The 54,637-nt window shown below is 62.0% G+C and carries 53 protein-coding genes, 3 tRNA genes and 1 pseudogene (2 of these 57 cut by a window edge); 22 read left to right on the forward strand and 35 right to left on the reverse strand.

The window, feature by feature from the left end; genetic code table 11:
* Both BLS51_RS15205 and BLS51_RS15210 read left to right on the forward strand, forming a co-directional pair.
* Positions 1–1,120, forward strand: the final stretch of a protein-coding gene (locus BLS51_RS15205) for a TonB-dependent receptor domain-containing protein (RefSeq protein WP_090184254.1). The gene continues 1,670 nt to the left of window position 1, outside the view; only the last 1,120 of its 2,790 coding nucleotides appear in the window; its start codon lies beyond the left edge, outside the window; it ends in the stop codon at positions 1,118–1,120.
* A 74-nt stretch (positions 1,121–1,194) separates the two neighbouring features.
* Positions 1,195–1,830 carry an alternative oxidase gene (locus BLS51_RS15210; RefSeq protein ID WP_090184251.1) on the forward strand — a complete coding sequence of 212 codons (636 nt, stop codon included), beginning with the start codon at positions 1,195–1,197 and terminating at the stop codon, positions 1,828–1,830.
* A gap of 16 nt (positions 1,831–1,846) precedes the next feature.
* Here BLS51_RS15210 and BLS51_RS15215 read toward each other — a convergent pair whose 3' ends face one another.
* From BLS51_RS15215 to metE, 9 genes are all read right to left on the reverse strand, one after another.
* Positions 1,847–2,794: an AEC family transporter gene (locus tag BLS51_RS15215; RefSeq protein ID WP_090184247.1), complete on the reverse strand. Its 948-nt coding sequence runs from the start codon at positions 2,792–2,794 to the stop codon at positions 1,847–1,849.
* A 134-nt stretch (positions 2,795–2,928) separates the two neighbouring features.
* Complete coding sequence (locus BLS51_RS15220) at positions 2,929–3,147, reverse strand: hypothetical protein (protein WP_217636444.1); 219 nt, start codon at positions 3,145–3,147, stop codon at positions 2,929–2,931.
* A 194-nt stretch (positions 3,148–3,341) separates the two neighbouring features.
* Positions 3,342–3,704 carry a cupin domain-containing protein gene (locus tag BLS51_RS15225; RefSeq protein WP_090184244.1) on the reverse strand — a complete coding sequence of 121 codons (363 nt, stop codon included), beginning with the start codon at positions 3,702–3,704 and terminating at the stop codon, positions 3,342–3,344.
* A complete protein-coding gene (locus BLS51_RS15230; RefSeq protein ID WP_090184242.1) occupies positions 3,701–5,887 on the reverse strand; it encodes an ATP-binding protein in 2,187 nt (728 codons plus the stop codon). Before BLS51_RS15230 ends, BLS51_RS15225 begins: the two co-directional genes overlap by 4 nt.
* A gap of 81 nt (positions 5,888–5,968) precedes the next feature.
* On the reverse strand, positions 5,969–7,354 hold the full coding sequence (locus BLS51_RS15235; protein ID WP_090184239.1) for a branched-chain amino acid transporter BcaP: 1,386 nt from the start codon (positions 7,352–7,354) through the stop codon (positions 5,969–5,971).
* A 52-nt stretch (positions 7,355–7,406) separates the two neighbouring features.
* Entirely contained in the window at positions 7,407–8,354 is a 948-nt protein-coding gene (locus BLS51_RS15240; RefSeq protein ID WP_175472588.1) for a sensor domain-containing diguanylate cyclase, read from the reverse strand.
* Positions 8,355–8,392: 38 nt separating this feature from the next.
* Positions 8,393–9,442, reverse strand: coding sequence for a mechanosensitive ion channel family protein (locus tag BLS51_RS15245; protein ID WP_090184237.1), 1,050 nt, complete (start codon positions 9,440–9,442; stop codon positions 8,393–8,395).
* 51 nt (positions 9,443–9,493) lie between these two features.
* Positions 9,494–11,686 carry an OsmC domain/YcaO domain-containing protein gene (locus tag BLS51_RS15250; protein WP_090184234.1) on the reverse strand — a complete coding sequence of 731 codons (2,193 nt, stop codon included), beginning with the start codon at positions 11,684–11,686 and terminating at the stop codon, positions 9,494–9,496.
* Between the two features lie 94 nt (positions 11,687–11,780).
* On the reverse strand, positions 11,781–14,072 hold the full coding sequence (metE, locus tag BLS51_RS15255) for a 5-methyltetrahydropteroyltriglutamate--homocysteine S-methyltransferase (protein ID WP_090184231.1): 2,292 nt from the start codon (positions 14,070–14,072) through the stop codon (positions 11,781–11,783).
* A 100-nt stretch (positions 14,073–14,172) separates the two neighbouring features.
* Here metE and BLS51_RS15260 point away from each other — a divergent pair, with 100 nt between their 5' ends.
* Positions 14,173–15,069 (forward strand): LysR family transcriptional regulator, encoded by an 897-nt coding sequence (locus BLS51_RS15260; RefSeq protein WP_090184227.1) that lies wholly within the window; start codon positions 14,173–14,175, stop codon positions 15,067–15,069.
* Between the two features lie 3 nt (positions 15,070–15,072).
* On the opposite strand, the gene mqo is transcribed toward BLS51_RS15260, so the two are convergent.
* Both mqo and BLS51_RS15270 read right to left on the reverse strand, forming a co-directional pair.
* Positions 15,073–16,788 carry a malate dehydrogenase (quinone) gene (gene mqo, locus BLS51_RS15265; protein ID WP_090184224.1) on the reverse strand — a complete coding sequence of 572 codons (1,716 nt, stop codon included), beginning with the start codon at positions 16,786–16,788 and terminating at the stop codon, positions 15,073–15,075.
* Between the two features lie 319 nt (positions 16,789–17,107).
* Complete coding sequence (locus BLS51_RS15270; RefSeq protein WP_175472589.1) at positions 17,108–18,508, reverse strand: aminotransferase-like domain-containing protein; 1,401 nt, start codon at positions 18,506–18,508, stop codon at positions 17,108–17,110.
* 87 nt (positions 18,509–18,595) lie between these two features.
* Here BLS51_RS15270 and BLS51_RS15275 point away from each other — a divergent pair, with 87 nt between their 5' ends.
* On the forward strand, positions 18,596–18,835 hold the full coding sequence (locus BLS51_RS15275) for a hypothetical protein (protein WP_090184221.1): 240 nt from the start codon (positions 18,596–18,598) through the stop codon (positions 18,833–18,835).
* Between the two features lie 187 nt (positions 18,836–19,022).
* Positions 19,023–19,217, forward strand: a pseudogene (locus BLS51_RS15280) (SDR family oxidoreductase); the annotation flags it as partial.
* Between the two features lie 318 nt (positions 19,218–19,535).
* Here the strand turns inward: BLS51_RS15280 and BLS51_RS15285 are convergent.
* Entirely contained in the window at positions 19,536–20,423 is an 888-nt protein-coding gene (locus BLS51_RS15285; RefSeq protein ID WP_090184216.1) for an AraC family transcriptional regulator, read from the reverse strand.
* A 139-nt stretch (positions 20,424–20,562) separates the two neighbouring features.
* Between BLS51_RS15285 and BLS51_RS15290 the strand changes: the two genes are divergently transcribed.
* The 6 genes from BLS51_RS15290 (at position 20,563) to BLS51_RS15315 (ending at position 24,534) form a co-directional block, all read left to right on the forward strand.
* A complete protein-coding gene (locus BLS51_RS15290) occupies positions 20,563–21,306 on the forward strand; it encodes an SDR family NAD(P)-dependent oxidoreductase (RefSeq protein ID WP_090184213.1) in 744 nt (247 codons plus the stop codon).
* 17 nt (positions 21,307–21,323) lie between these two features.
* On the forward strand, positions 21,324–21,719 hold the full coding sequence (locus BLS51_RS15295) for a VOC family protein (RefSeq protein WP_090184210.1): 396 nt from the start codon (positions 21,324–21,326) through the stop codon (positions 21,717–21,719).
* A 1-nt stretch (position 21,720) separates the two neighbouring features.
* The gene (locus BLS51_RS15300) at positions 21,721–22,704 is read left to right on the forward strand and encodes a saccharopine dehydrogenase NADP-binding domain-containing protein (RefSeq protein WP_090184208.1); all 984 of its coding nucleotides are present in this window, start codon (positions 21,721–21,723) and stop codon (positions 22,702–22,704) included.
* Positions 22,705–22,713: 9 nt separating this feature from the next.
* Positions 22,714–23,079, forward strand: coding sequence for a hypothetical protein (locus BLS51_RS15305; protein ID WP_090184205.1), 366 nt, complete (start codon positions 22,714–22,716; stop codon positions 23,077–23,079).
* A gap of 51 nt (positions 23,080–23,130) precedes the next feature.
* Entirely contained in the window at positions 23,131–23,601 is a 471-nt protein-coding gene (locus tag BLS51_RS15310) for a nuclear transport factor 2 family protein (RefSeq protein WP_090184202.1), read from the forward strand.
* A gap of 669 nt (positions 23,602–24,270) precedes the next feature.
* The gene (locus tag BLS51_RS15315) at positions 24,271–24,534 is read left to right on the forward strand and encodes a hypothetical protein (protein WP_090184198.1); all 264 of its coding nucleotides are present in this window, start codon (positions 24,271–24,273) and stop codon (positions 24,532–24,534) included.
* Between the two features lie 72 nt (positions 24,535–24,606).
* On the opposite strand, the gene BLS51_RS15320 is transcribed toward BLS51_RS15315, so the two are convergent.
* The 9 genes from BLS51_RS15320 to cysS all read right to left on the reverse strand — a co-directional run bounded on the left by BLS51_RS15320 (position 24,607) and on the right by cysS (position 32,230).
* Positions 24,607–24,810: a hypothetical protein gene (locus BLS51_RS15320; RefSeq protein WP_090184195.1), complete on the reverse strand. Its 204-nt coding sequence runs from the start codon at positions 24,808–24,810 to the stop codon at positions 24,607–24,609.
* A gap of 70 nt (positions 24,811–24,880) precedes the next feature.
* Complete coding sequence (locus BLS51_RS15325) at positions 24,881–25,465, reverse strand: TetR/AcrR family transcriptional regulator (protein ID WP_090184192.1); 585 nt, start codon at positions 25,463–25,465, stop codon at positions 24,881–24,883.
* Between the two features lie 102 nt (positions 25,466–25,567).
* Positions 25,568–25,660: transfer RNA gene (locus BLS51_RS15330), tRNA-Ser, on the reverse strand.
* A gap of 445 nt (positions 25,661–26,105) precedes the next feature.
* A tRNA-Ser gene (locus BLS51_RS15335) sits at positions 26,106–26,198 on the reverse strand.
* 101 nt (positions 26,199–26,299) lie between these two features.
* Entirely contained in the window at positions 26,300–27,547 is a 1,248-nt protein-coding gene (locus tag BLS51_RS15340) for an aspartate kinase (RefSeq protein ID WP_090184189.1), read from the reverse strand.
* A 144-nt stretch (positions 27,548–27,691) separates the two neighbouring features.
* The gene (gene tilS / locus BLS51_RS15345; protein WP_090184186.1) at positions 27,692–29,083 is read right to left on the reverse strand and encodes a tRNA lysidine(34) synthetase TilS; all 1,392 of its coding nucleotides are present in this window, start codon (positions 29,081–29,083) and stop codon (positions 27,692–27,694) included.
* Positions 29,084–29,145: 62 nt separating this feature from the next.
* Positions 29,146–30,120: an acetyl-CoA carboxylase carboxyltransferase subunit alpha gene (locus tag BLS51_RS15350; RefSeq protein WP_090184183.1), complete on the reverse strand. Its 975-nt coding sequence runs from the start codon at positions 30,118–30,120 to the stop codon at positions 29,146–29,148.
* A 75-nt stretch (positions 30,121–30,195) separates the two neighbouring features.
* The gene (locus tag BLS51_RS15355; protein WP_090184180.1) at positions 30,196–30,840 is read right to left on the reverse strand and encodes a DNA-3-methyladenine glycosylase family protein; all 645 of its coding nucleotides are present in this window, start codon (positions 30,838–30,840) and stop codon (positions 30,196–30,198) included.
* A gap of 1 nt (position 30,841) precedes the next feature.
* Positions 30,842–32,230: a cysteine--tRNA ligase gene (gene cysS, locus BLS51_RS15360; RefSeq protein WP_090184176.1), complete on the reverse strand. Its 1,389-nt coding sequence runs from the start codon at positions 32,228–32,230 to the stop codon at positions 30,842–30,844.
* Positions 32,231–32,447: 217 nt separating this feature from the next.
* On the opposite strand from cysS, the gene BLS51_RS15365 reads away from it, so the two are divergent.
* Genes BLS51_RS15365 through BLS51_RS15375 form a run of 3 tightly spaced genes read left to right on the forward strand, consistent with a single transcriptional unit; the run spans position 32,448 to position 34,330 of the window.
* Positions 32,448–33,032 carry a peptidylprolyl isomerase gene (locus tag BLS51_RS15365; RefSeq protein WP_090184171.1) on the forward strand — a complete coding sequence of 195 codons (585 nt, stop codon included), beginning with the start codon at positions 32,448–32,450 and terminating at the stop codon, positions 33,030–33,032.
* Between the two features lie 44 nt (positions 33,033–33,076).
* A complete protein-coding gene (locus BLS51_RS15370; protein WP_090184167.1) occupies positions 33,077–33,571 on the forward strand; it encodes a peptidylprolyl isomerase in 495 nt (164 codons plus the stop codon).
* Positions 33,572–33,574: 3 nt separating this feature from the next.
* Complete coding sequence (locus tag BLS51_RS15375) at positions 33,575–34,330, forward strand: UDP-2,3-diacylglucosamine diphosphatase (RefSeq protein ID WP_090184164.1); 756 nt, start codon at positions 33,575–33,577, stop codon at positions 34,328–34,330.
* On the opposite strand, the gene BLS51_RS15380 is transcribed toward BLS51_RS15375, so the two are convergent.
* Positions 34,320–35,072, reverse strand: coding sequence for a tetratricopeptide repeat protein (locus BLS51_RS15380; protein WP_229207589.1), 753 nt, complete (start codon positions 35,070–35,072; stop codon positions 34,320–34,322). The two genes, BLS51_RS15375 and BLS51_RS15380, sit on opposite strands and share 11 nt — an antisense overlap.
* 82 nt (positions 35,073–35,154) lie before the next feature.
* On the opposite strand from BLS51_RS15380, the gene BLS51_RS15385 reads away from it, so the two are divergent.
* The 3 genes from BLS51_RS15385 to BLS51_RS15395 all read left to right on the forward strand — a co-directional run bounded on the left by BLS51_RS15385 (position 35,155) and on the right by BLS51_RS15395 (position 37,639).
* Positions 35,155–35,820, forward strand: coding sequence for a response regulator transcription factor (locus BLS51_RS15385; protein WP_090184681.1), 666 nt, complete (start codon positions 35,155–35,157; stop codon positions 35,818–35,820).
* Positions 35,810–37,171: an ATP-binding protein gene (locus tag BLS51_RS15390; RefSeq protein ID WP_090184161.1), complete on the forward strand. Its 1,362-nt coding sequence runs from the start codon at positions 35,810–35,812 to the stop codon at positions 37,169–37,171. Before BLS51_RS15385 ends, BLS51_RS15390 begins: the two co-directional genes overlap by 11 nt.
* A 63-nt stretch (positions 37,172–37,234) precedes the next feature.
* Entirely contained in the window at positions 37,235–37,639 is a 405-nt protein-coding gene (locus BLS51_RS15395; protein WP_090184158.1) for a YgiW/YdeI family stress tolerance OB fold protein, read from the forward strand.
* A 2-nt stretch (positions 37,640–37,641) separates the two neighbouring features.
* On the opposite strand, the gene BLS51_RS15400 is transcribed toward BLS51_RS15395, so the two are convergent.
* The gene (locus tag BLS51_RS15400) at positions 37,642–38,148 is read right to left on the reverse strand and encodes a DUF6622 family protein (RefSeq protein WP_175472590.1); all 507 of its coding nucleotides are present in this window, start codon (positions 38,146–38,148) and stop codon (positions 37,642–37,644) included.
* Between the two features lie 125 nt (positions 38,149–38,273).
* On the reverse strand, positions 38,274–38,831 hold the full coding sequence (locus tag BLS51_RS15405) for a DUF1439 domain-containing protein (protein ID WP_090184155.1): 558 nt from the start codon (positions 38,829–38,831) through the stop codon (positions 38,274–38,276).
* 37 nt (positions 38,832–38,868) lie between these two features.
* Between BLS51_RS15405 and BLS51_RS15410 the strand changes: the two genes are divergently transcribed.
* A complete protein-coding gene (locus BLS51_RS15410) occupies positions 38,869–39,588 on the forward strand; it encodes a DUF72 domain-containing protein (RefSeq protein WP_090184152.1) in 720 nt (239 codons plus the stop codon).
* Here the strand turns inward: BLS51_RS15410 and BLS51_RS15415 are convergent.
* The 6 genes from BLS51_RS15415 to BLS51_RS15440 are packed head-to-tail and all read right to left on the reverse strand — an operon-like array spanning position 39,574 to position 45,479.
* Positions 39,574–41,478, reverse strand: a complete 1,905-nt coding sequence (locus tag BLS51_RS15415; RefSeq protein ID WP_090184149.1) for a hybrid sensor histidine kinase/response regulator — start codon at positions 41,476–41,478, stop codon at positions 39,574–39,576. The genes BLS51_RS15410 and BLS51_RS15415 overlap by 15 nt on opposite strands.
* Positions 41,479–41,488: 10 nt before the next feature.
* The gene (locus tag BLS51_RS15420; protein WP_090184146.1) at positions 41,489–42,796 is read right to left on the reverse strand and encodes a sensor histidine kinase; all 1,308 of its coding nucleotides are present in this window, start codon (positions 42,794–42,796) and stop codon (positions 41,489–41,491) included.
* Positions 42,793–43,815, reverse strand: a complete 1,023-nt coding sequence (locus BLS51_RS15425; protein WP_090184142.1) for an ATP-binding SpoIIE family protein phosphatase — start codon at positions 43,813–43,815, stop codon at positions 42,793–42,795. The genes BLS51_RS15420 and BLS51_RS15425 overlap by 4 nt, the downstream gene beginning before the upstream one ends.
* Entirely contained in the window at positions 43,803–44,273 is a 471-nt protein-coding gene (locus tag BLS51_RS15430; protein ID WP_090184139.1) for an anti-sigma regulatory factor, read from the reverse strand. Before BLS51_RS15430 ends, BLS51_RS15425 begins: the two co-directional genes overlap by 13 nt.
* Positions 44,273–44,629 (reverse strand): STAS domain-containing protein, encoded by a 357-nt coding sequence (locus tag BLS51_RS15435; RefSeq protein ID WP_090184136.1) that lies wholly within the window; start codon positions 44,627–44,629, stop codon positions 44,273–44,275. The genes BLS51_RS15430 and BLS51_RS15435 overlap by 1 nt, the downstream gene beginning before the upstream one ends.
* 7 nt (positions 44,630–44,636) lie before the next feature.
* Entirely contained in the window at positions 44,637–45,479 is an 843-nt protein-coding gene (locus tag BLS51_RS15440; protein WP_090184131.1) for an STAS domain-containing protein, read from the reverse strand.
* A 175-nt stretch (positions 45,480–45,654) separates the two neighbouring features.
* Here BLS51_RS15440 and BLS51_RS15445 point away from each other — a divergent pair, with 175 nt between their 5' ends.
* From BLS51_RS15445 to BLS51_RS15455, 3 genes are read left to right on the forward strand one after another with little or no spacing between them, the layout of a single operon-like run.
* The gene (locus BLS51_RS15445; RefSeq protein ID WP_090184128.1) at positions 45,655–46,011 is read left to right on the forward strand and encodes a GntR family transcriptional regulator; all 357 of its coding nucleotides are present in this window, start codon (positions 45,655–45,657) and stop codon (positions 46,009–46,011) included.
* The gene (locus BLS51_RS15450) at positions 46,008–46,865 is read left to right on the forward strand and encodes an ABC transporter ATP-binding protein (protein WP_090184125.1); all 858 of its coding nucleotides are present in this window, start codon (positions 46,008–46,010) and stop codon (positions 46,863–46,865) included. The genes BLS51_RS15445 and BLS51_RS15450 overlap by 4 nt, the downstream gene beginning before the upstream one ends.
* On the forward strand, positions 46,862–47,809 hold the full coding sequence (locus BLS51_RS15455) for a hypothetical protein (protein WP_090184122.1): 948 nt from the start codon (positions 46,862–46,864) through the stop codon (positions 47,807–47,809). The genes BLS51_RS15450 and BLS51_RS15455 overlap by 4 nt, the downstream gene beginning before the upstream one ends.
* Positions 47,810–47,895: 86 nt before the next feature.
* Here the strand turns inward: BLS51_RS15455 and BLS51_RS15460 are convergent, their stop codons facing one another.
* From BLS51_RS15460 to rnr, 4 genes are all read right to left on the reverse strand, one after another.
* A complete protein-coding gene (locus BLS51_RS15460; protein WP_090184118.1) occupies positions 47,896–48,573 on the reverse strand; it encodes a YceH family protein in 678 nt (225 codons plus the stop codon).
* A gap of 12 nt (positions 48,574–48,585) precedes the next feature.
* Complete coding sequence (cysE, locus tag BLS51_RS15465) at positions 48,586–49,323, reverse strand: serine O-acetyltransferase (protein WP_090184115.1); 738 nt, start codon at positions 49,321–49,323, stop codon at positions 48,586–48,588.
* 125 nt (positions 49,324–49,448) lie between these two features.
* Positions 49,449–50,195 carry a 23S rRNA (guanosine(2251)-2'-O)-methyltransferase RlmB gene (rlmB, locus tag BLS51_RS15470; protein WP_090184112.1) on the reverse strand — a complete coding sequence of 249 codons (747 nt, stop codon included), beginning with the start codon at positions 50,193–50,195 and terminating at the stop codon, positions 49,449–49,451.
* Positions 50,196–52,646, reverse strand: a complete 2,451-nt coding sequence (gene rnr, locus BLS51_RS15475) for a ribonuclease R (RefSeq protein ID WP_090184109.1) — start codon at positions 52,644–52,646, stop codon at positions 50,196–50,198.
* A 286-nt stretch (positions 52,647–52,932) separates the two neighbouring features.
* Here rnr and BLS51_RS15480 point away from each other — a divergent pair.
* Positions 52,933–53,017 (forward strand) — tRNA-Leu (locus BLS51_RS15480).
* A 61-nt stretch (positions 53,018–53,078) separates the two neighbouring features.
* Here the strand turns inward: BLS51_RS15480 and BLS51_RS15485 are convergent.
* Positions 53,079–54,637 carry the 3' portion of an ATP-binding protein gene (locus tag BLS51_RS15485; RefSeq protein ID WP_090184105.1) on the reverse strand. 1 nt of this gene lie beyond the right edge of the window, so only the last 1,559 of its 1,560 coding nucleotides appear in the window; only part of the start codon is in view: it crosses the right edge, with 2 bases visible at positions 54,636–54,637; the stop codon is at positions 53,079–53,081.

A 54,637-nucleotide genomic window follows, 5' to 3' on the forward strand; every position in this document is an offset into this window, starting at 1 on the left:
CTTCGGCGAAAGCCCGCAAGGCGTCAGCCAGCGCGTATGGGAAGTGGCTGGCGAAATGGATGTGCCGCTGTCGAAGAACCTCAGCGCCAACGGTGCGGCGCGTTATACCTCCTACAATACCAGCGGCAATTACGTGACGTGGAAAGTCGGCATGGACTGGAGCGTCACCGACACGCTGCGCATGCGCGCCACCCGCTCACGCGACATCCGTGCACCAACGCTGTACGACCTGTTCGCGCCTATCTCGCAAGTGCAGGTACGCCCGACCGATCTGCTGACCGGCACCAGCCCCACCGTGCCGCAGATCGACCAGGCCAATCCCAACCTGACGGCGGAAATCGGCAACACCATGACGCTGGGCTTAGTCTGGAAGCCGCTGCCGAAACTCAGCTTCGCGGCAGACGCCTACCGCATCAAGATCTCCGATGCGATTACCACCGTCTCCGGTTCCACCGCCGCCTTCCAGCAAGCCTGCTACCAGAGCGGCGGTAGCTCGCCATACTGCGCACTGCAGGTGCGGCCGAATGGCTATAGCGACAAATCGGCCGCCAACGCCGTCACCTCGTGGGTCAACCGCAGCGTCAACATCTCGGAAGTCGAAACCTTTGGCCTCGACCTGGAAGGCAACTACGCTGGCCGCCTGTTCGACCGGCCGATGTCGATCCGCGTGCTGACCGCATGGCAGCCACACGTCTACTACCGCCAGCCTGGCCTGGCGACGGTCGACCAGGGCGGCGTGGCCTTCGGCGCCGGCGGCATGGCGTCGACGCCGGCGGTGCGCGTGTCCGGCTATTTCCGCTTCCGCCCGATGAATGACTTTACGGTCGATATCTCGCAGCGCTGGCGCAGTGCCATGAAGCTGAGCGGCGACCCGGCGGAAGTATGGGCCAACAACCATATGCGTTCCTTCGCCACCACCGGCATCAATCTGGCGTACAAGGTCGACCTGGGCATGGGCGATGCGCAGCTTTACTTCAACGTCGAAAACCTGTTTGATGCGGAGCCGCCGGTCGGCGCTTTCTCCGGCAACGGCACCCGCGCCGGACTGCGTGATGGCTTCGCCCTGGCCGACGATCCGCGTGGGCGTTACTTCAGCCTGGGCATCCGCTCTCTATTCTGAAATGAATAGCCGCTTGACCACGGCAAATTAAAGATGTATTCTATTTGCATCTTAAATGGAAAAGGGAGCGCAACATGAAAACGACAGACCTGAACAAGCACCATGATGTCCGCAACTTTTCGGACCGTGTGGCCCTCGGCATCACTTTATCGCTGCGCTTCTTTGCCGACACCTTCTTCGCCAAGCGCTATGGCAACCGCGCCATCGTGCTGGAAACTGTCGCCGCCGTGCCGGGCATGGTGGGCGGCATGCTGGTCCACCTGCGCTGCCTGCGCTGGATGACGCCCGACCACGGCTGGATCCGCACCCTGCTGGAGGAAGCCGACAACGAACGCATGCACCTGATGACCTTTGTCGAAATCGCCAAGCCAAGCTGGTTCGAGCGCATGGTGATCCTGATGGTGCAGGCGCTGTTCTTCATCTTCTTCTTCCTGCTGTACCTGACCACGCCGCGCACCGCACACCGCCTGGTCGGCTACTTTGAAGAGCAAGCCGTGATCAGCTACACCTTGTATCTGGCCGAAATCGACGCCGGCCGCGTGGAGAACGTGCCAGCACCGCAGATCGCCATCGACTACTGGGCGCTGCCATCCAACGCCACGCTGCGCGATGTGGTAGTTGTCGTGCGCGCCGATGAAGTCGGCCACCGCGATGTCAACCACCAGTTTGCCAACGCGCTGAACATGGCCACGCTGGAGCAGGAAGCCTGAATCCGGCGACTTCACCTCAGTGCAGCAACCACATCCAGCCACTGAGGGTGAAGAAGGACGACACCATGCAGATCAGCAGCGCCGTGGCGCTGCGATCTGCTTCGCCATATGCCTGGCCCAGGATCGGATAAATGCTCAGCATCGGCATGGCGGCCATCAGCAAGGCGGCGGCGCGCAGTTGCGGCTCCATCGGCGTGACGCCGATCAGCGGCACCAGCGTGGCGATCAGCAGCACCGCCAGCGGATGGCCAATCAGCTTGCCCATCACCAGCGGCACCACGCGCTGCCAGCCGCTGCTCAGCGACAGGCCCACCAGCATGCCGCCGATGGCAAACAGCGACAGCCCGCCGCTGGCCTGTGCGAACAGGTTGACAGTGCGGATCACCGGCTGCGGCAGCGTCACCTCCAACAGGCTGACGACCAGCCCGGCCGTCACCGAAATCACCAGCGGGTTTTTCATCAGGCGCTGCGCCGACTGGCGTACCACCTGATGCCAGGCGCCGCCACCGCCATCGCGGCTATGCTCGGCCATGGCCAGCAGCAGCGGCAGCATCACCAGGTTTTCCACGATCACATTCAGGCCGAGCGCCACGCCGGCCACCGGCGCCACCATCAGCAACAGAATCGGAAAGCCGATAAAGCTGCTGTTGGAGCAGGAGACGCCCATGGCCATGAAGGTACTGCGCGTCATGCTCAGCTTGAGCACACGACGGCCGGTGAAATAGGCCAGCGTCAGCATCAGCAAGGAGCCAAACAAATAGGACAGCAGATACGCCGGATGCAGGATGTCGCTGACATGCCGCTGCGCCAGCGCATTGAAGATCAGCGCCGGCAGCGCCAGATTGAACACGAACTTGCCGAACACCTGCATGTCGGTGCGGGCAAACAGGCCGCTGCGCGTGGCCACATATCCGGCCAGTACAACTAGGTAGATCGGACAGGTGATGGCGAGGATTTCAAGCATGCCTACAGGGCGGGCCCGCAAAGGGCGGCGGTGAGAAAACGATTATCTTACCACGCGCTCGATGCAGGGAAACGCCCCCGGCCTCGGAGGCAGCGGCCTGACGGTGACTGTCATCTTCCGGGAACGTTGAGGTGTTACAGCTTTACCTGAACGACTGGCGTCACATCAGCAAGCGCTTCGCGAACGGCATTACGCCACTCGTCCCACATGGCGGAGTCCGCCGGTTTGCCGTCCTCCAGCAGTTGCAAGCTACCGAGAAGTGCGCCAACATCATCGGCGCCGGTCTGCTGATAGTACTTATCCAGGAACTTGAACATCGCCTTATAGGCTAATACATCGTTCATCATGTTCATAACTACTCCTTATCAGCTATACGCCCTTTGGCGCCCGCGCAGACAAACCTGTTTTGAAATCGGGCAAGCGCGGAGGATTATTGACGCCTCCATTAATAACACGATCGCCGCGAACTTGCACCCAAATCTGGTTGCCGTAGGCGTCCTCGCGGGCGAACCAGGAATTCCCGTACTGATCGAGATAAACGGCGGGATTAACCGGCGCGGTCGATGATGACGTAGTGCTTTCTGATGGGCTCGACGACTTCGAAGATGCCTTTGAAGTTGGCGGGAATGACGAGGGCGTCGCCGGGGCCGGCTTCGGCGGCGACGCCGTCTTCGTTGATGACGCGGCAGCGGCCTTCGAGGACGTAGAAGTATTCGTCCTTGTGCGGGCCGAAGGCGATGCGCCAGCTGCCTTGCTCGCAGGCCCAGACGCCGGCGCTGACTTCGCCGCTGGCATTGCTGAAGTGGTTCCAGGTGGTGCGGCGCGGATTGCCCGTCAGCCGGCGCTCTTCGCGCGGATGGTCGTATTCCGGCGTTGGCGATTGATGGCGGAATTCAGTGATGGTGCTCATGCTTTAATGTCCTGCAAATTCGGGGGAGCCATCTCCGCCAAAGCCACTGCCAGTTCCTGCCGCAGCGTCGCCAGGTGGGGATGGATGGCGGCCAGCTCGCCGGCGTCGGCCAGTTTTTCGATCTGGGCGCAGTACGCGTGCAATGCGTCGGCGCCGAGAAAGGCGGCGGCGCCCATCAGGCTGTGCGCGGCCAGCGCGACGGCGGTGGCGTCGCACTGGTCGACGCCGCGCTGCGCGACTTCCAGCAGGCGCGGGCCTTCGACCAGAAAGGCGGCGCGCATCGCGTGATACAGCTTGTCGCCAATTTCGGGCGCCGCACTGACCGGCGTGGCGCTGACGCCGAACATGGCGTCCAGCACTGCGGGCGCCGGCGCATGCTGCTCGCCGACCAGCGGCTGGCCCTGCTCCAGCAAAGCGTCCAGCTGGCGCGCGATTTCGTTGTGCAGTTCGTTTTCATCGATTGGCTTGGCAAGGAAGGCGCTGGCGCCGGCTTCAAGGAAGCGCTGCCGCTCCTCGGCGCTGACGTTGGCAGTCAGCGCGATGACCGGAATGGCTGGATTGCGCACGCCGTCCAGGCCAGCGCGCAGGCGCTGCACGGCGGCGATGCCATCCATGCGCGGCATGCGGCCGTCCATGACGACCAGGTCGTAATCCTGCGCCGCCAGGGCTTCCAGCGCCAGCAGGCCATCCTCGACGATGGTGACCGCGTGGCCCATATGCCCCAGCAGTTCACGCAGGATCAGTTGATTGGTGCTGCCGTCTTCGGCGCACAGCACGGCCAGGCGGCCGGAGTGCGGCCGCCGTATTTCTTCCTCTGGCACGAGCGCCGGTGCGCCGCTGCGCAGCGGCAGATAAACGCGGAACACACTGCCTACGCCGACCTGGCTGCTGGCCTCGATGCGTCCGCCCATGGCCACTGCGATATTCTTGCAGATCGCCAGGCCCAACCCGGCGCCGCCGTATTTGCGCGAGGTCGCGGCATCGGCCTGCTCGAATTTCTGGAACAGCCGGCCCAGGGCTTTCGCCTCGATGCCGATGCCGCTGTCGCGCACGGTCAGCACGATGCCCTGCCCCGGCTGTTCCGTCACGCTGACGCGCACTTCGCCACGCTCGGTGAACTTGATGCCGTTGCCAACCAGGTTGACGACGATCTGCCGCAGCCGCGTTGGATCGCCAAGCCACCAGGCCGGCATCGCCGGATCGACTTCGGCAATCAGCGACACGCCCTTGGCCTCGGCACGATTGGCCAGCAGGCCGACCACATCCTGCAGCAAGCCGGGCAGGTCGAAGTCCAGCGTCTCCAACGGCATCTTGCCGGCTTCCAGGCGGGTGAAATCGAGAATGTCGTTGATGATCTGTAGCAGCACCTCGGCGTTGCTCAGGCTCAGGCGCAGGCGGTCGCGTGTGTGCGGCGCCAGCGTCGGGTCTTTCAGCGACGAGCGCAGCATGCCGATCACGCCGCCCAAGGGCGTGCGTACCTCGTGACTGATCATCGCCAGAAAATCGCTCTTCAACTGATTGGACACTTCCGCCGCGCGGCGCGCCGCCAGCGACTCGGCATTGCTGGCATGGATGGCACGCTCGCGCACCAGCGCGCCGCCCAGCCCATGCAGCAGATAAGCGCAGGACACGCTCAGCACGGCCGCTACCAACAGGAAATTCACGCTCAGGATCAGCCAATGCACCAGCGGGCTGACGACGATCACGTTCATGCCCAGTTCGATGCCGCCGAAATAGCCGGCAGCGAACAGCGTAGCGCTGCACCACAGCAAGGCCAGCAGCGCGGCCCTGGTGCTCACCAGCACGGTGCACAGCACCGGCACCGCCAGCAGGTAGATCTGCGACAGCGGCCCCAGCGAAAACAGCAGCGCCACCGCCAGCAGGTAGCCTATGCCCAGCAAGGCAAAGGCGCGCTGCCGATAAGCAATATCACGACGGTAATTGAGCACCGCCATGCCCACCAGCGAAATGACGTCCACCGCCAGCAACGGCCAATGCCCCTGGCGGGCGGCGCCCCACATGCTTGGCAGCGCGGCGAGCAGCCCCATCCAGAAAGCCACGGCGCACAAGCCATTTAGCAGCCGGTTACGCCAGCCCTGTAAGTCCTGGTCACCCTGATCCAGCTGCTGCATGCGCTGGGACAAGGCGGCGCGCAGGGAGCGTACCGGTAGGCTGTCGATCAAAGGGCACTCGCTAGAAAAAATGTTAATTAGCGCGTGATTTTACTACCTTTGCAGCCTGATCGGGGCGGCTCGACAAGGTGTTTAGTTCAGTAATGAACGCTTGCGCGCGTAGGTGAAATACACCACCAGGCCGATTGCCAGCCAGATCAGGAAAGCGATCCAGGTCACCGCACTGAGGAAGGCCATCAGCGCGCCGCAGAACAGGATGGCCAGCGCCGGGATTACCGGTACGCCAGGGCAGCGGAAAGCGCGCGGCAGGTCCGGACGCTTCCTGCGCAGCACGATCACTGCCACCGACACCAGGCAGAACGCCGCCAGCGTGCCGATGTTCGCCAGTTCGCCCAGCACTTGCAGCGGCACCAGCGCGCCCAGCAGGCCGAAGACGATGCCGACCATCCAGGTCGAGACGATCGGCGTGCCGGCCTTGTTCAGCGACGACAGGCTCTTCGGCAGCAGGCCGTCACGCGACATGGCGTACAGCACACGGGTCTGGCCGAAGGCCATCACCAGGATCACGGTGCTCATGCCGAGGATCGCGCCGACGTCGACGAAGCCGGCGAACCAGTTTTCACCGGCAAACTGCAACGCCAGCGATACCGGATGGTCGATGCCCTTGAATTCGGTGTACGGCACGATGCCGGTCATGATGGCTGACACCACCACGTACAGGATGGTGCAGATGGCCAGCGAACCGATGATACCGATTGGCAGATCGCGCTTCGGATTCTTGACCTCTTCCGCCGCCGTCGTCACCGCGTCAAAACCGATGAAGGCAAAGAACACCAGCGCCGCCGCACTCATCACACCGGTCATACCATACGGCATGAATGGCTGCCAGTTGGCCGGGGCTACATGACGCGTGCCCACCAGAATGAACAGCAGCACCACGCCGATTTTCACCACCACCATGATGTTGTTGACGCGTACCGACTCGCGCACGCCCAGCGACAGCATGACGGTCAGCACCATCATGATGCAGAACGCCGGCAGGTTGAAGAAGGTGGTCACGCCTGGAATCGCGCCCGGCGCGGCGGACAGCGCTACCGGAATGTGCAGGCCGAAGCCGCTCAGCAGCGACTGGAAGTAGCCGGACCAGCCAACCGACACGGCGGACGTCACCAGGCCATATTCGAGGATCAGATCCCAGCCTATCATCCAGGCGATGATCTCGCCCAGGATGGCGTAGCTATAAGTGTAGATGCCGCCCGCCACCGGCAGGATGGAAGCGAACTCCGCGTAGCACAGCGCGGCAAAGCCGCAGGCAAACGCGGCAACGACAAACGACAGCGCCAGCGCCGGTCCGGCGGTGGTGGCGCCGCTGCCGGTCAACACGAAGATGCCGGTGCCGACGATGGCGCCGATGCCCAGCAGGATCAGGTCGACCGGGCCAAGCACCTTGCGCAGGCCACCCTGCTGGGTGGTGGCGGCGCGCATGGCGTCGAAATCTTTGGTTCTGAAAATACTCACGCTTACTGCCTCCTCTTTTAATTAATTCTAGTTAACTCTATTCGGGCTGGTCTCAGGCTTCGACATCGCAGATCTGGTCGCGGCCGGCCGACTTGGCCTGGTACAGGCGACGATCGACGCGGTCCAGGAAAATGTTGGGATCATCCTTGGCGCCCGGCACGATGGTGCCGGCGCCGACGCTGACCGTCACCAGCCGGCCGACGCCCGAGCGCGCGTGCGGCAGCTCCTTGTGCGCCAGCAGCTTGCGGCAGCGCTCGGCCACATTGCGGGCGGCGTTCTCGTCGGTGGCTGGCAGCAGCAGGATGAATTCCTCGCCGCCGAAACGTGCGCACAGATCGCGAGCGCGCGAGGCGCCGGTATCCAGCGCTTCGGCCACGCGGCGCAGGCATTCGTCGCCCTGCACATGGCCGTAATGATCGTTGTATTGTTTGAAGTAGTCGATGTCGATCACCAGCAGCGACAGCGGCTCGCGGCTGGCCTGCGCCTTGGCCCACTCGACCGGATACAGGGTATCGAACATGCGTCGGTTGGCCACGCCGGTCAGGCTGTCGCGGTAGGACAGCACTTCCAGCTCGCGTTGCAGTTGCAGGATCTTGTCCTCGGCCTGCTTGCGCTCGGTAATGTCGAACATGAAGCCGACCAGCGCCTCGACGCTGCCGTCCTCGCGCCGCACCACGTGCACCACGTCGCGTATCCACACATAGTCGCCATCCGGCGTCAGCGCGCGGTAGTCGGCTTCGTGATCGACGCCCTGCTGCGATTGCGACACGCAGAAATCCACGGTGCGCTGGCGGTCTTCTTCGTGGATGCGCTCGGCCCAGTCGTTGACCGACAGCCAGCTGGACTGGCTCCAGCCCAGCAAGGCCTCGATCTGCGGGCCGATATAGGTGAACTGCATGGTCGCCCAGTCGATGCGCCACGGAATGGCGCGCGTGGATTCAAGCAGGGTGCGGTAGACGCCGGAATCGGCTGGGCTGGTGTCGAGATGCGGAGATATCATGAGGCAAGAATTTAGGACCGCCATGCGGCGGCCCCGCATTATACTGGAGCCTGCCGTGCCAGTTGCAGCGTTTGGGTTGGGTGGGCAAACCTGATGTCCAGCTCGGCAAAGCGCTCGAACAATATCGTGTTGATGTTCTGCTGGATATCCATGTAGACGCGGTACTCCGAGCTTTGCACGATGTACACCGTCTCGAACTCCAGCGCCGACGGCCCGCAAGCCTTGAAGTGGGCGCGGTCGAACTGCGCCAGCGGCTGCGCTTCCACCGCCTGCTGCAAAATCTGCGGTATCGCCCGCACGTTTTCCTTGGTGGTCTGATAGGTCACGCTGATCGGGAAGACGATGCGCCGCGTTTCCATGCGCTTCAGGTTGCGGATGCGGCTTTTCAGCATGTCGCTGTTGGAGAACACGATCTGCTCGCCACTCAGGCTGCGGATACGGGTGGTCTTCAGGCCGATATGCTCGACCGTGCCGGCGATGTCGTCGACGATGATGAAGTCGCCCACCATAAACGGCTTGTCAAGCACGATGGACAGCGAGGACAACAGGTCGCCGAGGATGTTCTGCAAAGCCAGCGCGACGGCGATACCGCCGATACCCAGGCTGGCCACCAGCGTGGTGATATTGACGCCGAAGTTATCCAGTATCATCAGCATGATCACCACCCACAGCGCCACGCGCAGCAGGAAGCCCAGCACGGCGGTCGAGGTGGTGCTGGCGATGTCTTCGGCGATGCGTTGCCGGCGGTAGTGCTCCAGCCATTCGCGCACGCCGACGTCGCCCCAACGCGCCACTTGCAGCAGCGCGGCGCCGAGGGCGAAGCGGGTCAGGCGCAGTGTGGCGGGTTCGGACATCTCCAGCCATTGCGAGCCGGCCAGCATGCCCATCATCAGCATGAATAGCGGATGGGTAGCGCCCAGCACCTTGACGGCGGCGTCATCGACATACGTGGTGGTGGTTTGCGCGTAGCGGTCCAGACGGCGCACGGCGACTTTGCGGATCAGGTACAGCAGCAGGGAGACTGCGCTGGTAATGGCGAGGGCGATCGCCCAGGTGGTCAGGTCGTTTTTAAACAGGATGTAATTCATCGTTCTCCAGCGTTAGTCGTCACTCCCGCGCAGCAGGAGTGACGGTTTTCTTCAGCGCGCTTTGGCGCGCGCGGCGTGCAGTTTCTTGTAGCTGTCGAGCAGGCGCGCGTGGCGATCCAGGCCTTCCAGCTTCATGCTGGTTGGCGTCAGGCCGTAGAAGCGCACGCTGCCATCCACCGAACCACGCACCGCATCCATGCGCTCGTTGCCGAACATGCGGCGGAAATTGACGTCATATTCATCCAGCGTCATGTCGTCATCCAGCTCGACTTCCAGCACCGCGCTCAGCGCCTGGTAGAACAGGCCGCGGTCGACGGAGTTGTCGTTGTATTGCAGGAAGGCGCCCACCTGCTCCTGCGCTTCTTCAAACTGCTGCAAGGCCAGGTTGATCAGCAGCTTCAGTTCCAGCACGGTCAGCTGGCCCCAGACGGTGTTCTCGTCGAACTCGATGCCGATCAGCGTGGCGATGTCGCCGTACTCATCCAGCTCGTTGTTCTCCAGGCGTTCCAGCAGCGCTTCCAGCTGGTCGTCATCGAGGCGGTGCAGGTTCAGCACGTCCTCGCGGAACAGCAGCGACTTGTTGGTGTTATCCCAGATCAGGTCTTCCACCGGATAGACTTCCGAGTAGCCTGGCACCAGAATGCGGCAGGCGGTCGCGCCCAATTGATCGTAGACGGCAGTGTAGACTTCCTTGCCCATCTCTTCCAGGATGGCCAGCAGCGTCGCCGCTTCGTCGGCATTCGAGTTTTCGCCGTGACCGGAAAAATCCCACTCGACGAAATCGTAGTCGGCCTTGGCGCTGAAAAAGCGCCACGACACCACGCCGCTGGAATCGATGAAGTGCTCGACAAAGTTGTACGGCTCGGTGACGGCTTCGCTGGCGAAGGTCGGGCGCGGCAGGTCGTTCAAGCCTTCAAAGCTGCGGCCCTGCATCAGTTCGGTCAGGCTGCGCTCCAGCGCCACTTCCAGGCTAGGGTGCGCGCCAAACGAGGCGAACACGCCACCGGTGCGCGGATTCATCAGCGTCACGCACATCACCGGGTAGACGCCGCCCAGCGACGCATCTTTCACCAGCACCGGGAAGCCTTGTTCTTCCAGGCCCTTGATGCCGGCCACGATGCCTGGATATTTCGCCAGCACTTCATCCGGCACATCCGGCAAGGCGATCTCGCCTTCGAGGATTTCGCGCTTGACGGCGCGTTCGAAAATCTCCGACAGGCACTGCACCTGCGCTTCGGCCAGCGTATTACCGGCGCTCATGCCGTTGCTGGCGTACAGGTTCTCGATCAGGTTGGACGGGAAGTACACCGTCTCGCCGTCCGACTGGCGCACGAACGGCAGCGCGCAGATGCCGCGCTTGACGTTGCCGGAATTGGTGTCGAACAGGTGCGTGCCACGCAGCTCGCCGTCCGGATTGTAGATGGCCAGCGAATAGTCATCCAGCAGGTCGGCCGGCAGCTTGCCTTTCGGGCCAGGCTTGAACCAGCGCTCGTTTGGATAATGCACGAAGTCGGCGTTGGCGATGTCCTCGCCCCAGTAGGCGCCGGCATAGAAGTGGTTATTGCTGATGCGCTCAATGTACTCGCCCAGCGCCGAGGCCAGCGCGCTTTCCTTGGTCGCGCCCTTGCCGTTGGTGAAGCACATCGGCGAGTGCGCGTCGCGGATGTGCAGCGACCACACGTTCGGCACGATGTTGCGCCACGAGGCGATTTCGATCTTGATGCCGATATCAGCCAGCAGGCCGGACATATTGGCGATGGTCTGCTCCAGCGGCAGGTCTTTGCCGGCGATATAGGTGCTGGCCTCGGTGTCCGTGCTGACGGTCAGCAGCGCCTGTGCGTCAGCGTCCAGGCTGGCGACTTCCTCGATGATGAAGTCCGGCCCTTCCTGCACCACTTTCTTCACCGTGCAGCGGTCGATCGAGCGCAGGATGCCCTGACGGTCTTTGTCGGAAATATCCTCCGGCAATTCCACCTGGATCTTGAAAATCTGCTTGTAGCGGTTTTCCGGATCGACGATGTTGTTTTGCGACAGGCGGATATTCTCGGTCGGGATGTTGCGCGTATTGCAGTACAGCTTGACGAAATACGCCGCGCACAGCGCCGACGAGGCCAGGAAGTAATCGAAGGGGCCGGGTGCCGAACCATCGCCTTTGTAGCGGATCGGCTGGTCGGCGATCACCGTAAAATCATCGAATTTGGCTTCGAGACGCAGCTTGTCGAGAAAGTTGACCTTAATTTCCATGGGAAGAACCTGGGCGATGTTTAGTCGCTTAGTGCCTTATAAATCAAAGGGTTAGGATTCTAACATAATTCCCATGGCACTGTCGCCCATAGGCTCAGGCAGCTGCGCGTAGCGTCTTGGCGGCAGCGACCATATTGGTCAGCGCCGGCAGGACTTCAGCCCACTGGCGCGTTTTCAGGCCGCAATCCGGATTGACCCACAGGCGCCCTGCCGGCACGCGCTCGGCCGCCTTTTTCATCAGTTGCACAATATGCTCCTCGCTCGGAATGTTCGGCGAGTGAATGTCGTACACGCCGGGACCGATCTCGTTCGGATAGTTGAAGTTGTCGAAGGCGTCCAGCAATTCCATGTCCGAGCGCGAGGTTTCGATGGTGATGACGTCGGCGTCCATGTCGGCAATCGACGCAATGATGTCATTGAACTCCGAGTAGCACATATGGGTGTGGATCTGCGTCTGGTCCCCAACGCCGTTGGCCGTGATGCGGAACGACTCCACCGCCCAGTCGAGGTATTCCTGCCATTGCGACTGGCGCAGCGGCAGGCCTTCGCGCAGCGCCGCCTCGTCGATCTGGATCACACGCACGCCAGCCCGCTCCAGATCCAGCACTTCGGCGCGGATGGCCAGCGCCAGCTGCTTGCATGATACGGCGCGTGGCTGGTCGTCGCGCACGAAAGACCAGTTGAGGATGGTCACCGGGCCGGTCAGCATGCCCTTCATCGGCTTGCTGGTCAGTGACTGGGCGTAGCTGATCCACTCCACCGTCATCGCCTTCGGCCGGCTGATGTCGCCGAACAGGATGGGCGGCTTGACGCAACGCGAGCCGTAGGACTGCACCCAGCCGAACTGGCTGAAGGCGTAGCCGTCCAGCTGCTCACCGAAATACTCGACCATATCGTTACGCTCGGCTTCGCCATGCACCAGCACATCCAGCCCCAGTGCTTCCTGCTCGCGCACGCTGCGGGCGATCTCCGCCTGCATCGCGGCCTTGTAAGCTGCCGCGTCCAGCGCACCGGCCTTGAAAGCGCTGCGGGCATGGCGGATATCGGCGGTCTGCGGGAAGGAGCCGATGGTGGTGGTTGGATAGGCCGGCAATTTCAGCAACGCGGCCTGTTCGGCGGCGCGTTGGGCGTAAACGCTCTTGCGCTCGCCCAGGCGGGTATCGATTGCCGCGACAGCCTGCTGTACCGCTGGATTGTTCACGCGCGGCGAGGCGCGGCGGGCGGCCAATGCGGCGGCGTTATCTGCCAGTTCGGCCTTGACCGCATCGCGGCCATGACGCAAAGCCTTGGCCAGCACCTGCAACTCGTCCAGTTTTTGCAGCGCGAAGGCCAGCCAGGATTTGATTTCCGCATCCAGCTTCTGTTCGCTGTCGAGGTCGACCGGCACGTGCAGCAGCGAGCATGATGGCGCGATCCACAGTCGCTCGCCCAGCCGCTCCGCCAACGGTTCGAGCCAGTCCAGCACCTTGGCCAGATCGGTCTTCCAGATGTTGCGGCCGTTGATGACGCCCAGCGACAGCACCTTGTGATCCGGCAGCAGATTCAGCAGCGGGCGGATATCGTCGTGGCCGTTGATCGCGTCAATGTGCACGCCAGCTACCGGCAGGTTGGCCAGCAGATAAAGGTTCTCCTGCAACTGGCCGAAATAGGTCGCCACCAGGATCTTGACGCGGCAGGCTTTCAGCTGGTGATAGGCCAGATTGAAGGCATGCTGCCAGTCCTGATCCAGCTCGGTCACGAGAATAGGTTCGTCGATCTGCACCCACTCCACGCCCTGCTGCGCCAGCGTGTCCAGCAGCTGCGAATATGCGGACAGCAGCGATGGCAGCAGCGCCAGCTTGTCAGAATCATCCTTGGCTTTGCCGATCGCCAGGTAAGTGACAGGGCCGACCAGGACCGGCTTGGCTTTCACGCCTTGCGCCCTGGCCTCCGCCAGCTGTTCCAGCAAGCGCGACGCATCCAGCGTGAACCCGGTGCCGGCATGGAACTCCGGCACGATATAGTGGTAATTGGTGTCGAACCACTTGGTCATCTCGCCGGCCGCGACACCGCCGCAGCAGCCCGCATGCTCCACAACGGATTGCGCCGAACGGCCGCGCGCAACGCGGAAGTAATTGTCCAGCGGGTCGCCGTGAAAGCCGTGCACGCGCTGCGGCAGATTGCCCAGCGTGAAGCTCATGTCCAGCACCTGATCGTAGAACGAGAAGTCACCTACCGGCACCAGATCCAGGCCGGCCTGGTGGTTCCAGTGACGCTGGCGCAGTGCGGCGCCGGTGGCCTTCAGCGCGTCGCGCGAGGACTCGCCCTTCCAGTAGGATTCCTGGGCAAATTTCAATTCGCGCTTGGCGCCGATGCGGGGAAAGCCGAGGTTGTGAACGATGATCATGCGTAGCTCCAGTTAAAAATCAGTGATCGCATGGTAAAGACCGCAACCAATGAAGTAAAATGGTCTTTTCTCACACATCTATGAGTTTTATTCATCGATTATGCTGGAACGCATCCACCTCGCCACCTTGCTGGAAGTTGAAAAGCAAGGCTCGCTAACCGCCGCCGCCGAAGTTTTGCACGTCACGCAGTCCGCCCTCAGCCACAGCATGAAGAAGCTGGAACAGCAGCTGGGCACCGACTTGTGGCTGCGCGAAGGCCGTTCGCTGCGCCTGACGCAAGCCGGCCAATACCTGCACGCCGTCGCCCAGCGGCTTGTTCCACAGCTGAATCTGGCGGAAGAACGCCTGCGCCAGTTCGCGCAAGGCGAGCGCGGCTCGCTGCGGATTGGCATGGAATGCCATCCCTGCTATCAATGGCTGCTGAAGATCGTGTCGGGTTACCTGGCGGCGTGGCCACTGGTGGATGTGGATGTGAAGCAGAAATTCCAGTTCGGCGGCATCGGCGCGCTGTTTGGCTTTGAGATCGATCTGCTGGTGACACCCGACCCGCTGCTCAAGCCGGGCCTGCGTTTCGAGCCGGTGTTCGATTATGAACAGGTGCTGGTGGTGCACAAGGACCACCCATGGGCCGGGCAGGAAGAAGTACGGCCCGAACAATTGAATGAAGAAACGCTGATTACCTATCCGGTGCCGATCGAACGGCTGGACATCTACAATATGTTCCTGCTACCCGCCAACGTGGCGCCGCGCAAGCACAAGACCATCGAAACCACCGACATCATGTTGCAGATGGTGGCAAGCGGACGCGGCGTGACCGCCCTGCCGAAATGGCTGGTGACGGACTACGCGCCGCATCTGCAATTGCGTACCTTGCGCCTCGGACCGGCAGGCATACCGAAGCACATCTACCTTGGTGCGCGCGAAGCCGATTACGACACCGACTATCTGCAATCGTTTATCGCGATGGCACGCAAGGCAGAGAGCTATTCATCGTGACGATTACAGCGCGATATCCGGCACTTTCTTCACGGTGCCCGGCTTGTCGGTGGACAGCGCTGCTGGCACGAAACCTTCCAGGCTAGGCGATGCGATCGCCAGTTGCAGGGTCTCAGCGGTAGCCGCCCATTCCGTCGCCAGCAGCTGCGGATTCTCGTTGAGTTTCTTGCCGTAGGTCGGCACGATCTCGCGGATTTTGCTTTGCCACGCGGCGGTTTTAATCCGGTCAGGGAACACCTTCTCTAGCAGCGACAGCATGATGGCCGGCGAGGTCGAACCACCTGGCGACGCGCCCAGCAATGCCGACACCGAACGGTCCGCCGACACCACCACCTCAGTGCCCAGCTTCAGCACGCCGCCCTGATCGGGAACGTTCTTGATGATCTGCACACGCTGGCCAGCCTGCCACAGACGCCAGTCTTCGTCTTTCGCCTCAGGCATGTAGTGGCGCAGCGCCGCCATTTTCTCTTCCTTGGACAATTCCAGTTGCTGTGCCAGGTATTTGACCAGTGCGAACTCGTGCATGCCGACCTGAAGCTGCGGGATGATGTTCGACGGTGTAGTCGCCTTCGCCATATCGAAGTAGGAACCGTTCTTCAGGAATTTGCTGGACCAGGTGGCAAACGGGCCGAACAGCAGCACGGTTTTACCATCCAGCACGCGGGTATCCAGGTGCGGCACCGACATCGGTGGCGAACCGGTGTCGGCCAGGCCGTACACTTTCGCCAGGTGGCGCGAGGTGATTTGCGGATTCTCCGTCACCAGGAATTCGCCGCCTACCGGGAAGCCGCCATATTGCTTCGATTCAGGAATGCCCGACAGCTGCAGCAGCGGCAACGCCGCGCCGCCCGCACCGATGAAAATGTGGCGCGCATCCACCGTCTGAATCTTGTTTTTGTCCTTGATATCGAACGCCGATACGCGCCACGAACCATCGTCGTTGCGGGTGATCGAACGCACCTCATGCCCGGTGGTGACCTTGACGCCCACGCGTTCGTTCAGGTGCTTGTAGAACTGGCGGGTGATTGCGCCCAGGTTGACGTCGGTGCCCAGCGGCGAACGCGTGGCGGTGGCGATCTCGTCGGCCTTGCGGCCTTCCATCATGATCGGAATCCACTCCTTGATCTTGGCCGCATCGGTCGTCATTTCCATGCCGGCAAACAGCGGTGACGCCTTCAACGCCTCGACGCGCTTGCGTATGAATTCGCGATTCTCTTCGCCAAAGACCAGGTTCATGTGCGGCGTCGAATTGATGAATTCGCGTGGATTGCCCAGCACGCCCTTGCGCACCTGGTGCGACCAGAATTGACGCGAGATCTGGAAATTCTCGTTGATCTCGACCGCCTTGGAGATCTGCACCTTGCCCTTGTCGTCCATCGGCGTGTAGTTCAGTTCGCACAGCGCCGAGTGGCCGGTGCCGGCGTTGTTCCAGCCGTTGGAACTTTCTTCCGCGACTTTGTCCAGACGCTCGAACACCTCGAAGGTCCAGCCTGGCTCCAGCTCGGCCAGATACACACCCAGCGTTGCGCTCATGATGCCGCCACCGATCAGCAGCACGTCCACTTTGCGGTCGGCCTTGTCAGCGCGGAATTGGCCGCCGAAAAACGCCGAGTAACCGCCCCATACAGCTGCGGCGCCTACCGCTGCACCTATAAACTGGCGGCGGGAAAAGCGGCGTTTTGCGTCCGCTGTCGTAGTCTTATCGTTCACTTGGGTCATGGGAGTTCTCCTCTTAAGAAATTGAAACAATGGCTCCCGACCAGAAGCGATGTCGCATGGTCAACCATGAATGCCGTTCGAGTCTGGGAGCCTGGGCGGCGGCGGCCTTACCGGCCGCGCATGAGCGCGTGGGTGGTAGAAATGTTTAATGCGGGCATGCATCGGCATGCAATTGTCGTGGCATATATATTAGCCCACGGCAGATGGTTAGACCATTGTGGTTAACCGAAATTCCAGAAAATCCCGAAATAGTGAATACCTTCCAGCTTTGACTCCGTTAGCGCCACACCCTCCGCCGCCATGGCCCGGGTGACACCAGTTAAACGATTGCCGCGCTGAACGATTCGGGCCGCCGCGCAAGCAGCTGGGAGAGGCGTTGAATCCCAGCCCGCAAGCGTCCACGGTCCTTGATGCTTCCCAACGAGATGCGAATTGCATTCACCGAACCGCTGCCAGTCGCGAATGCCTCGGCCGGCGTGACAGCGATACCCTCGCTGTCGGCAGCCCGCGCGAGCTGAGACGAGTTCCAATACGCCGGCAACTCAAGCCATACATGCAAGCCGTCGCCAGCGCCGCTGTACCGCCCTGCCAGAATATCCCGCGCCATGCGGTGGCGCAGGCGTGCCTCGTTGCGCACGCCCTCCACCAGCCCGCCAGCCGAACCGTCGAAGATCCACTGCGTGGCCAGCGCAGCTGTCAACGGAGCGACCATCAGCGCAAATGATCTCAGTGCGACCAGGAAGCGTTCGCGTTCGTGTGGGTCGCGTATCAGCACAAAGGCCACCCGCAAGCCGGGCGTCAGGCATTTCGACAGGGTTGAGATGTAGTACACCTGCTCCGGGGCAAACGTGGCGACAGGCGGCGGCGGGGCATCGGCAAGCAGCCAGTAGGGATCGTCTTCGACGATGCGGACATTGCAGCGCTGCGCGATGCTGGCGAGTTCCTTGCGCCGGCGTGCCGGCATGGTAACGGCGGTCGGGTTCTGCAAGGTCGGATTCAGGTAGACCAGCCCAGGCTTGTGCTGGCGGCAAGCTTGCTCCAGCAATTCAGGCACCATCCCGTGCTGGTCCGCCTCCACGGCAATAATGCGCCGGCCGAACTGGGTCGCAGCGGTACGCAGGCCGGGATAACTCATGGGCTCTGCCAGGATAATGTCGCCGGGCTCCGTCAGCGCAAGGATCAATGCGGCGATCGCCGCTTGGGCGCCCGGGCAGACCAGCACCTGTCGCGCATCCAGCTGGCCAAACATCGGTTCCAGCCATTTGGCGCCAGCCTTGCGGTCGGAGTCGCTGCCTCCGGCCAGGTGGTAGGTCATCAGCAATTCATTATCGGCCCGCATCAGCACTTGAGACAGGCCTTGCTTTAACATATCGTCGAAGTCCACGCCATCCGGTGGCGGCGGCGTATTCATGCTCAGGTCGAGGATCGAGGTCAACTCGACTTTCGGCGCCGCGACATACGTGCCACGCGCGCCGCGTCCCTCCAGCAGGTTGCGGCGCCTGGCTTCGTCGTAGGCGCGTGTGATCGTCGTCAGGTCGACCTTCAGCTCTGCCGCCAACTGGCGCTGCGGCGGCAGACGGTCGCCCGCTTTCAGTGATCCGTCTACCACTGCCGCCTGCAACGCATCGGCAATCTGCAAAAAACGTGGCCCGCCGTGTGCGACCAGGCGCGGCAACCAGATTGGCAAATGATCATCTTGTATGGTTTCAAACTGGGACATTTTGTCTCAATGTATGGAAATTGCTTTAAGGTAGTATGCATCAGAATCTGCACCCAGCAACACCCTTTAGTATCAAGGAAACTCAAAATGATTGATTGGATACCCGTCATCTTCGTTATGTTCAAGTTTCTCGTGCTTGGCACGGGCATGTTCTATGCCGTCAAGTGGCATTACGACCAAGGAAAAAAGGGGAAGAAGGAAGAGGCGCGCGCAGTGCTCCGCGCGGCTGGCAAGATTGCTGCGCTCTTTGTGCTTACGCTGCTGGGCCTGGGCGTCGTCACCTTCATCGTTATCAAGATGCTTGGCATGGACTTGACCTTTCCATAATGGAGGCGGCAGCTGGTTTCACCGCTCGCCGCCGCAGTGATCATACGCAAAAAGGGCAGCTTCACCATTTAAGCGACGCCGGCTGCGCTTACTAGCCGGAGCGCAAGTCGCGCAGGGGAATCGCTGGCCAACCACTCTCATGCATCCCGCGTCCGATGTAACCCGCTTGTTCGGGTTTGGCGACACCGGCGGCAGCGATACAATGACCTTCGCGCTGGCTCGTGAACTGGGGGTGAAGCTGCTGGCCGGCACGCCACTGGGCCGCTTCGGCGAACCTGAAGATATCGCACCGGTCGCCGTCTTCCTGGCATCCGACGATGCGCACTGGGTAACTGGCGAATCGTTGCGTGCAGCCGGCGGCGTTCGTGACGTTGGCTACTGATCGCGCGACGCGGGACGTCTCCGCGACGCCATGCATGGTGGGGACGAGCACCTCTACGTCCACCACCACATCTCGCCGGCGCGCACTGGCGTTGTTGACTATCCTGGCAGCTCAGTTCATGTTTGCTATGGACTTGCTAATCGTGCTGGATATTGCGCGTTGACGGCACGCTTGACTCCGTCGCGCTCGCCTACGGTTTTATCAGCGCGGCCGAACATGGATGGAAATCTGTAGCAACGCGCTTATTGGTTGTGGTCGCAGTGCCACTGTTCCTGGCATTCCTGCGTATTCAGCGGATTCACCCGCAGCCGCTGCTCGCTATCCACCCCGCAGCTCCTGCGTGGCTTTCAGCAGATCCCTCGAAGGCGGCAGCCCGAACAGTCGAGCATATTCCCGGCTGAACTGGTTCGGACTTTCGTAGCCGACGCTGAATGCAATCGACGTCGCGCTGCCTTGGCCGGCGATCAGTTGTGACCGTGCGTGTAACAAACGGATGCGCTTCTGATATTGCAGCGGGCTCAACGCTGTCACTGCTTTGAAATGACGGTGAAACGCTGAGACGCTTAATGCCGCCATCTCGGCTAATACGTCCACCCTGATTTGTTCGGTGAAGTTATGCCGTATCCAATTGATCGCGACACCGATGCGAGCGAGCGCCGTGTCCGGCGATGCAATGTCTCGCAGCATCCACCCGAGCGGCCCCTGAAGCACGCGGAATAATATTTCTCGTTCATACGCAGGGGCAAGCACCGCAATCTCATCGGACCGATCCATCAGGCGTAGCATGCGAATCCAGGCGTCAAGAAGCTCGCCAGTCACCGGCGCAACAGAGAATCCCGATGCGAAAAGCGTGCTGCAGACCGCCGTCGGCAAGTCGCGGATGAGCGCCGCGACGATCACCGGGTCGAGCGTCATGCTGACGGCAAGATAAGGCTCGCCCGTGGCCGAAGGATGCACTGAGCCGATGGCCGGAAGATCGACAGACATGACGAAGTAGGTGGCCGGATCGTAGCGAAGGGTACGGTCGCCGACCGTCATCGTCTTGGAACCTGTGAGGATCAGGTTGACCATTGGTGCGTAGACGGCCGTTAGCAGATGCTCAGGAATTTCACCCTGGACCATCGCGATCCGTGGTATGCCGGTTTCGGTGCGTTTGTTCTCGGCGCGGGCGGCTAGCGCCCTGAGTTCCTGCATCTGTTGTTCCATCGTGCCACTTTAACATATGCCTTTCTGCTCAAACAATGTGAAAGCAGAAATAGGCAAGTTTGGAGGACGATCGGGTGGGCGCGCCGGCGTCCACACACCTACCATTACTCTCACCAGACAGACATACAGGAGAGTCGTAATGAAGATTGTCATCGTGACCGGAAGCAGTCGCGGCCTTGGTGCCAGCACAGCACTGGAATGCGCCAGGCGCGGAATGGGCGTAATCGTTACCTATCACCGGAATCCAGGGAAGGCAGACGAAGTCGTGAAGGCCATCTCGGCGAGCGGTGGGAAGGCGGTAGCCTTGCAGCTTGACGTTGGCAACAGCCGATCGTTTCGCGAATTCCGCACAGCGGTATCTGCACAGCTCCATGCCCTGTGGGGTAGGGAGACGTTCGACTTCCTTGTCAACAACGCCGGCTACGGGCTTTATGCGCCGATCTCCGAGGTAAGCGAGGAGCAGTTCGATGGTCTGTTCAACGTCCACCTCAAGGGGCCGTTTTTCCTGACGCAGACGCTCCTGCCGATCATCGAAGCAGGCGGCCACGTCGTCAACGTTACCAGCGCAACCAGCCGTGTTGCCACTGCGGGCGTGGCGCCTTACGCCGCCTTCAAGGGCGGCTTGCAGGTTCTCACACGCTACATGGCCAAGGAGTTCGGCGAGCGCAGAATCAGAGCGAATTCGATCGCTCCGGGCGCCATCCGCACAGAGCTTGGCGGTGGATTAAACGAGGAATTCGAGACGATGCTTGCGGATCAGACGGCGCTGGGCAGGGTCGGTGAGCCGGCAGATGTCGGCGGCGTCATCGCCGCCTTGCTGTCCGAAGAGAACCGCTGGATCAACGCCCAGAACATCGAAGTGGCGGGCGGCTACATTATCTGAATAGAGGAGAAGGCATCATGCTCGACCACGTTTTCCTATCCGTCAGCGATATCGATCGCTCGATTAGCTTCTATGAAAAGGCACTCGCACCGCTGGGGATCGCCCATGTGCTCGACTACGACGGCAGGCAAGGCCCTGCCGGCCACCCGGATCTCAAGGGGTTCGGCGCGAACGGCCGCGTGTTCTTCTGGCTGCGTGAAGGCACGGTGGAAGGCCGCGCCGCACATGTGGGGTTCATCGCGGACAACAAGCGCGCGGTCGATACAGCTTTCGCGGCGGCAATGGCTGCAGGCGCCGCCGCAATTCATCCGCCCGGACCGCAGCTTCACTACGACCCGCGCTATTACGCGGCCCAGGTTCGCGACCCGGACGGCTACAGCCTGGAATTCGTCTACAAGGAATGGCAACACTGATATGAAAAAACTGATGATTTACGGTGCGACAGGCTACACCGGTCGCATGGCGGCGCAACGCGCCTCGGCAGCCGGCACGCCGCTTATCCTCGCGGGACGCAATGAGGCGGCGCTCGTATCGCTTGCCGCAAGTCTTGATGTCGAATATCGGGTCTTCCCGCTTGATGACGTTGCTGTGATTGACCGATCGCTGCACGGCGTCGATGCCCTCCTCAACTGCGCGGGGCCATTCATCAGGACCGCCGAGGTCCTGATGAGAGCCGGCATTCGCAATGGCGTGCATTATCTCGACGTTGCCGCAGAACTTGACGGCTATCGCCTGGCCGAAGTGCTTGACGTCGAGGCCAGGGCTGCAGGCGTGATGCTTCTGCCCGGCAGCGGAGGCAGCGTTGCGATGCTTGGTTGCCTTGCAGGACACACCGTTGCGAGAACGAACAACCCCTTAAGCATCAGGGTGGCAATACATGTCTCGGGTGGACTGTCGCGGGGCTCGGCCGTCAGCGCCATGGCAAGCGTCACCGCAGAAACCTTGGCGCGCGCCGACGGCACGCTCGTTGCCCGAACTGCCGGGACGAGCCGGAAGCTTGACTTTGGCAGGGGGGCCGTCGACTGCTTTCAGGTGACGCTTCCCGATCTCATCACGATCTGGCGCGCGACAAACGTTCCTGATATCGAGGCGTTCGTACACCTGACAGGTAGCGGATTTCCACAAGGTGATTTCTCGGCGCTTCCAGATGGACCGAGTGAGCAGGAACGGTCGGTCAATCGGTATCAGGCCGTTGCCGAGGTCACCAGTTTCGACGGCGATGTCGTGCGGTCGGTACTCGATACGGTCAATGGTTACACGTTCACGGCGACTGCCGCTGCAGAGGCAGGCCGACGAGTTCTCGCCGGCGAGGTTCGTCCAGGTTTCCAAACCCCTGCGATGTTGTTCGGGAATGGCTTTGCCGAGACAATCGCTGACACCACCATTGTCGATGTCTGAGTAGCGACCATGGAGAAGCTCGTTGATACATTCATACAAACCGTTAATGCCTTCGACGTCGAAGGCGCGTTGCTCCTCTTTAAGTCCGATGCAGTCATCGAAGACATTTCGGTTGGGGACGCCTTCGTCGGCACCGATGGGATTCGCCTCTATCTCAAGCAGTTCTTCGTAGGCTATAAAACCGCGAGCAAGCTTCTGTCGCTCAAGCAGCTAGACGATTTTGCAGCAATCGCTCGCGTCGATTTCACTGGCGACTTTGGCCACGAGGTCGGGTCTCTGTGGATCAAGATTAGCGCTGACGGTCTTATTGAACACATCGAGGCAGATCTGGAAACGAGAACAGAACACACTAAATTGCGCTTGCAAGAGCGCTAATACCGGGGATGGCTTCACCTTGCAAGCCTCCGGAACACCAAGGAAACACTTATGAACACGTCACCATCTCTGACCAACGCGGCCGCAGACAAACTTGCAGTCATCGATGCCCTTTATCGCTTTGCTGCTGGCATCGATCTCCGCGACAAAAGTCTGCTGTCGTCCGCTCTTGCAGAAAACGCCGTATCGGACTTTCGCCCGGCTGCGGCCAAAGCCGGGTTTGAATATCCGGTCATTGAGGGCAAGGATAACATCGTTGCTGCACTTACAAGCTCCCTCGCGAAACTGGATACTACGCACTCTGTGACGAACCCGCGTGTCACTATCGACGGCGACACGGCACGTTTGGATGCCCTTGTAGAAGCCCAGCATGTCTCACAAGACGATCATACTCGCAACTATCTAATGAAGAACCGTTACGATGTCGAGCTTGCAAGGAAGGGGGATGGCTGGGTTATCACGCGTAACACGGTCGACAACGTTTGGCGTACAGGCGATATTTCGGCTCTTTCTGCGATATAGAGATTTACTGCCAGCAGTCAGCTGCGGATTCAATCGGCGGTTGTGACTACCTGTTTGCTCAACGCTGCAAGGCATGAGGCGGCGCACCTTCTCTTCCGGCATCAATGAAAAAGGGCAGCACCCGGCCCTGGCCAGCGCATACAGTTCGGCGCGTTGCCGCAGCGTATTCACCCATTTCTCGGCTTCGACAGGCGCTGCAGCGCCTCGTACAAGGTCAGATTCTCCAAGTTCGCCATTTCCGCTAGTTTGTACGCGCCGCCGCGAGCGCGCGCGGCGATCAAGCGCTCCGCCGCCGGCAGCGTCAACGCAGGGCGGCGTTACCTGCTTTGTCGTCGCCTATCAGGCCGGCATGGCCGCGTGGCTGCGGCCGCACGGGTGCCACCCTGGCCTGGCGCAGGCCGTCGGCAAAGCCCCCCCCAGCACAGCAAGGCCAGCACCATGCATAAACGTTGCGTCATGTCCGTTCTCCCTCCCGGGCCGGTCTGCAATAAGAAGCGACCGCACTCTATGTGGCTGCGGGGTTCAGGGACGAATGCGCGGCACTGAAAAGGAAGCCTCCCAACCGCGTAGCGACAGGCAAAGACGACCTCAAAAAATTGCAAAGCGTTCAGGTTTGGATATGTATTAAAGTATAGAGTCGCCCAACAACGCCCAAAGAAACATCCATCCATGCAAGAACAACTCAATGACATCCTGAAGCATTTGCAGCGGCTGCGACCATTCAAGTCGGAACCTGTCGAAACACGCTTTACCACGTGGATGGAAAACCAAACCAGCCGGCTGCGCTGGCTATGCATCTTCGCTTTCCTGTTGCTATGCCTGATCGCAGCGGTTGTCCAGCTAGGAAATTTGCGCGCCCCGGCGCTCGGCGAAGTTGCGATGTACATCGGCATTGCGCAGTATCTTGGCGGCAGACCTTCATCGGGTTGTTGATCTGCTGCCAAGTCTAGCGTGGCAGGGGAGCTTGGTGGAACTGTCGGGAAAACACGCGCGTCTCGCGGACGCTCAGCGGCTGCCTGACTCAGCCTGCGGCAGTTGAAACGGTGGCGCTGTGGCTGCTTGTTCCTTTTTTAGCCTTTCCACGGCGTACATCTGTGAATACATCATCCATTGCTCAAGCTGGAAAAAATAGGCAGCGCCACGGCCACCCACTCTTGCGGTTTGTACCGCGTCGATCGCGGCAACGGGATGTACGGGATTGCGGGCCATAGTGGCTCCTTGATTTGACTACCGATTAGTAGGTAGATGTTATATCTAAAAAAAACGCACGACAGTCAGGCTACGCGCGCACCGAAATACCTTCCAGATACGAGTCGACAATCATGCCGAAGATTGTTGCATCCCCATGGGCGCGTGCCGACAGCATCGCGCCGTGCACCGTCGCCATCAGCGCCTCGGCTTCCAATGCTGGCGCATGACGCAATGCGACCACGCCTTGGTGCTGGCCGCCAGCCAGGACCGATGTCAGCCACTGCGACAGGAGGCGGAAATACGCACGTACTTCCAGCGCCACCGCTTCCGGCAGAATCGGTAATTCGCTGGCCAGCAAAGCGCAGATGCAGAATGGCGCACTGCCGTCGGCGATGCATGTCTTCCAGTATCCGACGTATGCCCGCAGTTGATCCATCGGCGCGGGATTGATATGTTCCAGATTGCGCATCCCATTCTGCGCGTCTGCTCGATAGCGAACGAGCAGCATTTGCACCAGGTCCACTTTGCTTGGGAAATGGTGGTGAATGCTGGCCTTTCGGATGCCAACCACCTCCGAGATGTCGGCATAGCTAAAACCGTTGTACCCTCCGCTGACAATCAGGTTGCGGGTGCAGTTGAAGATGTGTTCGACGGTGCTGGAGGGTTTGTTCATGGCCTAAGCCTACCTTCTAGAAGGTTCGGCGTCAATCGCGATTTAAACCATCAATAGATATCGCAAACAAAAAAACCCGCTTAAGTGCGGGTTTTAGTGTTGTGGCGGAAACGGTGGGATTCGAACCCACGATACAGGTTTTGCCCGTATGCTTCCTTAGCAGGGAAGTGCCTTCGGCCACTCGGCCACGTTTCCAAGTCGATTGCTCAACTATCTCCCACGAGTGGAATGGGTAGACCGGCAATATGGTAAGGGGTGAAATACGTTTGGTCAAGGTGAAATCCAGCTCTTCGTCCCGGTGGCGGGAACCTGCAGCAGCAGACCATACCCATCGGTGTAGTACGCTCAGCGCGCTGAGCCGGTTGATGGCTGGCATACCTCCCTCCACAATGCCGCTTGGTGGCCATTCTAGCGCCGCTGGCGGGCATTGATCTTGATGCAAAGCGGTATCGTGCAGGGGCGACGGACGAAAAACCGGCACCAGGCGCCCAAGCGCGTCCGTGGAGTCCGCCCCGCCTACCCGCCCAAAGGGGGTGGGTTAGGCTGGACAACGGCAGACGTCGCTGGACAATGCAAAGGCGCATTTCCCCTATGAGAAGGCCGAAATGAAAAAACCCGCCGAAGCGGGTTTTAGGTGTTATGGCGGAGACGGTGGGATTCGAACCCACGATACAGGTATAAGCCGTATGCATCCTTAGCAGGGATGTGCCTTCGGCCACTCGGCCACGTCTCCTAGTCGATTGCTCAACTATGTCTGCCGCGAAGCAGACGACCGCCATAGTATAGACCGTGACCCGTTTGGTCAAGGCAACTCGGCGGTTTTTTGGAAAAAATTTAAGCCTTTTCCAGTTCGAACGCCTTGTGCAGCGCGCGCACGGCCAGTTCCATGTATTTCTCGTCGATCAGCACCGAAATCTTGATTTCCGAGGTCGAGATCATCTTGATGTTGATGCCCTCTTCCGACAGCGTGCGGAACATCTTCGACGCTACACCGACGTGCGAACGCATGCCGACGCCGACCACCGAGATTTTCGATACCTTGGCGTCACCTTCGATGCTGGCCGCGCCCAGCTGGTCTTTCGAGCCGTTCAGCACGTCCAGCGCGCGCTGGAAATCGTTGCGCGGCACGGTGAAGGTGAAGTCGGTTTTGCCGTCGACCGACTGGTTCTGGATGATCATGTCGACTTCGATGTTGGCGTCCGCCACCGGGCCCAGGATGTGGTAGGCCACGCCCGGACGGTCCGGCACGCCCAGCACGGTGATTTTGGCTTCATCGCGGTTAAAGGCGATACCGGAGATGACTGCTTGTTCCATGTTTTTATCTTCCTCAAACGAAATCAGGGTGCCCGAGTTGGCCTCCACTTCCAGGTCCAGCATCGGGTCGGTCAGCGACGACAGCACGCGGGTCGGCACGCGGTAGTTACCGGCGAATTCGACCGAGCGGGTCTGCAGCACTTTGGAACCCAGCGACGCCAGTTCCAGCATTTCTTCAAACGTGATCGCCTTCAGGCGACGCGCTTCCGACACCACGCGCGGGTCGGTGGTGTAGACGCCGTCAACGTCGGTGAAGATCAGGCATTCGTCGGCCTTCATCGCGGCGGCAATCGCCACGGCGGAAGTGTCCGAACCGCCACGACCCAGCGTCGAGATGTTGCCGCCCTCGTCCACGCCCTGGAAGCCGGTGATGATGACAATCTTGCCGTCGTCGAGGTCACGGTTGACTTTTTCGTCGTCGATCGACTGGATGCGGGCTTTGGTGAATGCGGAATCGGTTTTAATCGCGACTTGCCAGCCGGCGTAGGACACGGCTTTCTTGCCGATCGCCAGCAGCGCCATCGACAGCAGGCCCACCGAGACCTGTTCGCCGGTCGAGGCGATCATGTCCAGCTCGCGTGGGTCCGGCTGCTGTTGAATTTCCTTGGCCAGGGCGATCAGGCGGTTGGTCTCGCCCGACATGGCCGACGGTACCACCACAATCCGGTGTCCGGCGTCATGCCACTTGGCGACACGCCGCGCGACGTTCTTGATACGGTCCGTCGAACCCATCGACGTACCGCCGTATTTGTGCACGATTAAAGCCATAACAGTGAGTTTTCCGCTCAAATAAAGGTAAATGGAACCCTTAACTCTACATGTCGCAGTGCAAAATAACAAGTCACAAAGCTCATAAACTCATACCGAATAGGCATATCTACATACAAAATTTGGCAGAAAGCCGTTCAATGTCTATACAGCTTGCCAGCGCAGCCTGATTCGGCCGCTGCCATTGCTGACGTGATGACAATCCATGCCGATGCCGGCGGCGAACAGCAACTGGCCGGGACGCTTCACCACTGGCAGCCGGCCGCGCTCCCACGCCGGGATATTCAGCGCCTGATAATGGTATTTGACAGGACGTGTCGAACGGTTCGGCGCCAGCTTGAGCTTTTCGCCGCCACGGCGGAATTCGATCAACAGGTTCTGCGTGCGCAGCCAGTCGGGATCGAAGCCCTGCTCGGCTGGCTCGAAATGCAACACGCCGCCGTAGGCCGGGAAAGCCAGCGCGGCTTCGCCGTTCCAGCGGAAATCGGTGCCGGGCTTGTCGTCGAACTGGTCTTCGCGCATGCCGTCAAGGTCGTCCAGCTTGGGCGTCAGATGCAGCCGGTCGCGGTAGCGGCGCACGTGGCAGTCAGGGTGTGTGACCAGCAATTGGGCGTCGTGTTTGGCTTCCAGCAGTTGCGTCAGCATTTCGGCCAGCCACGCGGTGCTGGGCATGCTGACGCCGCGCGTGGCGAACCAGTGGCGCAGCAGGTTGTAGGCGCGGTCCTGGCTCAGCGCGCGCAGCTTGCTGATGTCGAGATAGTCGCCATCGCGTGTCGCGGCCAGATCCTGCTCGGCCAGTTCAGCCAGCAGACGCGTGGCTGATTGCGCATGGTGTGCGCTGCGGGCGAAGCGCTCCTGGAAGCCGGGAAAGTGCTGTTCCAGCGCCGGCATGACGGTGTGGCGCAGCGCGTTGCGGGCGTAGCGCGGATCGTCGTTGGATTCGTCGTGGATGTGGCGGATATTGTGCTCGGCGGCGTAGGCTTCAAGCTGCTTGCGCGAGGCTTGCAGCAGCGGCCGGGCCATGACGAGATTTTCATTTTGCAGCAGGCCGGCGGCGGTGTTGGCGGCGTCCATGCCGGACAGGCCGGCCGGGCCGGAGCCGCGCAGCAGTTGCAGCAGCACGGTTTCAGCCTGATCGTCCTGGTGATGGGCGGTCAGCAGCAATTGCACATGGTGTTCCTGGCACAGCGCACCGAGGGCAGCATAGCGGGCTTTGCGGGCGGCCGCTTCGGTACCGGTTTTCTTTTGCTCTTGCAGCTGGATGCGGCGGGCTTCGAACGAGATGTTCAAGTCGGCGCATTGTTGTTCGCAGTGGGCCAGCCAGGCGTCGGCGTTGGGGCTGAGGCCGTGGTGGATGTGGAAGGCGCACAGCGTCAGGTCGTGGCGTTGCGCGTAGGCGTGGGCCAGGTGCAGCAGGGCCGAGGAGTCCAGGCCGCCGCTCAGGGCAATGGCGATACGGGGCTGGGCGCCCTCGCCTGCGGCAGCGCGGACGGCTTGTTCAAAGGTGGACGTGAGGGTGGGCTTCTGCTGCTTCAATGTTTGCTCCAAATGCAAACCGGGGGCACAAGCCCCCGGTTGGTGTGACGTCGCGCGGAAAATTATTCCTGCGGCGTGGTTTCTTTGAACTTGCCGTAGCTCATCAGCTTCTCGTGACGGGATTCCAGCAGGTCTTTGGTCTTCATGCCGTGGAACTGGCGCAGCGAGTCGGCCAGTGCACGTTTCAGCATGGTGGCCATCTGTTTCGGATCGCGGTGCGCGCCACCAAGCGGTTCGGTGATGATCTTGTCGATCAGGCCGATGGCTTTCAGGCGGTGTGCCGTCAGGCCCAGCGCTTCCGCCGCATCGGCGGCGCGCTCCGAGGTCTTCCACAGAATCGACGCACAGCCTTCCGGCGAGATCACCGAGTAGGTCGCGTATTGCAGCATCAGCACCTGGTCGGCCACGGCAATCGCCAGCGCGCCGCCGGAGCCGCCTTCGCCGATGATGGTGGCGATCAGCGGCACTTTCAGTTCCGCCATCACGTACAGGTTGTGGCCGATCGCTTCCGACTGGCCGCGCTCTTCCGCGTCGATGCCAGGGAAGGCGCCCGGCGTGTCAACAAAGGTAAACACCGGGATGCCGAATTTTTCGGCCAGCTTCATCAGGCGCATCGCCTTGCGATAGCCTTCCGGCTTCGGCATGCCGAAGTTGCGCATCGCGCGCTCTTTGGTGTCGCGACCCTTCTGGTGGCCGATGACCATGCATGCCTGGCCATTGAAACGCGCCAGACCGCCGACGATCGACTGGTCGTCCGCATAGGTGCGGTCGCCGTGCAGTTCGTGGAAGTCGGTGAAGATTTCGTTCACATAGTCCATCGTGTAGGGACGTTGTGGGTGACGCGCGATCTGCGAGACCTGCCATGGCGTCAGCTTGGCGTAGATATCCTTGGTCAGTTGCTGGCTTTTTTTGGCCAGACGGTCGATCTCCTCAGAGATGTCGACTGCGGAATCGTCCTGGACGAAGCGCAATTCTTCGATCTTGCCGTCGAGTTCAGCAATCGGTTGCTCAAAATTGAGGAAAGTCGTTTTGGTCATTGTACCTCCGTGTTTATTCTCAACTGTGGGGCTGGCGTACACACGCAAAAAGCCCTCGCACAGCGATTAGAGTATCTATTCTACAGCAACCGGGTCCAGGCTACGCCATAAATACCAGGTCGCTACCGTTCGGTAAGGTTCCCAGTTGGCGGAAACCTCGCGCGCATCGCTGCGCGAAACCGGTTCACCGGAGAAATAATTCTGGCTGATGCCCTGGATTAAACCGGGGTCATCCAGCGGCAAAACATTGGGACGCAGCAGATTAAATATCAGAAACATCTCCGCTGTCCAGCGGCCGATGCCGCGGATCTGCGTCAGCTCGGCGATCACCGCCTCGTCGTCCATCTGATCCCACTGGGCCGTGTGGACGCGCTTGTTCTTGAAGTGATCGGCCAGATCAAGGATGTATTCGGTCTTGCGCTTGGACAGGCCGCAGGCGGCCAGCTGCTCGGCACCGGCCTTGATGATCTGCGCCGGCGTGCATTTCGGGCTGATGCCCAGCAGTTTTTTCCAGGCGGCATCCGCCACCTTGGCGGTCACCTGCTGGCCGACGATGGAACGCGCCAAGGTGGTGAACGGATCATGATGGCCGCGCAGATGCAGGTCGCCAAACTGGGGGATGAGCTTGTTCATGATGCGGTCCCGCTTCATCAGCTCAAGCTTGGCTTCCTCCCAGTATGACGGCACGCCACCGTCCTCGTTATCCTTGGCGGTGACCATATTATGCGCGGCGCCAGTTGGTGGTGCCGTCAGGCTTGTCTTCGAGGATGATGCCCTGGGCCAGCAGCTCGGCGCGGATCTTGTCGGATTCAGCGAAATTGCGGGCTTTCTTGGCTTCCGCGCGCTGCACGATGGCCGCTTCGATGGCGGCATCGTCGCCGCCAGCGCCGCCCACCGCCGCCTGGCGGAACTGCTGCGGCGTGCGCTGCAACAGGCCGATCACGCCAGCCAGTTCCTTCAGCTGACGCGCCAGCAGCGGCGACTTCGACTTGTTCAGCTCAGTCACCAGGTCGAACAGCGCGGCCACCGCCAGCGGCGTGTTGAAGTCGTCGTTCATCGCTTCGGCGAAGCGGGCGGCATGTTCTTCGTTCCAGTCGAGCGGCTGGCCGTCGCCTTCGACGCCGTCCAGCGCGGTGTACAAACGGGTCAGCGCGCCACGGGCGTCGTCCAGGTGGGCGTCCGAGTAGTTCAGCGGGCTGCGGTAGTGGGCGCGCAGGATGAAGAAGCGGATCACCTCGGCGTCATACTTCTTCAGCACGTCGCGGATGGTGAAGAAGTTGCCCAGCGATTTGGACATTTTCTCGTTATCCACGCGCACAAAGCCGTTATGCACCCAGTAGTTGACCATCTGGTGGCCGAACGCGCCTTCCGACTGCGCGATTTCGTTCTCGTGGTGCGGGAATTGCAGGTCGGCGCCGCCGCCGTGGATGTCGAAATATTCGCCCAGCAGCGCCGAGCACATGGCCGAGCACTCGATGTGCCAGCCCGGACGTCCCTTGCCCCACTTGGAATCCCACTTTACTTCTTCCGGCTCGGATTCCTTGGAGGCTTTCCACAGCACGAAGTCAAGCGGATCGCGCTTGCCGGTGTTGACGTCGACGCGCTCGCCGGCGCGCAGGTCGTCCAGCGACTTGCCCGACAGGCGGCCGTATTGCGGGAAGTTGCGCACCGCGTAGTTGACGTCGCCGTCCTCGCTCTTGTAGGCCAGATCCTTGGCTTCCAGCTGTTCGATCAGCGCCAGCATCTGCGGCACGTATTGCGTGGCGCGCGGCACCAGCGTTGGCGGCAGGATGCCGAGCGCGCTGGTGTCTTCGTCCATGTACTGCGTGAAACGGGTGGTCAGCTGGGTGATGGTCTCGCCATTTTCCACCGCGCGCTTGATGATCTTGTCGTCGATATCGGTGATGTTGCGGGCGTAGGTCACCTCGTAGCCGGAGGCCATCAGCCAGCGGTACATGACATCGAAGGCCATCATCATACGGGCGTGGCCGATGTGACAGTAATCGTAGATGGTCATGCCGCAGACATACATGCGGACTTTGCCCGGCTCGATCGGTACGAAGGTCTGCTTGTCACGCGCCAGCGTGTTGTAAATCTTTAAATTGCTCATCGGACTCTTGCGTTTTGCTGGAGGCCACAGGCAATGCGACGGCCGGCGCACTTGTAAAACCGCGCGCACCATGATCATCGTGTGCCTGGGGGAACCTCGGGAATGTTCTTGTTTCTACCTTCTAAGGGGTAGAATGGGACAAGTATAGCATTGATAAAAACAGCATAGGCCTCATCCGTAACGGGATTTTGCCTATCTAACAACCAGAGGAAGCCCGATGCACCAAAAACTGATGACCGCCCTCGCCGGCCTGGCCCTGTCCGGCGCGGTATTCGCAGCGCCCGCCCCCCAGGTCGAGCTGAAAACCACGATGGGCGATATCGTCCTGGAACTGGACCGCGACAAGGCGCCTAAATCAGTCGACAACTTCCTCGCCTACGTCAAATCAGGCTTCTACAAGAACACCATTTTCCACCGCGTGATTGACGGCTTCATGATCCAGGGTGGCGGCTATGACGAGAAACTCAAGGGCAAACCGACCAACAAGCCGGTTCCGCTGGAGTCGAACAACGGCCTGACCAATGTGAAATACTCGCTGGCCATGGCGCGCATGGGCGAGCCGAATTCGGCCACCTCGCAGTGGTTTATCAATGTCGAGGACAATCCGGGGCTGGACGCGCCGGGCCCGGATGGCACCGGCGGCTATGCAGTGTTTGGCAAAGTCATCAAGGGCCAGGAGACGGTCGACAAGATCAAGGCGGTGCTGGTGGACGACAAGGGCATGTTCCAGAACCTCCCGGTCATCCCGGTCACCGTGAAGTCCGCGACGATACTTAAGACACCAATCCAGCCAAAACAGTAAAATAGCGGCCTTGCCGTTTTCATTTAATCATTCAGGATACCAAAATGACCAAAGTAATCATCAAGACCAACCTGGGCTCCATGACCGCCGAACTGGACGCGGAAAAAGCGCCCAAGACCGTTGCCAACTTCCTGGCTTACCTGGAAGCCGGCCACTACAACAACACCATCTTCCACCGCGTGATCGACGGTTTCATGATCCAGGGCGGCGGTTTCGAGCCAGGCATGAAGCAAAAGCCAGCCGACAACACCGTGGAAAACGAAGCCAAGAACGGCCTGAAGAACGACACCTACACGTTGGCTATGGCCCGCACCTCGGCGCCACACTCGGCTTCGGCACAGTTCTTCATCAACGTGAAGAACAACGCCTTCCTGGACTACCCAGGCCAGGACGGCTGGGGCTATGCCGTGTTCGGCAAAGTGGTTGAAGGCACCGAAGTCGTCGACGCCATCGGCAAAGTAAAAACCACCCGCAGCGGCATGTTTGCCGACGTGCCAGCGGAAGACGTGGTTATCGAAAGCATCGAACTGGCAGCCTGAGCGATGTCTGAAGTCTGCGCGCTGTTCATTTCCGATCTGCATTTGCAGCCTGCGCATCCCGCCACCACGGCAGCGTTTTTCGACTTCCTGGAGCGGCATGCGCGGCACGCGCAGCAACTGTACCTGCTCGGCGACCTGTTCGAGTACTGGGCCGGCGATGATGACATCGCCGATCCATTTCACGAGCAGATCGTGACCGCCCTGCGCGCCCTGAGCGACGCCGGCGTCACGCTCTACTGGATCGCCGGCAACCGCGATTTCCTGGTCGGTGCCCGCTTTGCGGAAGCCGCCAACCTGACTTTACTACCCGAGACCTGGGTGGCCGACATCGCCGGCCAGAAGGTGGTGGTGCTGCACGGCGACGCCCAGTGCACCCAAGACACCAAATACATGGAATTCCGCGCCATGGTGCGACAGCCGGCCTGGCAGCATCAATTCACCGCCATGCCGCTGGCGCAGCGCAAGGCCATCATCGCCGGCCTGCGCGCCGACAGCCGCAAGGAACAAGGCGGCAAATCCTACGAGATCATGGATGTGACGCCGGAGGCGGTTGAAGAGGTGTTTGCGCAAACCGGCACCCAGGTGATGATCCACGGCCACACGCACCGCCCCGCGCTGCACCGCATCGGCGACAAGCTGCGCTATGTGCTGCCGGACTGGGAACCGGACGCCACGCCGCCACGCGGCGGCTGGATCGCCATCGACAGCGATGGCGTCATCACCCGCCACGAGCTCGGCGGCGCGATCATCAACGCTTAAGCGACGACATCGCCGTATTCAGGCGGCGGATCAGCGGCTGGTTCAGCTCGCGTGTATGGCTGGCCCAGCGGTCCATGGTGCGCTGCAGTTCCGCGTACAGCTGATTAGCCTTGTCGCTATCGCCCACGCCGGCCGCCCAGATGGCAAACTCAGCCTGCACGGCAAAGCTGTTGTGGCGGCTCAGCACCTCCTCAAACGCGGCGCGCGCCTCATCCTGGCGACCGGCCGCCGCCAGCGCCTGTGCCAGCAATAACAACACCTGCTCCGAGCGGAATCTCTCGTCCTTGCCGCGTATCGTCTGCAAATGCGCCACCGCTGCTGCCGCCCGTCCGCAAGCCAGCGCCGCCTGCGCCGCCCCGAAGCGGATTTCCAGGTCACCTGAGAACGGCCCTTGCAGGCAGGCTTCGTAGGTGTTGGCCGCTTCCTCGGCGTCGCCAGCCGCCAGCAAGGCGCTGGCCAAGCGCATCTGGTTCTGCGCGGTTGGCGTGAACTCGTAGGCCTGGCGCGCTTCGCGCAGCTCACGGCCCGGATCGAGCGACTTGGCGGCTGCCTTCACCACCTTGCGCGCGCCGTGATCCAGCTTGGAGTTCGGCAGATAAATCGCGAAGAAATACACGGCGCTACCCAGCGCTGGAAACATAAACAGAATCACTACCCAGTACAGCTGCTGCCCGCTGCGGATCGCATGCACGGCAAAGAAAATCGCTATCAGGATGTGAGCAATACCTAAAATTGCCATCATTTACCTCATTAATGAAACATGGCAACTATTGTAAGATGTCTGGCTTAAGATTGCATTCATGTTTTTCAGGCACACTGGCGGCATGCGCATCCTACTGGTCGAAGACGACGCCTCCCTCGGCGACACCATCCTGTCCTGGCTTAAGCTGGACCAGCACGCGGTCGACTGGGTGCGGCGCGGCGATTCCGCCCACACCGCGCTGATGACGCACCACTATGATTGCCTGCTGCTCGATCGCGGCTTGCCCGGCCTGTCCGGCGACGCCCTGCTGGCCCAGTTGCGTGCCGCCGGCAATCCGGTGCCGGTCATCCTGATTACCGCCTTCAACGCCCTGGCCGACCGTGTCGAGGGACTGGATCTGGGCGCCGACGACTATCTGGTCAAGCCCTTCGAGCTGGAGGAAATGTCCGCCCGCATCCGCGCGGCGGTCCGGCGTGGCGCCAGCCAGCCCGGCAAACACCTGACACATGCCGGCATCGCCCTCGATCCCGACACGCGCCAGGCTACGCTCGACGGCGTGCCGCTGACGCTGACTGCACGCGAATACCACGTGCTGTACGCGCTGCTGCTGCGCAAGAACAGCATCGTCAGCCGCGCACAGATCGAGGAAGCGCTGTATGGCTGGGGCGATGAGGTGGAAAGCAACGCCATCGAAGTCTACATCCACAACCTGCGCAAGAAACTGGGCGCCGATCACATCGTCACCGTGCGCGGCCTCGGCTATCGCCTGAAACACGATGCGCACTGAAACCGGCGCCTGGTCGCTGCGCCGGCGCCTGCTGGCTGCCATCATTGCTGCCAGCAGCGTGCTATGGCTGGCCAGCCTGGGCATTGTGACCGTCATTGCCTGGCACGAAACCACTGAGGTGTTCGACGACGCGCTGGAAGAATCCGGCTACATGATCATGGCTGCCACCACTGACTGGGACGACCGCGGCCTGCTGGCCGAATTGCGGCCGGATGGACACACACGCAAGGTCGACATGCAATATCAGATCGTGCTTGATGGACGCGTCATCCAGCGCACCGGCGGCGCGCCAGCCCTGCCCTTCGTTGCCGGTTTCGGCAAGCATGACGGCTTTGCCGATGCTGAAGTCGACCAGCGCCACTGGCGTGTGTTCGTGGTGCGCAACGCGCAGCGCAATGTCGAAGTACAGGTCGGCCAGCAATACAAGAAACGGCTGGACATCCTGGAAGAACTGGCCGAACACCTGTGGCTGCCCGTCACCGGCATGCTGGTGCTGCTGGCCCTGGTCTGCTGGGTGCTGACCGGCCGCGTGCTGAAGCCGCTACGCCAGACCGCCGCCGCCATCGCCGCCAAAACGCCCGACGATTTGACGCAGGTGCCGACCGCCGGCCAGCCGAACGAGCTGAAACCCATGGTGCAGGCGCTGAACGGCGTGCTGGGCCGGCTGGATCACGCGCTGCAAGCCGAGCGCCGCTTCACCGCTGATGCCGCCCACGAATTGCGCACGCCGCTGGCCGGCCTGCATATGCACGTACAACTATTGCAGCGCCAACATCCCGATCTGGCGGCGCCGTTCCACAAGCTGCGCCAGGATATCGGCCGCAGCACGGCGCTGGTCGACAGCCTGCTGACGCTGGCGCGGCTGGACCCGCTATCCCATGAGCAACTGGCGCGCGAACCAGTGGCGCTGGCACCGCTACTGGAACGGCTGCGTGCCACCCACGCCACCGAAGCGGATCAGCGCAGCATCATGCTTGGCGTGCGCGATACACTGACGCCGGCGCAAGCGCAGGTCATGGCCCACCCTGCCATGCTGGACATCGCACTGCGCAACCTGCTGGAAAACGCCCTGCGCTACTGCCCCGATGGCAGCCGCATCGAGCTTGTGGCGGGCTGGCATGAAGGGCGCGTGTGCATCGCGGTGCGCGACAACGGCCCCGGCGTGGACGCAGCCAGCATGCAGCGGCTGACGGAACGCTTCTTTCGCGTGCTGGGCCAGGACGCCAGCGGCAGCGGGCTGGGCCTGTCCATCGTCAAGCGTGTCGCTGACCTGCACGGCATGCTGTTGACGTTTGACGCCGGACTCGATGGCTGCGGCCTGGGCGTGACGCTTGCGCTGCCGCCCGCTTAAGATACCGTTAATGTCCGCTGGGTGTAATGACGCTGTACTCTCAACCACGCCAAAGGACAGATCATGAAAACCGTTATCCGCCTCTCCTGCCTGACCGCCCTGCTGGCCGGCTCCGCCTTCGCCTTTGCCCAGAATGGCGGCTACACCGGCCCGTCCACCAACACGCCAGCCCCGGCCTACGCCGGTCCTTCCAGCGTGCCCGTCATGACCGCCAAGGATCTGCTGGCCAAGGGCAAGGACGACCAGTACGTCACGCTGAAGGGCAAGATCACCAGCCACAAGGGCGGCGAGGACTACGAGTTCACCGACCAGAGCGGCAAGATCATGGTGGAAATTTCCGCCAAGCGTTTCCCTGCCGGCCAGACCATCGATCACAACACGTTGGTGGAACTGACCGGTGAATTCGATAAGGAAATGTTTGGAGAATCGACGCTGGACGTCAAGCAGATCAAGATCGTCTCGCGCTAACCTTACGCTGCCAGCGCCGCCGGCTGACGCAGATAGGCGGCGGTGTAGCGGGCCAGGCGGCCAAGGAACAGGCCGTTGAACAAGCCGTACAGCAGGGTGATGGCGGCGGCAAACGGCAGGCTGTGCGCCAGTTCCGGATGGATAGCCGACAGCACCGCCACGCTGTATTTGGTGGCAAAGATGGCCAGCATCAGGCCCAGCGGCATCCAGCTGCCGCGCTGGAAGATGGTGCCGGCAGCGCGGTCGACGCGGATCTCGCGGGTCGACATGGTCCAGATCAGCGCGCCGGAGGCGGCCACGCCCAGTGCCCACAATGCCCACACCGCTTCGCCCAGCGGGCCGTTGCTGCGGATGCCCGATACTGCCAGGCCCAGCATCACCAGCGGAATCAGCGCCACTTTCAACAGCGAAGTTTCGCGGTCCTTGCTGGCCAGCCAGCCGCGATAGATCAGGAAGGCCAACAGGGCCCAGACGTAGATGGGGGTGTGGGAGAGGATTTGCTGGATCATGGCGTGCTCCGTGAAGTGGGTTTCGATGGAGCCACTATGCGCCCGGCCGGGGTGTTACGGCCGGCAATGCGACGAATTGCGCCGGCGCAGCGTGAAATGCGGCCGGCCGGCGCGAAATGCGCGCTTTATTGCGCCGGCTGCAGCCGTGCCACCAGCCCGCCAGGACGGGTATCGATGCCGGTCAGCACGAACTGCACGCCGGCATAGCGTAATTCCTCGGGCTTGAAGGTGTGCACCGGCACATCGCGGATCACCTTGTCGCTCAGCAGGTTGGCCACGCTGGCCAGTTGCTGCTGCTTGCCTTCGTCCATATTATCTACAATGAAACGATCAACATGGGCGTCGGCGATATAGATGGCGTTGTTGGCGCTGTCCACCCGCAGCCGGCCGGACACCAGCATGCTGCCATGCCATGATTGGCGTGCCAGCAGCGGCGATACGCCAAGATCGATCGTCAGCGCCACACGGTCGTTCTCCGGCAGCACCGCCAGGCGCGGATGGCTCAACTCGACCTCGAACACGCCCAGCACGCGCTGATGCATGGGAAATTTGCGCTCCAGGCTCGATTGCAGGCGCTCCTGCGGCAGCTCCACCTGACGCGGCCCGATCAGTCCGGCGCAGGCGGCCAGCAGACCGGCAAGCATCAGTGGCGCGGCGATTTTGGCGTAGCGTTTAAGATTCATCACAACTTCCCTCACAAATACGGAACTTGCGCATTATATGACTCTGACGAGAATAGGCTGTGCCGGTTGGAGCATCGGCCGAGAAGCAGCACCGCAATTTGGCGGCGCCGGCAGCCATCTGCAACGTTACGCCCGCGTGTTGAACGCGGTGGAAATCAACTCCTCGTTTTACCGCCCGCACCAGCCGCAAACCTACCAGCGCTGGGCCGACAGCGTGCCGGACGACTTCCGTTTCTCGGTCAAGCTGCCACGCAGCATCACGCATGATCGCCGTCTGGCCGACAGCGCCGACCTGCTGGATGCCTTTGCCGCCGAAGCCGGCGCGCTGGGTCACAAGCTGGGCTGCGTGCTGGTGCAGCTGCCGCCCAGCCTGGCGCTGGACGCTGAGGCCGCCGACCGCCTGTGGCGCCAGTTGCGCGAACGCTTCAGCTGCATGCAGGCGTGCGAGGCGCGCCACGGCAGCTGGTTCAGCGAAACGGCATCAGCGCTGCTGTCGGCGCACCAGGTCACGCGCGTGATCGCCGATCCACCGGCCGGCAAGCCGGGGCCGTATGTCGCCACCACCGGGGCGCAGTACATCCGGCTGCATGGCAGCCCGCGTATCTACGCATCGCTATACTCGGAGCAGCAATTGCAGCAGGTTGCCGGCGTCATGGCCGGCAAGGATGGCTGGTGCATCTTCGACAATACGATGAGCGGCCAGCAGACGCTGCAGGCGCTGCGCCTGCAGCAACTACTGGCCTCAGGCGGCGACTAAAGCGCCTTCCAGCTCATCGAAGCTGGCCGGCTTCACCAGGTGGAAGTCGAAACCCGCCTCGCGCGTGCGTTCGCGGTCGCGTTCGGCGCCGTAACCGGTGTGGGCGATCAGCCTGACGCCGGCGAAAGCCGGGTCGGCGCGCAGCTGGCGCGCCAGCGCGTAGCCGTCCACATCCGGCATGCCAAGGTCCATGATGATGGCCTGCGGCTGTTGCGCGCGTGCCTGGGCCAGCGCCTGGGCGGCGTTGCTGGCAGTGTAGACCTCGTGGCCCATCAGCGTCAGCAGGTCAGCCATCACGCTCAGCGAATCGATATTGTCATCGACCAGCAGCAGGCGCTGCTTGCCGGGCGCCAGCGCGGTGGCTGCGGCGGGCGCGGCTGCGGCCGGCGGGGCATCCACCGCCACCGGCGCCGGCAGCGACAGTTCCAGCACAAAAGTGCTGCCCTTGCCGATGCCTTCGCTGTGCGCGGCCACCGTGCCGCCATGCATTTCCATCAGCTTGGAGACCAGCGACAGTCCGATGCCCAGGCCGTCATGCACGCGGTCCTGCGTCGATGCGCCCTGCGTGAACATGTCGAAGATCCGCTCCAGGTTGTACGAAGTGATGCCGATGCCATTGTCACTGACCGCGATGCGGATGCGGTCCGGCTGCGGCAGCGTCACATCCAGCCTGATCTGGCCACCGGGATCGGTGAACTTGGCGGCGTTGTGCAGCAGGTTGCCGATGATCTGCGCCAGCCGCACCGGATCGCCGTGCAGCCACACCTGCTGCGGCGGCACCACCACTGTCAGCGTGTGGCCGCGCTGCTCGATCAGCGCACGCACCGTTTCCAGCGCCGGTTCGACCACCGCGTGCAGCTCCACATCCTGCAGGCGCAGCGTCAGCTTGCCCTCGGAAATGCGCGCCACATCCAGCAGGTCGTCCACCAGATGGGTCAGGTGGCCGACCTGGCGCAAGATCACGTCGCGCGCGTGGCGATGCGTTTCAGTCTGCTCCGGCGGCGCATTGTTCATCAGCGCCACCGCGTTGCGGATCGGACTCAGCGGATTACGCAGTTCATGCGCCAGCGTGGCCAGGAAATCGTTCTTGTTTTCGTCGGCCGCGCGCAACAGGCCTTCCATGTTCTTGCGTTCGCTGATATCGCTGCTGATGCGGGCGATGCGGTATGGCTGCTGCTGGTCGTCGCGCACCAGGAAGGCGCGGTCGCGCACCCAGCGCAGCGCGCCATCGCGCGGCGTCAGCCGGTATTCCTGGTCGTACTGGCCATCGCTGGACAGCGAGCGCCAGCGCGCCGTCACCGTCTCGCGGTCTTCCGCATGGACAGCGTTGAGCCAGTCATCGGAGCTGTGCTCCAGCTGCGCCAGCGGCCGGCCGAACATCCGTTCGTAGGCCGGGCTGGCGTACAGCAGCTGGTCGTCTTGGAGGCGGAACATCCAGAACACGTCGTCGATGTTTTCAGTCAGCTGGCGGAAACGCTCCTCACTGTTGCGCAAGTCCATCTGCACCCGCTGCAGGCGCAGCAAGGCGTTGACGTTGGCGATCAGCTCGTCGGCTTCGATCGGCGCCGCCAGATAGTTGTCGGCGCCGCCATCAAGGCCACGGATCTTGTCGTCACGGCCGATCAGCGCGGCCGAGGTTTGCAGCACCAGCACCGTGCAGGTGGTAATGTCGGCCTTGATGCGGCGGCACACTTCGATGCCGCTGATATCCGGCAGCTTGACGTCCAGCAGCACCAGCGCCGGCAGGCGCAAACGCGCCATTTCCAGCGCATCCGTGCCATTGGCGGCCTCGACCACCTGGAAGCCGGCGCTTTGCAAAATACGCGTCTTGACGTAACGCGCGCCGTCGTTATCGTCGACATTCAGGATCAGGATGGAACGATTATCCATGATGGCTCCGTTAAATAGTGGCCGGCAGACGCAGGAAGAAGGTCGAGCCCTGGCCTTCCGCGCTGCACACGCTGACTTCGCCGCCCAGCAGCGCGGCCAGCTTGCGACACAACGGTAGCCCAAGGCCGGTCCCCTTGGCGCGCCGTTGCAATGGATGTTCGATCTGACTGAATTCTTCAAAAATCAGTTGCTGGTTTTCCGGGCTGATGCCGATGCCGCTGTCGGTCACGGCAAACGTCAGGCTGTCGCCGGGAAGGTAGTCGCGCACCTCCACCACCACCTGCCCCTGCTCGGTGAACTTGAGGGCGTTGGAGATGAAGTTGCGCAGGATTTGTGTGATCTTGCCTTCGTCCGACATCAGCATCACCGGCGGCGGCTCGACAAAGACCAGTTCCACCGTTGAGTCGCGCGTCAGCGGTCGCAGCATGCCTTTCAGCGCGCTGAACAACTGGCCGACCGGCACCGGCGCCAGCGTCAGGTCTACCTTGCCAGCCTCGATCTTGGCCAGGTCCAGCAGATCGTTGACCAGCTCGGACAAATCACTGGCCGCCTGCGAGATAAAACTGACCTGGCGCTCCTGCTCCGCCGTCAGCGGGCCGTCCATGCGGTCCAGCAGCAGCTGGGTCAGCGCGCGGATCGAGCTGAGCGGCGTGCGCAGCTCGTGGCTGGTGTTGGACAGGAAGCGCGACTTCATGTCATCGGCCTTGCGCAGGCGCTCGGCCTTGTCCTCGATTTCCGCGTACAGCGCGACCACGCCACGGTTGGTGTCTTCCAGTTCGCGCGTCAGGCCCAGCAAATCCTCCTGGCGTTCGCGCAACTCGGCCAGCGCCTGCGCCAGTTCGCGGTTCTGCTGTTCGATTTCCGAATACGTGCTTTGCACCGGCGTGCCGGCCAGTTGCGCGCCGATCTGCGCCACGTCGCGCGGTTTGGCCGCCAGGCTGGGCGGCAGCGTTTTGCGCATCACCACGTGCAAGGCCTCCGGTGTGGCGGCCACCACGCTGCAATCGTCCATCAGCCGCTGTGCGGTGAGGATGGCTTCGGCCTGCTGCTCCGGTGGCGGGCCATGGCGGGCGGCGCCTTCAGCGGTGATGGTCACGTCCAGTTGCGCCGGATGGCCGCTGACGGCAAACACCGCGCGACCGCCGGACAGGCGGCCATAGGCGCAGCGCGCCACTTCCGAGACAGCGGTGGCCACCCGCACCTGGTCTTGCACGCCGAGCTTCAGCAGGCCGGCGATCTGGCGCGCGCGCTGGCGTACCGCCACCACATCGGGTTCGCTGTCCAGGCCCATCTGCAGGATGCGCGTGCCGGCCATCATGCGCGCTCCGGCATGCGCGCCACCAGCACGCTGGCGTCGTCGCGGCTGCGGCCGTAATCGCGCAGCAGCAGCGCGGCGATGATGGCCGGTTCGCGCGCCAGCAGTCCCGGATAGGCGGCCAGGTCCCAGCTGGTGCTGATGCCGTCGCTGGCCAGGATCACGATGGCGCCGGCCGGGCATGGGAACGTCAGCGCCTGTGTCTTGCGCATATTGTGGCCGACGATGCCGTTGTACGACATCAGTTGCCGCCGGCCTTCGTCGCCGATGATCGAGGCGCTGATGTTGCCGACCCCGGCAAACGTCAGCTGGCGATCACCGATGTCCAGCACGGCGATCGCCACCGCCGCGCCGCGCGTCGGCCGCAGCGCATCGTGGCAGGCCTGCATCAGGTCGACCGGGGCGCGCGACGGCGCCGCCGCCAGAACTTCCAGCGCCGCCTCCGACGCCTTGGCCGCCTCCGGGCCGTGGCCCAGGCCGTCGGCCGCCAGCAGGGTCAGGCCGGCCGGCGAGGCCACCGCCCCCCAGGCGTCGCCGCTGACCGTTTCACTGGCCAGCGGCAGGCAGACACCGCCCAGCTGCGGCAGGCGCGGCGGCGTGCCCAGCTGCCACAGGCGCAGGAAAACCACCGTGCCCTTGCCCGGCGCGCTATACCAGTCGAACTGGTCGGCCAGGCGGCGCATGGCGCCCAGGCCGGTGCCCTGGGTGCCGGTGCTGGAGACACCATCGGTCATCGCCTGCGCCAGGTTGGCGATGCCCGGCCCCTGGTCGATGGCCAGCACTTCGATGCAACGCTGGCCGCCATGGTTGACGATGGCCAGCTGGATGCGGCCGTCGCCGGCGTGCTTGAGGATGTTGGTGGCCGCCTCGGTAATCATGATGGCCAGCTGGCCAATACGGGTTTCGTTCATGCCCAGCTGCGCAGCCAGGCTCTGGCCGACGCGCCGCGCTTCGGCGGCGTCGCTGCCGTGGTTAATCGCGACCCAGCGTACCGGGTCAAGCGTACTGCTTAAATTTTCCATTTAATGATAGCGACTGCGGTGCCCTCTTGCGGGCGTGAATCAATAACAAAATCGTCGACCAGGCGCTTGGTGCCGCCCAGGCCGAGGCCAAGGCCGCCGCCGCTGGTGTAGCCATCGCGCAGCGCCAGCTCGATGTCGACAATGCCGGGCCCGGTATCGGCGAACACCAGCCGCAAGCCCTTGCGCAAGCCGTCGGTCAGCCGTTCCAGCACCACCACGCCGCCGCCGCCATACTTCAGCGTGTTGCGCGCCAGTTCGCTGGCAGCGGTCACCAGCTTGGTCTGGTCGACCAGGCTGAGCTTCAGCTCCAGCGCGTGCTCGCGCACATGCTTGCGGACATTCACCACATGCTCGTCGCCGCGCAGCGGCAGCACCTGGTGCAAGTCGGCACTGCCGGCATAGCGGGTCAGCAGCGGTGAATTGAATTGGCCAAGGTCAAACGTGCCGTCGGTATCCATCAGCTATAGCTCTTGCCGAGCAGCTGCATGCCTTTTTCGACATTCAGCGCTGTTTTAACGCCGGGCAGCGTCAGGCCCAGCTCCACCAGCGTGATCGCCACCGCCGGCTGCATGCCGACCAGCACGGTCTGCGCATCCAGTACGCGCGCCATGGCGGCGGTGTTGCTGATCATGCGGCCGATGAAGGAATCCACCAGGTCGAGCGCCGAGATATCGATCAACACGCCCTTGGCGCGGTCGCGCACGATGCGCTCGGTCAGATCGTCCTGCAGGGTCATGGCCAGGCGGTCATGCATGTCCACCTGGATGGTCACCAGCAGCAGGTCGCCGATGCGCAAGATAGGAATACGGTCCATGGAAGGCTTACCCGCGGCTGATGGTGGCGCCGACGCGGCTCAAGGCCAGCACGAAGGCGTCGGCCAGCGTCGCCTTGGTGACCACGTCTTCCAGGTTGACGCCGAGGTGCACGATGGTCTGGGCAATCTGCGGGCGGATGCCGCTGATGATGCAGTCGGCGCCCATCAGGCGGGCGGCGGCGATGGTCTTCATCAGGTGCTGCGCCACCAGCGTGTCGACGGTCGGCACGCCGGTGATGTCGATGATGGCGATGGCAGCGCCGGTTTCGACGATTTTCTCCAGCAGGCTTTCCATCACCACCTGGCTGCGCGCGCTGTCCAGCGTGCCGATCAGCGGCAAGGCCAGTACGTCCTGCCACAGCTTGACCACCGGCGTCGACAGTTCCATCAGCTCATGCTGCTGGCGCACGATGATCTGGTCGCGGCTCTTCTGGAACACTTCCACGGTGTACAGGCCCAGCTGGTCGAGCACCGTGCTGATGGCCCACAGCGCGTCGGCCAGCGGCAGCGGCTCATTGACCAGTTCCCGGCGCAAGATGGTGAACAGCGATTGCTTCAGCGAGAACACAAAGGTTGCAGTTTCGTTCGGCGTCGAGCCTGCCTTGGCGCGCTGCGCCGAAATCTCGTTCAGCTGGTTGCGCACGTCGTCCCAGTGGCGCGAATTGATGTCCTCGCCGCCGCCGGGCAGCGCGGCTGGCAGCAGGGCCAGGAACTGGCGGCAATGGCGCTGGGTGGTGTCGTCGTTACGGAAGGTCTTGGCGGCGAGTTCGCCGGTCCATGAAGTCAGGATTTCGCTTTCGAACTGTTTGATCAGCGCGCTGACGCGCTGAGCGGTCTCATTGGTGCTCATTGGTTCCCCTGATAGTATTTATTGACGCAACTGTCAGACTATATAGCATGCGGTCAACAATAGTGTTTTTCCAATCGTGCGCGTGCCAAATACAAACATTTCTTGCTTTTTTGATTTCTAGTGTTATAGTTCACTACAACACCACCTCATTAACACACATAAGGGGTAACCATGTATGTGGAATGACAACGCGCCGATTTATCGGCAGCTGAAAGACAAGGTCGTCGGCATGCTGCTGGACGGCCTGCTGAAGCCGGGCGACGCCCTGCCCTCGGTACGGCAGGTCGCCGCCGATTATCAACTCAATCCGATCACCGTCTCACGCGCCTACCAGGAGCTGGTGGATGAAACGCTGGTCGAAAAACGGAGGGGTTTAGGTATGTATGTGACTGATGGCGCCCGCGACAAATTGCTGGCCACCGAACGTGAGCGCTTCCTGCGCGAAGACTGGCCAGCCCTGCTGGAACGCATCCGTCGCCTCGGCCTGGACCTGGAAACGTTGCTGAACACGGCGCCGGGAGGTGCGGCATGAGCGCCATCGTCACCGCCAACAAGCTGGTCAAGCAATACGGCAGGCAGGCCGCGCTGGATGGCGCCAGTTTCAGCGTCGAGGCCGGCCGCATCGTCGGATTGATCGGCCCCAACGGTTCCGGCAAGACCACCACGCTGAAGGCCATTCTTGGCCTGACGCAGTTCCAGGGCGAGCTGTCGGTGCTGGGACTCGACCCGCGCACCCAGCGCGAGGAGCTGATGAACGAGGTGTGCTTCATCGCCGACGTCGCCATCCTGCCGCGCTGGCTGAAGGTCAAGGATGCAATCGACTTCGTCGAAGGCGTGCATCCGCGCTTCGACCGCACCAAGGCCGAGAAATATCTCGCTCACACCAAGCTCAAGCCGGAAATGAAGGTGAAAGCCATGTCCAAGGGCATGGTGGTGCAGCTGCACCTGGCGCTGGTGATGGCGATCGACGCCCGCCTGCTGGTGCTGGACGAGCCGACGCTGGGCCTGGACATCCTGTACCGCAAGCAGTTCTACCAGAACCTGCTGGAAGACTACTTCGACGAGAACAAGACCATCCTGATCACCACCCACCAGATCGAGGAAGTCGAGCACATCCTCACCGACCTGCTGTTTATCGAGAACGGCAAGATCGCGCTGGCGGCGTCGATGGATGAAGTCAGCGAGCGGTTTACCGAGGTGATGGTCGAGCCGCAATTCGCCGCTGCCGCCAACGCGCTGCAACCGCTGAGCCAGCGCACCGTGTTTGGCAAGCCGGTGATGCTGTTTGACGGCGCCGACCGCGCGCAACTGGCGAATTTTGGCGAACTGCGCACGCCCAGCGTGGCCGATCTGTTTGTCGCCACCATGAAAGGAAGCTACGCATGAAAACGATGAAATGGCTGATCAAGCGCGAGATGTGGGAAAACAAGGGCATGCTGCTGTGGACGCCGCTGGCGATCGCCGGCGTGATCGCCGCCCTGGTGCTGAGCGCGCTGGTCATGGGCCACGTGCAGAACATCCAGATCGACGGCCAGAGCTTCAACAGCATCACGATTGAAGGCAAAGTGCGCACGCGCATTGCTGAAACGCTGGCGCAGGCCTATATCGGCACCGGCATGCCGGTCCTGATGGTACTGGGAATGCTGGTGTTCTTCTACTGCCTGAGCGCGCTGCATGATGAGCGCCGCGACCGCAGCCTGCTGTTCTGGAAATCGCTGCCGGTATCGGACTTCACCACCGTGCTGTCGAAAGCGCTGCTGGCCCTGGTGGTGGCGCCGCTGATCACCATCGGCATCGCCATCGCGCTGGGACTGGTGATGCTGCTGTCCACCTGCGTGGTATTGCTGATGCATGGCACCAACCTGTTTGGCGACGTATTCTCGTCGCCGGATGTCTACCTGTCGCCGCTGCGCCTGATCGGGCTGCTGCCGGTGTACATCCTGTGGGCGTTGCCGACGGTGGGCTGGCTGCTGATGGTATCGAGCATGGCGCGCTCCAAGGTATTCCTGTGGGCGGTCGGCACGCCGGTGATCGTCACGCTGTTGCTGGTGTGGGCGCAGAAAGCGCTGCTGTTTGGCGTCGACGCCGCCTGGTTTGCCAGCCACATCACCAACCGCATCCTGCTGGGCGTCGTGCCGGGCGCTTGGCTGGCGTTCGACCGCAACAACATCAGCATCGCCCGCGACGAGCACCAGCTGCCGCTGCCGGACACCATCTTCAGCGCCTCCTGGTCGACGCTGGGCGGCATCAGCGTGTGGCTAGGCGCCGCCGCCGGCATCGCCATGATCGCCGTCGCCATCACCATGCGCCGCCGCCGCGAAGAAACCTAAAACCGGGGTCAGTTCTGCCAAACGTACACGGGCTCAACTGCTGCGCAGTTGAGCCCGTGTACGTTTGGCAGAACTGACCCCGGAGTTTATTCGAATTGCTTGCGGAATTCGGCGAACTGGGCGGTCAGGTCTTCGACTTGCTGGCGCAGTTGCTGGACTTCTTGCTCAAGCGCGCCAATGCGCGTGCCTTGGCCGCCACCGCTGACCGAGCCGCCCAGGCTGGCGGCGGTTTCTTCGCGTGCCAGCGCTTCTTCCCCAGCCAGCAGGTGGCCGTAGCGCGGCTCCTTGGTGCCGGGCGCCAGCGGCAGTTTCGATACCAGCGGCGGGTATTTGTCGATCAGGAATTGCAGCGACTGCTCGACGTCTCCCACTGTCTTGAAGTCGTGCAGGCGGCCGCTGCGGGTGCGGATTTCGCCGGCGGTTTGCAGGCCGCGCAGCATCAATATCGTCAGCACCGCCAGCTTGTCCTGCTCCAGCGACCATTTGATGCGCATCCGGTGTTCATACTTGGTGACGCGCGCGCCGGCTTGCGTGATGCCGTTGACGTATTTGTTCTGCATCAGCCGCTGCAGCACTTCCCCCACCGCTTCTTCCGACAGCGCCATCACCGGATCGCGGCTCGACAGTTGATTACAGCCGTTGACCAGCGCGTTCAGCGATAGCGGGTAGTTGTCCGGCGTCAGCGCTTCCTTCTCGGCCAGCACCGCCAGCACGCGGATTTCAAACGGGTCCAGTATTTCCAGGCCTTCCGGCGTTGTTTCCATATGCACGATTCCTTATTCGACGAGCTTGTTCAGTTGGTCGGAATTCAATTTATCACACTCGGCCACGCTCTGACACTCCAGCCCCGCCGCCTTCATGGTGGCCACCAGCTGTTCGATGCGTTGCTCCTGCTTGACGGCGTTTTCGATCAGCCCGCGCAGCGCCTTCGACAACGGGTCGTCGCCATTCGGCGTGACGCCGTATGCAGCAAACGGATTGGCGGCGGCGTTCAGCAACTCTTTCTGCACGATGTGCGCCGGATTGCCCACTGCCGTCGCGCCCGGCGGCACCGGCTTCAGCAGCACGGCGTTGGAGCCGACCTTGGCGTACTCGCCTACCGTGAAGCCGCCCAGAACCTTGGCGCCGGCGCCGATGATGACACCACGTCCCAGCGTCGGATGGCGCTTGGCGCCCGTGTGCAGCGAGGTGCCGCCCAGCGTCACGCCCTGGTAGATGGTGCAGTCGTCGCCCACTTCGGCGGTCTCGCCGATCACCACGCCGAAGCCATGATCGATGAAGACGCGGCGGCCGATCGTCGCGCCAGGATGGATTTCAATGCCGGTGACGATGCGCGCCAGGTAGGAGACAAAGCGCCCCAGCCATTTCATCCGGCGCGTCCAGCACCAATGCGCCCAGCGGTGCATGACGATGGCTTGCAGGCCCGGATAGCAGGTCAGCACTTCCCAGGCGTTGCGGGCGGCGGGATCGCGTTCGATGATGCTGTTGATGTCTTGGCGCAGACGATGAAACATGGCTTATCCAGAATGACAACCGGTGCTTGCATGGTAGCGTATCCGGCTGGGAGTTGCTGAACAGCGGCTGAGTTCGGAGGGAGTGCGGCGGCCCTCGAATGCGGCCGCCGGGTGGTGCGTGTCGCTTATGCTTCCTTGGCGATGCGCTGGCGGCGTGCTTCGTACAGACAGACGCCCGATGCGACCGACACGTTCAGGCTCTCGACCGAGCCAAACATCGGGATGCTGACCAGCATGTCGCAAGTCTCGCGCGTCAGGCGGCGCATGCCCTCGCCTTCCGACCCCATGACCAGCGCAGTCGGGCCGGTGAAGTCGGCTTCGTACAGACCCTTGTCGCTATCGTCCGAGGTGCCGATCAGCCAGATGCCACGGTCCTTCAGCTCGCGCAAGGTGCGCGCCAGGTTGGTGACGGTGATGTATGGCACGGTCTCGGCCGCACCGGATGCAACCTTGGCGGCGGTGGCGTTCAGGCCCACTGCACGGTCCTTCGGCACGATCACCGCGTGCGCGCCAACGCCGTCGGCCACGCGCAGGCAGGCGCCCAGATTGTGCGGATCGGTGATGCCGTCCAGCACCAGCAGCAGCGGCGGACCGTCGATGGCGTCCAGCAGCTCGTCCAGGTTGCGTGCCAGCGCCAGCTGCGAGGCAAACGCGATCACGCCCTGGTGACGGCGGGTGCCGACGATCTTGTCCAGGCGCGCCGAATCCACCGGCATGACGCGCACACCAGCCGCTTTCGCGTTGGCGATCAGGTCTTTCATGCGGCGGTCGTCACGACCGGCATCGACGAAAATTTCTTCCACGGACGCAGCCTCGTGACGCAAACGCGAGGTCACTGCGTGGAAACCGAAAATCATTTTGTTCTTGCTCATTTATCGCTTCTTCTTACTTTTTGGGGCAGCTTTGACTGCTCTGGGTTTGGCTGCGGGTGCGGCCTTGGTCTTGCGGGCAGGCTTGGCGGCCGGCTGGGCTGCTGCGGGCTTGGCCGCAGGCTTGCGGGTCGGCTTGGCGGCCGGGGTCGCCGGGCCAGGCTTGATATTGGTCTTGCTGTTTTTGCTGGCGGCGTTGGCCTTGCCTTCGCGCGGCGGCACCGCATCGACGCCGGCCAGACGCAGGTCGATCTTGCGCGATTCCAGGTCGACGCGCACCACCTGCACGCTGACACGGTCGGTCAGCTGGAAGCTCTTGCCGGAGCGCTCGCCTTTCAGCTCGTGACGCGCATCGTCGTACTGGAAGTAATCCTGGCCCAGGTCGGTGATGTGCACCATGCCTTCGACGAACAGCTGGTCCAGCTGCACGAAGATGCCGAAGGTGGCCACGCCGGTGATGATGCCGGTGTATTCCTCGCCCAGCTTGTCCTGCATGAAGTAGCACTTCAGCCAGTTCTCGACATCGCGCGAAGCTTCGTCGGCGCGGCGCTCGTTGGCCGAGCAGTGCACGCCCAGCGCGTCCCACACGGTCAGGTCGCCGGCGGCCTTTGGCGCCTTGCCTTCGGCCTTGTCCTTGGCTTGCTGCTTGCGGGTGGCGTTCGAGACGTTGGTGTTCAGCACACTGGTGCTGGCGATCTTCGGCTCGTACTTTTTGCCCAGCAGGATGGCCTTGATGGCGCGGTGCGTCAGCAAGTCCGGGTAGCGGCGGATCGGGCTGGTGAAGTGGGCATACGCCTCATACGCCAGGCCGAAGTGGCCGATATTGTCCGGCGAGTAGACCGCCTGCTGCATCGAGCGCAGCAGCATGGTTTGCAGCAGCGACGCGTCCGGACGCTCCTTGATCTCGCGCATCAGCGCGGCGTAGTCGGCCGCAGCTGGCTTGTCGCCGCCACCCAAATGCAGATTGACCTGCTTGAGGAAGGTGCGCACCTGCTTCAGCTTTTCAGCGGTCGGCGTGGCGTGGATGCGGTAAGTGCCTGGATGCTTGTGGCGGATCAGCAGATCGGCCGCGCACACGTTGGCGGTCAGCATGCATTCTTCGATCAAACGGTGCGCATCGTTGCGGGTACGCGGAATGATCTTTTCGATCTTGCCGTTCGGGTTGCAAACGATATAGGTTTCGGTGGTTTCGAAATCAATCGCGCCACGTTCGGCGCGTGCTTTCAGCAGCGCCTGGAACACGTCGTACAGATTGCTCAGGTGCGGCACCAGGCCAGGACGGCGCGCAGCTTCCGGGCCCTTGGTGTTGCCCAGGATGTCAGCCACTTCAGTGTAAGTCAGGCGCGCAGCCGAGTGGATCACGGCCGGGTAGAACTGGTACGCCTTGATCTCGCCCTTGGCTGTGACCACGGCGTCGCACACCAGCGTCAGGCGGTCGACCGCCGGGTTCAGCGAGCACAGGCCGTTCGACAGCTTCTCTGGCAGCATCGGAATCACGCGGCGCGGGAAGTAGACCGAGGTACTGCGTTCCAGCGCATCGGCGTCCAGCGCGTCGTTCGGCTTGACGTAGTTGCTGACGTCGGCAATCGCGACGATCAGACGGTAGCCATTGGCGCGGCCGATCTTGACCGGTTCACAGTAGACCGCGTCGTCGAAGTCGCGCGCGTCTTCGCCGTCGATGGTGACCAGCGGCACATCGCGCAAATCAACGCGGTCGCCCCAGTCGGCTTCACGCACGTGGTCCGGCAGCTTGGCGGCCTGCTTCAGCGCAGCGTCGGAGAAGATGTGCGGCACGCCGAACTTGCGTACGGCGATTTCGATTTCCATGCCAGGATCGTCCAGCGAACCCAGCACTTCAACAATCTTGCCCACCGGCTGCTTGAAGCGCATCGGCTGCTCGGTCAACTCGACGCTGACCACCTGGCCGGCCTTGGCCTTGCCGATCGCGCCTTCGATCAGCACGTCCTGCGAAATGCGCTGGTCTTCCGGCGACACGATCCAGGCGCCATTTTCGTTCAGCAGGCGGCCGATGATGTGGGTATTGGCGCGCTGCGTCACCTCGACGATCGTGCCTTCCGGACGACCGCGGCGGTCGACGCCGATGATCTTGGCCAGCACGCGGTCGCCATGCAGCACTTTCTGCATTTCCTTTTCAGGCAGGAACAGGTCTTCGCCCGGCTCATCCGGGATCACAAAGCCGAAACCGTCACGGTGGCTGCTGACGCGGCCGGCGATGAAGCCGGTCTGCGTCGCCAGCGTGTATTGGCCGGCGTCATCGATGGTGATCTGGCCGTCGCGCTGCATCGCATTCAGGCGACGCGACAGGACAGCCTGCGCATCGGTGGCGACTTTCAGCGATTTCGACAGGGCGCGCAGGTCCAGTGGACCTTTGGCGCTGCGGAAGATGCCGAGAATTTCCTCCCGGCTAGGAATGGTGTGTGTAGGTTGGTTCAAAAGTTTTCTAATTTTTACAGTGTTGGCATCTATATGACATCAGCGACAGGCGTAGTGTACTTGGAATCGCCTTGCTTGACTAATGCACGCCGTGTTGGGAATTCTTCAAAAATATTTTTCGGGAGGGCTTTGACTTCGCCACGGATTACTCTATAATTCTTGTCTCCCGCAGCGAAAGCGGCGGGATCTGCAAGACAGGGTTGATGTGCAGTAAGGAATGTCAAAGTTCATCTGGCGCAAAACTCTCCCGGTCGATATAATAGCAGAGTTGTTGAGAAGCATCAGTGCCCACGTGGCGGAATTGGTAGACGCGCATGGTTCAGGTCCATGTGCCGCAAGGTGTGGGGGTTCGAGTCCCTCCGTGGGCACCACAGAATTCCGCGTTAAAAGCCTCCTTCGGGAGGCTTTTTTCATTTAGTCTTCATTTAGACATTAGTCAGTCCATTCCAGCTTCAGATGCGCGCCAATCTCGCGCAGCAGCTCATGTTCGTTGACCGGCTTGGACAGGAAAGCATTGGCGCCCACCGCCAGCGAACGCTCCTCCTCTTCCGGCGTTGAACTGGCCGAGATCATCAGCACCGGCGTAGCGGCGGTGCGCTGGTCGGCACGCAGGCGGCGCATGGTTTCGATGCCATCCATGCCGGGCATGACCATATCCAGCAACACCATATCCGGCCGCACCGCCTGCGCCTGCATCAGCCCGGACATGCCGTTTTCCGCCTCCAGCGTGCGGAAGCCCAGCGAGCCCAGCAAATCACGCAACAGCGCGCGATTGGTGGCCACATCATCCACCACGAGAATGGTCTTGCGCGGGCCGGCATAGCCGGTGGCGATGCGCTCGCCACCGGACAGCGTGCCGGGCGCCTCCACCACTTTCAACGACACATCAAACCAGAAGCGACTACCCTTCCCTGGCGCGCTTTCCACTTGCAGCGCGCCGCCCATCAGGCGTACCAGTTGCTGGCTGATCGCCAGGCCGAGACCGGTACCGCCGGCGCGCCGGGAAGCATCGCCCACCTGTTCGAATGGCCGGAAAATGGCTTGCTGCTGGTCATCCGCGATGCCGATGCCCTCATCGATCACCTCGAAGCGCAAGTGCGCCGTATCCATCTGCGCTTCCGGCAACGGTAAGACGCGCAGCCGCACAGCGCCACGGTCGGTGAACTTGACTGCATTGCCGAGCAAGTTCAGCAGCACCTGGCGTAGCCGCGTTTCATCCACGCTGACGGCGACCGGCAGACCATCCATCAACTCCAGCTCGAAGCACAAATGCTTCTGCTCGGCCCGCACGCGCATGATGTCGGCCACGACCGCCAGCAGATCCCCTAGGCGCACCGGCTTCGGATGAAATTCCATCCTGCCCGCCTCCACCCGTGACAGGTCAAGCACATCATTAATCAGCGCCAGCAAATGCTGGCCACCCTGCTGGATCGTGCTGACACCGGTTTGCTGCGGCAGGCTCAGGCCCTTATCGCGCTTGAGGATTTGCGTATAGCCGAGGATGGCATTCAGCGGCGTGCGCAGCTCATGGCTCATCGACGCCAGGAAGGCACTCTTGGCATGATTGGCCACCTCAGCACGCTCGATCGCGGCGCGCAGATCGTCGTTGGCTTGTTGTAGTTCGGCGTTGACGGCCGCCAGTTGCGCCGGACTGGGGATGCGCAGCGCAATCGGAATCAGGCGCACCATGGCAACGGCGGTCACCACCGAGGCGGCGGCAGTAATCGCCTTCAGCGTGGCTGACAGCACGTAGTCCGGATTCCACACCACCCAGATATCAAGAATGTGCGTGGCGCCGCAGGCCAGGATGAACACGCCAAAGGCGATGAACATCCAGTCGAACGGCATGTCGCGCCGCTTGCGGATGAAGTACACCAGCGACACCGGTATCGTCAGGTAGGCCAGCGCGATCAGCGCGTCCGATATCACGCTGGTCCACAGGATGGACGGTATCCACAGGAAGCAATGCCCATGCGGCATGAAACTTTCCA

The sequence above is a fragment of the Duganella sp. OV510 genome (assembly GCF_900100205.1).
Classification (GTDB): domain Bacteria; phylum Pseudomonadota; class Gammaproteobacteria; order Burkholderiales; family Burkholderiaceae_D; genus Rugamonas.

What these genes read in the sequence shown, in the direction of transcription:
- BLS51_RS15210 (WP_090184251.1), top strand. Translation starts at nt 1,195, where the DNA reads ATGAAAACGACAGACCTGAACAAGCACCATGATGTCCGCAACTTTTCG.
- BLS51_RS15215 (WP_090184247.1), bottom strand. Translation starts at nt 2,794, where the DNA reads ATGCTTGAAATCCTCGCCATCACCTGTCCGATCTACCTAGTTGTACTG.
- BLS51_RS15220 (WP_217636444.1), bottom strand. Translation starts at nt 3,147, where the DNA reads ATGAACATGATGAACGATGTATTAGCCTATAAGGCGATGTTCAAGTTC.
- BLS51_RS15225 (WP_090184244.1), bottom strand. Translation starts at nt 3,704, where the DNA reads ATGAGCACCATCACTGAATTCCGCCATCAATCGCCAACGCCGGAATAC.
- BLS51_RS15240 (WP_175472588.1), bottom strand. Translation starts at nt 8,354, where the DNA reads ATGATATCTCCGCATCTCGACACCAGCCCAGCCGATTCCGGCGTCTAC.
- BLS51_RS15245 (WP_090184237.1), bottom strand. Translation starts at nt 9,442, where the DNA reads ATGAATTACATCCTGTTTAAAAACGACCTGACCACCTGGGCGATCGCC.
- BLS51_RS15250 (WP_090184234.1), bottom strand. Translation starts at nt 11,686, where the DNA reads ATGGAAATTAAGGTCAACTTTCTCGACAAGCTGCGTCTCGAAGCCAAA.
- metE (WP_090184231.1), bottom strand. Translation starts at nt 14,072, where the DNA reads ATGATCATCGTTCACAACCTCGGCTTTCCCCGCATCGGCGCCAAGCGC.
- BLS51_RS15260 (WP_090184227.1), top strand. Translation starts at nt 14,173, where the DNA reads ATGCTGGAACGCATCCACCTCGCCACCTTGCTGGAAGTTGAAAAGCAA.
- mqo (WP_090184224.1), bottom strand. Translation starts at nt 16,788, where the DNA reads ATGACCCAAGTGAACGATAAGACTACGACAGCGGACGCAAAACGCCGC.
- BLS51_RS15270 (WP_175472589.1), bottom strand. Translation starts at nt 18,508, where the DNA reads ATGTCCCAGTTTGAAACCATACAAGATGATCATTTGCCAATCTGGTTG.
- BLS51_RS15275 (WP_090184221.1), top strand. Translation starts at nt 18,596, where the DNA reads ATGATTGATTGGATACCCGTCATCTTCGTTATGTTCAAGTTTCTCGTG.
- BLS51_RS15285 (WP_090184216.1), bottom strand. Translation starts at nt 20,423, where the DNA reads ATGGAACAACAGATGCAGGAACTCAGGGCGCTAGCCGCCCGCGCCGAG.
- BLS51_RS15290 (WP_090184213.1), top strand. Translation starts at nt 20,563, where the DNA reads ATGAAGATTGTCATCGTGACCGGAAGCAGTCGCGGCCTTGGTGCCAGC.
- BLS51_RS15295 (WP_090184210.1), top strand. Translation starts at nt 21,324, where the DNA reads ATGCTCGACCACGTTTTCCTATCCGTCAGCGATATCGATCGCTCGATT.
- BLS51_RS15300 (WP_090184208.1), top strand. Translation starts at nt 21,721, where the DNA reads ATGAAAAAACTGATGATTTACGGTGCGACAGGCTACACCGGTCGCATG.
- BLS51_RS15305 (WP_090184205.1), top strand. Translation starts at nt 22,714, where the DNA reads ATGGAGAAGCTCGTTGATACATTCATACAAACCGTTAATGCCTTCGAC.
- BLS51_RS15310 (WP_090184202.1), top strand. Translation starts at nt 23,131, where the DNA reads ATGAACACGTCACCATCTCTGACCAACGCGGCCGCAGACAAACTTGCA.
- BLS51_RS15315 (WP_090184198.1), top strand. Translation starts at nt 24,271, where the DNA reads ATGCAAGAACAACTCAATGACATCCTGAAGCATTTGCAGCGGCTGCGA.
- BLS51_RS15320 (WP_090184195.1), bottom strand. Translation starts at nt 24,810, where the DNA reads ATGGCCCGCAATCCCGTACATCCCGTTGCCGCGATCGACGCGGTACAA.
- BLS51_RS15325 (WP_090184192.1), bottom strand. Translation starts at nt 25,465, where the DNA reads ATGAACAAACCCTCCAGCACCGTCGAACACATCTTCAACTGCACCCGC.
- BLS51_RS15340 (WP_090184189.1), bottom strand. Translation starts at nt 27,547, where the DNA reads ATGGCTTTAATCGTGCACAAATACGGCGGTACGTCGATGGGTTCGACG.
- BLS51_RS15350 (WP_090184183.1), bottom strand. Translation starts at nt 30,120, where the DNA reads ATGACCAAAACGACTTTCCTCAATTTTGAGCAACCGATTGCTGAACTC.
- BLS51_RS15355 (WP_090184180.1), bottom strand. Translation starts at nt 30,840, where the DNA reads ATGGTCACCGCCAAGGATAACGAGGACGGTGGCGTGCCGTCATACTGG.
- cysS (WP_090184176.1), bottom strand. Translation starts at nt 32,230, where the DNA reads ATGAGCAATTTAAAGATTTACAACACGCTGGCGCGTGACAAGCAGACC.
- BLS51_RS15365 (WP_090184171.1), top strand. Translation starts at nt 32,448, where the DNA reads ATGCACCAAAAACTGATGACCGCCCTCGCCGGCCTGGCCCTGTCCGGC.
- BLS51_RS15370 (WP_090184167.1), top strand. Translation starts at nt 33,077, where the DNA reads ATGACCAAAGTAATCATCAAGACCAACCTGGGCTCCATGACCGCCGAA.
- BLS51_RS15375 (WP_090184164.1), top strand. Translation starts at nt 33,575, where the DNA reads ATGTCTGAAGTCTGCGCGCTGTTCATTTCCGATCTGCATTTGCAGCCT.
- BLS51_RS15380 (WP_229207589.1), bottom strand. Translation starts at nt 35,072, where the DNA reads ATGATGGCAATTTTAGGTATTGCTCACATCCTGATAGCGATTTTCTTT.
- BLS51_RS15385 (WP_090184681.1), top strand. Translation starts at nt 35,155, where the DNA reads ATGCGCATCCTACTGGTCGAAGACGACGCCTCCCTCGGCGACACCATC.
- BLS51_RS15390 (WP_090184161.1), top strand. Translation starts at nt 35,810, where the DNA reads ATGCGCACTGAAACCGGCGCCTGGTCGCTGCGCCGGCGCCTGCTGGCT.
- BLS51_RS15395 (WP_090184158.1), top strand. Translation starts at nt 37,235, where the DNA reads ATGAAAACCGTTATCCGCCTCTCCTGCCTGACCGCCCTGCTGGCCGGC.
- BLS51_RS15400 (WP_175472590.1), bottom strand. Translation starts at nt 38,148, where the DNA reads ATGATCCAGCAAATCCTCTCCCACACCCCCATCTACGTCTGGGCCCTG.
- BLS51_RS15405 (WP_090184155.1), bottom strand. Translation starts at nt 38,831, where the DNA reads ATGAATCTTAAACGCTACGCCAAAATCGCCGCGCCACTGATGCTTGCC.
- BLS51_RS15410 (WP_090184152.1), top strand. Translation starts at nt 38,869, where the DNA reads ATGACTCTGACGAGAATAGGCTGTGCCGGTTGGAGCATCGGCCGAGAA.
- BLS51_RS15415 (WP_090184149.1), bottom strand. Translation starts at nt 41,478, where the DNA reads ATGGATAATCGTTCCATCCTGATCCTGAATGTCGACGATAACGACGGC.
- BLS51_RS15420 (WP_090184146.1), bottom strand. Translation starts at nt 42,796, where the DNA reads ATGATGGCCGGCACGCGCATCCTGCAGATGGGCCTGGACAGCGAACCC.
- BLS51_RS15425 (WP_090184142.1), bottom strand. Translation starts at nt 43,815, where the DNA reads ATGGAAAATTTAAGCAGTACGCTTGACCCGGTACGCTGGGTCGCGATT.
- BLS51_RS15430 (WP_090184139.1), bottom strand. Translation starts at nt 44,273, where the DNA reads ATGGATACCGACGGCACGTTTGACCTTGGCCAATTCAATTCACCGCTG.
- BLS51_RS15435 (WP_090184136.1), bottom strand. Translation starts at nt 44,629, where the DNA reads ATGGACCGTATTCCTATCTTGCGCATCGGCGACCTGCTGCTGGTGACC.
- BLS51_RS15440 (WP_090184131.1), bottom strand. Translation starts at nt 45,479, where the DNA reads ATGAGCACCAATGAGACCGCTCAGCGCGTCAGCGCGCTGATCAAACAG.
- BLS51_RS15445 (WP_090184128.1), top strand. Translation starts at nt 45,655, where the DNA reads ATGTGGAATGACAACGCGCCGATTTATCGGCAGCTGAAAGACAAGGTC.
- BLS51_RS15450 (WP_090184125.1), top strand. Translation starts at nt 46,008, where the DNA reads ATGAGCGCCATCGTCACCGCCAACAAGCTGGTCAAGCAATACGGCAGG.
- BLS51_RS15455 (WP_090184122.1), top strand. Translation starts at nt 46,862, where the DNA reads ATGAAAACGATGAAATGGCTGATCAAGCGCGAGATGTGGGAAAACAAG.
- BLS51_RS15460 (WP_090184118.1), bottom strand. Translation starts at nt 48,573, where the DNA reads ATGGAAACAACGCCGGAAGGCCTGGAAATACTGGACCCGTTTGAAATC.
- cysE (WP_090184115.1), bottom strand. Translation starts at nt 49,323, where the DNA reads ATGTTTCATCGTCTGCGCCAAGACATCAACAGCATCATCGAACGCGAT.
- rlmB (WP_090184112.1), bottom strand. Translation starts at nt 50,195, where the DNA reads ATGAGCAAGAACAAAATGATTTTCGGTTTCCACGCAGTGACCTCGCGT.